General features: G+C 55.5%; 53 protein-coding genes and 1 tRNA gene (2 of these 54 cut by a window edge). 37 read left to right on the top strand and 17 right to left on the bottom strand.

The annotated features are described in order from the left end of the window. From AC6I8P_RS05765 to AC6I8P_RS05785, 5 genes are all read right to left on the bottom strand, one after another. Positions 1–899, bottom strand: the 5' portion of a protein-coding gene (locus AC6I8P_RS05765; RefSeq protein ID WP_498031047.1) for a rhodanese homology domain-containing protein. The gene continues 718 nt to the left of window position 1, outside the view; only the first 899 of its 1,617 coding nucleotides appear in the window; the start codon lies at positions 897–899; the stop codon falls past the left edge of the window. Further along, a complete protein-coding gene (locus AC6I8P_RS05770; protein WP_498031048.1) occupies positions 892–1,482 on the bottom strand; it encodes a cysteine dioxygenase family protein in 591 nt (196 codons plus the stop codon). The genes AC6I8P_RS05765 and AC6I8P_RS05770 overlap by 8 nt, the downstream gene beginning before the upstream one ends. Then, a complete protein-coding gene (locus AC6I8P_RS05775) occupies positions 1,479–2,462 on the bottom strand; it encodes an ABC transporter substrate-binding protein (RefSeq protein ID WP_132464867.1) in 984 nt (327 codons plus the stop codon). Before AC6I8P_RS05775 ends, AC6I8P_RS05770 begins: the two co-directional genes overlap by 4 nt. After that, on the bottom strand, positions 2,462–3,550 hold the full coding sequence (locus tag AC6I8P_RS05780; protein WP_021508245.1) for an LLM class flavin-dependent oxidoreductase: 1,089 nt from the start codon (positions 3,548–3,550) through the stop codon (positions 2,462–2,464). Before AC6I8P_RS05780 ends, AC6I8P_RS05775 begins: the two co-directional genes overlap by 1 nt. A gap of 192 nt (positions 3,551–3,742) precedes the next feature. Then, on the bottom strand, positions 3,743–4,933 hold the full coding sequence (locus AC6I8P_RS05785; RefSeq protein ID WP_031279840.1) for a NupC/NupG family nucleoside CNT transporter: 1,191 nt from the start codon (positions 4,931–4,933) through the stop codon (positions 3,743–3,745). 370 nt (positions 4,934–5,303) lie between these two features. Between AC6I8P_RS05785 and AC6I8P_RS05790 the strand changes: the two genes are divergently transcribed. Continuing rightward, a complete protein-coding gene (locus AC6I8P_RS05790; RefSeq protein ID WP_021508247.1) occupies positions 5,304–6,545 on the top strand; it encodes an Nramp family divalent metal transporter in 1,242 nt (413 codons plus the stop codon). Positions 6,546–6,595: 50 nt separating this feature from the next. On the opposite strand, the gene AC6I8P_RS05795 is transcribed toward AC6I8P_RS05790, so the two are convergent. Together AC6I8P_RS05795 and mgrA are read right to left on the bottom strand one after the other, a co-directional pair. Then, complete coding sequence (locus AC6I8P_RS05795) at positions 6,596–6,949, bottom strand: DUF2502 domain-containing protein (RefSeq protein ID WP_021508248.1); 354 nt, start codon at positions 6,947–6,949, stop codon at positions 6,596–6,598. A 157-nt stretch (positions 6,950–7,106) separates the two neighbouring features. After that, the gene (mgrA, locus tag AC6I8P_RS05800; RefSeq protein ID WP_498031049.1) at positions 7,107–8,096 is read right to left on the bottom strand and encodes an L-glyceraldehyde 3-phosphate reductase; all 990 of its coding nucleotides are present in this window, start codon (positions 8,094–8,096) and stop codon (positions 7,107–7,109) included. 213 nt (positions 8,097–8,309) lie between these two features. Between mgrA and AC6I8P_RS05805 the strand changes: the two genes are divergently transcribed. Both AC6I8P_RS05805 and glk read left to right on the top strand, forming a co-directional pair. After that, positions 8,310–9,971 (top strand): alpha-keto acid decarboxylase family protein, encoded by a 1,662-nt coding sequence (locus AC6I8P_RS05805; protein WP_058770803.1) that lies wholly within the window; start codon positions 8,310–8,312, stop codon positions 9,969–9,971. A gap of 154 nt (positions 9,972–10,125) precedes the next feature. Next, the gene (gene glk, locus AC6I8P_RS05810) at positions 10,126–11,091 is read left to right on the top strand and encodes a glucokinase (RefSeq protein ID WP_058781785.1); all 966 of its coding nucleotides are present in this window, start codon (positions 10,126–10,128) and stop codon (positions 11,089–11,091) included. A 35-nt stretch (positions 11,092–11,126) separates the two neighbouring features. On the opposite strand, the gene AC6I8P_RS05815 is transcribed toward glk, so the two are convergent. Together AC6I8P_RS05815 and AC6I8P_RS05820 are read right to left on the bottom strand one after the other, a co-directional pair. Continuing rightward, entirely contained in the window at positions 11,127–11,855 is a 729-nt protein-coding gene (locus AC6I8P_RS05815) for a LytR/AlgR family response regulator transcription factor (RefSeq protein WP_021508252.1), read from the bottom strand. Beyond that, positions 11,852–13,543: a sensor histidine kinase gene (locus AC6I8P_RS05820; RefSeq protein WP_058781787.1), complete on the bottom strand. Its 1,692-nt coding sequence runs from the start codon at positions 13,541–13,543 to the stop codon at positions 11,852–11,854. Before AC6I8P_RS05820 ends, AC6I8P_RS05815 begins: the two co-directional genes overlap by 4 nt. Positions 13,544–13,927: 384 nt before the next feature. Here AC6I8P_RS05820 and AC6I8P_RS05825 point away from each other — a divergent pair, with 384 nt between their 5' ends. Further along, on the top strand, positions 13,928–14,452 hold the full coding sequence (locus AC6I8P_RS05825; RefSeq protein ID WP_059012158.1) for a GNAT family N-acetyltransferase: 525 nt from the start codon (positions 13,928–13,930) through the stop codon (positions 14,450–14,452). Between the two features lie 119 nt (positions 14,453–14,571). Then, complete coding sequence (gene alaC / locus AC6I8P_RS05830; protein ID WP_059012156.1) at positions 14,572–15,807, top strand: alanine transaminase; 1,236 nt, start codon at positions 14,572–14,574, stop codon at positions 15,805–15,807. A gap of 42 nt (positions 15,808–15,849) precedes the next feature. On the opposite strand, the gene ypdK is transcribed toward alaC, so the two are convergent. The 3 genes from ypdK to AC6I8P_RS05845 all read right to left on the bottom strand — a co-directional run bounded on the left by ypdK (position 15,850) and on the right by AC6I8P_RS05845 (position 18,759). Then, complete coding sequence (gene ypdK, locus AC6I8P_RS05835) at positions 15,850–15,921, bottom strand: membrane protein YpdK (protein ID WP_006120362.1); 72 nt, start codon at positions 15,919–15,921, stop codon at positions 15,850–15,852. Positions 15,922–16,123: 202 nt separating this feature from the next. Continuing rightward, complete coding sequence (locus AC6I8P_RS05840) at positions 16,124–17,152, bottom strand: HlyD family secretion protein (protein ID WP_278427082.1); 1,029 nt, start codon at positions 17,150–17,152, stop codon at positions 16,124–16,126. Between the two features lie 5 nt (positions 17,153–17,157). Next, on the bottom strand, positions 17,158–18,759 hold the full coding sequence (locus tag AC6I8P_RS05845) for an MFS transporter (protein ID WP_498008091.1): 1,602 nt from the start codon (positions 18,757–18,759) through the stop codon (positions 17,158–17,160). A 149-nt stretch (positions 18,760–18,908) separates the two neighbouring features. Between AC6I8P_RS05845 and AC6I8P_RS05850 the strand changes: the two genes are divergently transcribed. The 4 genes from AC6I8P_RS05850 to AC6I8P_RS05865 all read left to right on the top strand — a co-directional run bounded on the left by AC6I8P_RS05850 (position 18,909) and on the right by AC6I8P_RS05865 (position 21,504). After that, positions 18,909–19,694: an IclR family transcriptional regulator gene (locus AC6I8P_RS05850; protein WP_058776553.1), complete on the top strand. Its 786-nt coding sequence runs from the start codon at positions 18,909–18,911 to the stop codon at positions 19,692–19,694. Between the two features lie 7 nt (positions 19,695–19,701). After that, a complete protein-coding gene (locus AC6I8P_RS05855; RefSeq protein ID WP_021509103.1) occupies positions 19,702–20,154 on the top strand; it encodes a universal stress protein in 453 nt (150 codons plus the stop codon). A 9-nt stretch (positions 20,155–20,163) separates the two neighbouring features. Continuing rightward, positions 20,164–20,967 (top strand): hypothetical protein, encoded by an 804-nt coding sequence (locus AC6I8P_RS05860; protein ID WP_150361605.1) that lies wholly within the window; start codon positions 20,164–20,166, stop codon positions 20,965–20,967. 255 nt (positions 20,968–21,222) lie between these two features. Further along, a complete protein-coding gene (locus AC6I8P_RS05865; protein ID WP_021509105.1) occupies positions 21,223–21,504 on the top strand; it encodes a membrane lipoprotein lipid attachment site-containing protein in 282 nt (93 codons plus the stop codon). A 73-nt stretch (positions 21,505–21,577) separates the two neighbouring features. Here the strand turns inward: AC6I8P_RS05865 and AC6I8P_RS05870 are convergent, their stop codons facing one another. Further along, positions 21,578–21,730 (bottom strand): hypothetical protein, encoded by a 153-nt coding sequence (locus tag AC6I8P_RS05870; protein WP_166711810.1) that lies wholly within the window; start codon positions 21,728–21,730, stop codon positions 21,578–21,580. Between the two features lie 281 nt (positions 21,731–22,011). Continuing rightward, the gene (locus tag AC6I8P_RS05875; protein ID WP_498031050.1) at positions 22,012–23,229 is read right to left on the bottom strand and encodes an L-lactate MFS transporter; all 1,218 of its coding nucleotides are present in this window, start codon (positions 23,227–23,229) and stop codon (positions 22,012–22,014) included. Between the two features lie 280 nt (positions 23,230–23,509). On the opposite strand from AC6I8P_RS05875, the gene AC6I8P_RS05880 reads away from it, so the two are divergent. Continuing rightward, positions 23,510–23,749, top strand: coding sequence for a hypothetical protein (locus tag AC6I8P_RS05880; protein WP_021313687.1), 240 nt, complete (start codon positions 23,510–23,512; stop codon positions 23,747–23,749). Between the two features lie 36 nt (positions 23,750–23,785). Here the strand turns inward: AC6I8P_RS05880 and AC6I8P_RS05885 are convergent, their stop codons facing one another. Beyond that, positions 23,786–24,685 carry a DMT family transporter gene (locus AC6I8P_RS05885; RefSeq protein WP_498031051.1) on the bottom strand — a complete coding sequence of 300 codons (900 nt, stop codon included), beginning with the start codon at positions 24,683–24,685 and terminating at the stop codon, positions 23,786–23,788. Between the two features lie 182 nt (positions 24,686–24,867). On the opposite strand from AC6I8P_RS05885, the gene AC6I8P_RS05890 reads away from it, so the two are divergent. The 27 genes from AC6I8P_RS05890 (at position 24,868) to AC6I8P_RS06020 (ending at position 57,430) form a co-directional block, all read left to right on the top strand. Then, positions 24,868–25,731 carry a helix-turn-helix domain-containing protein gene (locus tag AC6I8P_RS05890; RefSeq protein WP_021509109.1) on the top strand — a complete coding sequence of 288 codons (864 nt, stop codon included), beginning with the start codon at positions 24,868–24,870 and terminating at the stop codon, positions 25,729–25,731. 614 nt (positions 25,732–26,345) lie between these two features. Beyond that, entirely contained in the window at positions 26,346–26,843 is a 498-nt protein-coding gene (gene tssB / locus AC6I8P_RS05895) for a type VI secretion system contractile sheath small subunit (protein ID WP_088517091.1), read from the top strand. Positions 26,844–26,876: 33 nt separating this feature from the next. After that, positions 26,877–28,424, top strand: coding sequence for a type VI secretion system contractile sheath large subunit (gene tssC / locus AC6I8P_RS05900; protein ID WP_125311761.1), 1,548 nt, complete (start codon positions 26,877–26,879; stop codon positions 28,422–28,424). A gap of 18 nt (positions 28,425–28,442) precedes the next feature. Next, positions 28,443–29,780 carry a type VI secretion system baseplate subunit TssK gene (tssK, locus tag AC6I8P_RS05905; RefSeq protein ID WP_481657482.1) on the top strand — a complete coding sequence of 446 codons (1,338 nt, stop codon included), beginning with the start codon at positions 28,443–28,445 and terminating at the stop codon, positions 29,778–29,780. Then, positions 29,777–30,430, top strand: a complete 654-nt coding sequence (gene tssL / locus AC6I8P_RS05910; protein ID WP_481657483.1) for a type VI secretion system protein TssL, short form — start codon at positions 29,777–29,779, stop codon at positions 30,428–30,430. The genes tssK and tssL overlap by 4 nt, the downstream gene beginning before the upstream one ends. Before the next feature lie 3 nt (positions 30,431–30,433). Further along, on the top strand, positions 30,434–32,155 hold the full coding sequence (locus AC6I8P_RS05915) for an OmpA family protein (protein ID WP_481657484.1): 1,722 nt from the start codon (positions 30,434–30,436) through the stop codon (positions 32,153–32,155). Between the two features lie 5 nt (positions 32,156–32,160). Next, on the top strand, positions 32,161–32,652 hold the full coding sequence (gene hcp / locus AC6I8P_RS05920; protein ID WP_021509115.1) for a type VI secretion system effector Hcp: 492 nt from the start codon (positions 32,161–32,163) through the stop codon (positions 32,650–32,652). 234 nt (positions 32,653–32,886) lie between these two features. Further along, complete coding sequence (locus AC6I8P_RS05925; protein WP_072209960.1) at positions 32,887–33,168, top strand: type II toxin-antitoxin system RelE/ParE family toxin; 282 nt, start codon at positions 32,887–32,889, stop codon at positions 33,166–33,168. Positions 33,169–33,341: 173 nt separating this feature from the next. Further along, entirely contained in the window at positions 33,342–35,984 is a 2,643-nt protein-coding gene (tssH, locus tag AC6I8P_RS05930; protein ID WP_498031052.1) for a type VI secretion system ATPase TssH, read from the top strand. Continuing rightward, positions 35,977–36,531, top strand: coding sequence for a type IV secretion protein Rhs (locus AC6I8P_RS05935; RefSeq protein ID WP_283341941.1), 555 nt, complete (start codon positions 35,977–35,979; stop codon positions 36,529–36,531). The genes tssH and AC6I8P_RS05935 overlap by 8 nt, the downstream gene beginning before the upstream one ends. Continuing rightward, positions 36,525–36,992, top strand: coding sequence for a putative T6SS immunity periplasmic lipoprotein (locus AC6I8P_RS05940; RefSeq protein ID WP_283341942.1), 468 nt, complete (start codon positions 36,525–36,527; stop codon positions 36,990–36,992). Before AC6I8P_RS05935 ends, AC6I8P_RS05940 begins: the two co-directional genes overlap by 7 nt. Before the next feature lie 375 nt (positions 36,993–37,367). Further along, positions 37,368–40,241 (top strand): type VI secretion system Vgr family protein, encoded by a 2,874-nt coding sequence (locus AC6I8P_RS05945; RefSeq protein ID WP_498031053.1) that lies wholly within the window; start codon positions 37,368–37,370, stop codon positions 40,239–40,241. Continuing rightward, complete coding sequence (locus AC6I8P_RS05950) at positions 40,238–40,690, top strand: hypothetical protein (protein ID WP_283341944.1); 453 nt, start codon at positions 40,238–40,240, stop codon at positions 40,688–40,690. Before AC6I8P_RS05945 ends, AC6I8P_RS05950 begins: the two co-directional genes overlap by 4 nt. Continuing rightward, positions 40,680–42,707: a lipase family protein gene (locus AC6I8P_RS05955; protein ID WP_336702388.1), complete on the top strand. Its 2,028-nt coding sequence runs from the start codon at positions 40,680–40,682 to the stop codon at positions 42,705–42,707. Before AC6I8P_RS05950 ends, AC6I8P_RS05955 begins: the two co-directional genes overlap by 11 nt. Then, entirely contained in the window at positions 42,700–43,473 is a 774-nt protein-coding gene (locus AC6I8P_RS05960) for a hypothetical protein (protein WP_336702390.1), read from the top strand. Before AC6I8P_RS05955 ends, AC6I8P_RS05960 begins: the two co-directional genes overlap by 8 nt. 164 nt (positions 43,474–43,637) lie before the next feature. Continuing rightward, entirely contained in the window at positions 43,638–44,186 is a 549-nt protein-coding gene (locus AC6I8P_RS05965) for a hypothetical protein (protein ID WP_498031054.1), read from the top strand. Between the two features lie 279 nt (positions 44,187–44,465). Then, complete coding sequence (locus AC6I8P_RS05970; RefSeq protein ID WP_498031055.1) at positions 44,466–45,236, top strand: hypothetical protein; 771 nt, start codon at positions 44,466–44,468, stop codon at positions 45,234–45,236. A 27-nt stretch (positions 45,237–45,263) separates the two neighbouring features. Then, positions 45,264–45,530 carry a PAAR domain-containing protein gene (locus AC6I8P_RS05975; protein ID WP_283342455.1) on the top strand — a complete coding sequence of 89 codons (267 nt, stop codon included), beginning with the start codon at positions 45,264–45,266 and terminating at the stop codon, positions 45,528–45,530. Positions 45,531–45,533: 3 nt separating this feature from the next. Next, the gene (locus AC6I8P_RS05980) at positions 45,534–46,682 is read left to right on the top strand and encodes a KPHS_23130 family T6SS system protein (protein ID WP_336733075.1); all 1,149 of its coding nucleotides are present in this window, start codon (positions 45,534–45,536) and stop codon (positions 46,680–46,682) included. Next, complete coding sequence (locus tag AC6I8P_RS05985) at positions 46,682–50,095, top strand: ImcF-related family protein (protein WP_498031056.1); 3,414 nt, start codon at positions 46,682–46,684, stop codon at positions 50,093–50,095. Before AC6I8P_RS05980 ends, AC6I8P_RS05985 begins: the two co-directional genes overlap by 1 nt. Next, on the top strand, positions 50,095–51,690 hold the full coding sequence (tssA, locus tag AC6I8P_RS05990; RefSeq protein WP_058769868.1) for a type VI secretion system protein TssA: 1,596 nt from the start codon (positions 50,095–50,097) through the stop codon (positions 51,688–51,690). Before AC6I8P_RS05985 ends, tssA begins: the two co-directional genes overlap by 1 nt. 20 nt (positions 51,691–51,710) lie before the next feature. Next, entirely contained in the window at positions 51,711–53,474 is a 1,764-nt protein-coding gene (tssF, locus tag AC6I8P_RS05995) for a type VI secretion system baseplate subunit TssF (RefSeq protein ID WP_481657493.1), read from the top strand. Next, positions 53,429–54,532, top strand: a complete 1,104-nt coding sequence (gene tssG / locus AC6I8P_RS06000; protein WP_283342450.1) for a type VI secretion system baseplate subunit TssG — start codon at positions 53,429–53,431, stop codon at positions 54,530–54,532. The genes tssF and tssG overlap by 46 nt, the downstream gene beginning before the upstream one ends. Further along, positions 54,513–55,049, top strand: coding sequence for a type VI secretion system lipoprotein TssJ (tssJ, locus tag AC6I8P_RS06005; RefSeq protein ID WP_283342449.1), 537 nt, complete (start codon positions 54,513–54,515; stop codon positions 55,047–55,049). Before tssG ends, tssJ begins: the two co-directional genes overlap by 20 nt. Beyond that, positions 55,042–55,494, top strand: coding sequence for a type VI secretion system baseplate subunit TssE (gene tssE / locus AC6I8P_RS06010; protein ID WP_481657494.1), 453 nt, complete (start codon positions 55,042–55,044; stop codon positions 55,492–55,494). Before tssJ ends, tssE begins: the two co-directional genes overlap by 8 nt. A 52-nt stretch (positions 55,495–55,546) precedes the next feature. Next, positions 55,547–55,936 (top strand): YdcA family protein, encoded by a 390-nt coding sequence (locus tag AC6I8P_RS06015; protein WP_481657495.1) that lies wholly within the window; start codon positions 55,547–55,549, stop codon positions 55,934–55,936. A 138-nt stretch (positions 55,937–56,074) separates the two neighbouring features. After that, entirely contained in the window at positions 56,075–57,430 is a 1,356-nt protein-coding gene (locus AC6I8P_RS06020) for a VasL domain-containing protein (protein WP_481657496.1), read from the top strand. A 43-nt stretch (positions 57,431–57,473) separates the two neighbouring features. On the opposite strand, the gene AC6I8P_RS06025 is transcribed toward AC6I8P_RS06020, so the two are convergent. Next, positions 57,474–57,548 (bottom strand) — tRNA-Arg (locus AC6I8P_RS06025). An 88-nt stretch (positions 57,549–57,636) separates the two neighbouring features. Then, positions 57,637–57,671: the end of a formate/nitrite transporter family protein gene (locus AC6I8P_RS06030; RefSeq protein ID WP_058775841.1), read on the bottom strand. 898 nt of this gene lie beyond the right edge of the window; 35 of the gene's 933 nt are visible here — the last part of the coding sequence; its start codon lies beyond the right edge, outside the window; the stop codon is at positions 57,637–57,639.

The raw sequence follows: 57,671 nt of genomic DNA on the forward strand, positions 1-57,671 counted from the left end.
CCCGGCAGATGACCGGCGGCGTACTCGTCGGCATCACGCACGTCAAACAGGTAGGTGGTGCGTGCTTCCTGCTGCCAGCGCGTCAGCGTCGCCAGAGGAATGCGTGTCACACCAGCGCGATCGGCAATGGCGCGGGCCTGGCTCGCGGCCTGACGTTGCGCGGTTTCGCTGGCGTTGCCATAGCGGCGGCTCTGCCCATGCTCCAGCGCATGACCGGCCAGCGTCCAGCCAATGGTGCCGTTGCGCAGCGCGAATACCGGATTACGAATACCGGCATTGACCAGCGACTGCGTGCCAATAATGCTGCGCGTGCGTCCGGCGCAATTCACAATCACCATGGTGTGCGGTGAGGGGGCTATATCGCGCACGCGCAGCACCAGTTCGCCGCCCGGTACGCTGGTGGCACCCGGAATACTCATGGTGTGATATTCATCGAAGCGCCGCGCATCCAGCACCACCATGTCGGCATCATCGCTAATCAGTGCCTGTACCTCATCGGCGGAGAGCGAAGGCGTGCGGGCATGATGTTCTACCAGTTCGCCAAACGCTTTGCTGGGTGAATTAACATCGATAAACAGCTCGCCGCCAGCCGCCTGCCAGCCGGCTAGATCATCGGCCAGTAGCGTGACCTGCTGATAACCCAGTGCGGCGAGACGTTCAGCAGCGGTCTGCGCCAGGCCTTCGCCGTTGTCATACAGCGTAATGGCGGTGTGACGTTGGGGAATGCGGTCCAGCAGCTCCAGCTCCAGCTTTGACAGCGGAATGTTGACGGCAAACAGCGGATGCCCGGTGGCAAACAGCGCCTCATCGCGCACGTCAATGATCGCCACTTCCTGTTGCTGACGCAGCGCTGTCAGCAGTTCCGCCGCCTGGCGAAACGGGAAAACCGGTTTAGTCATGTGAAAGGTTCCAGATGTTAGGTAGATAACGGTTGCTGTAGCCGGAAATAAAGCGTTTTTCGTGGCCGTCGGCGGTGTAGACCGCGCGCTCAACCGCGCCGATATTCGCGCCATACACGTGGATACTGACAGAGACGCGATCGTCATAGGCGTTGCTGACGCGATGGATATCACCGACCGTCGGCGACACCGCCTCCACGCTGCCGGGTTCAAGCCGCACCGGCGCACCTTCTGCCTGTAAACCGTGCGGGCCCGGCTGCCACGATTGTGAAATCTCGGCGCCGCGCAGCATGCCAATCAGTCCCCAGACGCGGTGATCGTGAATCGGCGTCTGCTGACCCGGCCCCCAGACAAAACTCACCACGGAAAAGCGCTGCTGCGCATCGGCATACAGCAGATATTGCTGATAGTGCTGCGGATGGGGCTGGGTAAACGCCTCATCCAGCCAGTCATCGTGGCGAATCAGTTCGGCCAGCCAGCCGCTGCCCTGCCGCAAAATGGTCGCTTCGTCCGGCTGGCTGTCGAGCAGGGTGGCCAGCCGGGCGACGAAGGTGCGCAGGCGATGGTGCTGATAATCACTCATGATTTGTCTCCCGGCGCGTGCTGGGCGATGCGGTTAGCGGCGGCGGACAGACTGAAGTCAAACGCCTGGCTGACATCGACCTGTTTTGGCAATACCTGATAACGATGGAAAAAGTCGGCGGATTTCTGCAGCGTGGCAATCAGGTGCGTATCAAACACCAGCGGGCGGATGCGCGCATCGTCAATCCAGCTGCGGGTAATGGCGGTGGGCATATTCAGGGTTTTGCTCAGCACGCCGGCGAATTCCTGCGGATGGTGTTGCGCCCAGATTTGCGCCTTCGCCAGTCGCGCCAGCAGGTCGGCAATCGCTTCCCGCTTGCCGGCGTCCTGCAACGCTTCATTACGGGCCAGCGCGTAGGAGTAACCAGACATAATGCCTTTACCGCCGCCGTCCGGCACGCGCACCGTGCCGTCGATGGCGGTCGAGGTGGCGATATAAGGCTCCCACGGCGCCCAGGCCGCGACCGCACCGGACGTCAGCGCCGCGCGGCCATCCACCGGTCCGAGGAAGCGCAGCGTGACATCCTGCGGCGTCAGGCCAGCGCGCTCCAGCAGACCCAGCAGCAGATAGTGTCCCCAGCCGCCGCGGTTGACCGCGATCTGCTTACCTTTCAAATCCTGCAGCCGGTGAATGCCGGCGTCGGGGCGGGTCAGCAGGGCGATGCTGTCCGGGTTATTCTGCCAGGCACCCACGGCTTTCACCGGCGCGCCTGCCGCATAGACAAACAGAAACGGCAAATCACCGGTAAAGCCAACGTCGAGCGCCCCGGCATTGAGCGCTTCCTGCACCGGCGCGCCGGAGTCAAAGGCGGTGAGCTTAAGATCGTAAGGCAGATTGTTCAGTTCGCCCGAGGCTTTCAGGGCGGCAAAACGATCGCCTTTAACATCGCCAAGGCGCAGCGTGACTTTATCGGCCGCCAGCAGCGGCTGGAGTGACGCGAGGGCCAGCGCAACACCGGCAAACAGAGCGGCGAGACGCATCAGGCGCTCCTTTTTTCAGTTGCGCTGAGCGCAGCCACTTTCTCACGCGTCAGCGGCAGCAGCTCACGGCCGTATTCCACCGCGTCATTCAGAGGGTCAAATCCGCGGATCAGCACGCTATGAATGCCGAGGCGATAGTAATCCAGCAGCGCCTCAGAAACCTGATCCGGCGTGCCGACCAGCGCGGTGGAGTTGTAGCCGCCCTGCACCAGTTTTGCCACGCCGGTCCACAGCACTTTGTCGTGGCGTTCGCTCTCATGCGCCGCCGCCAGCAGACGCTGCGCACCGACACTCTGCGGCTTCGGCAAACCAAAGGTATAGCCGGTCTCCGCCAGCTGCTTCTCTGCGGTGGCGCGGATATGTTCGGCACGCTCCCAGGCTTCTTTTTCGGTGTTACCCAGAATTGGCCGGAAGGAGATGTTAAACGCAATCTGGCGCCCCTGCGCGGCCGCCGCCGCACGCACATTACGTACCGTCTCGGCCGCGCCTTTTAACGGTTCGCCCCACAGCGCGAAGACATCGGCATGTCGCGCCGCCACGTCAATCGCCTCCGGTGACGATCCGCCGAAATAGATCGGCAGCTTATGTTGCAGCGGTTTAATGGCAGAGAACGCCTGCTCAGCCTGGTAAAACCGGCCCTGATGATCGTAAGGCTGTGGCGACTCAAGGCTCTGTTTCAGCACGCTGAGAAATTCGTCGGTGCGCGCATAGCGTTCAGCCTTGCTGAGAAAATCACCGTCGCGGCGCTGTTCGCTGTCGCTGCCGCCGCTGATAATGTGCACGGCCAGGCGGCCGTCGGTGAGATGGTCGAGCGAAGCCAGCTTGCGGGCCGCCAGCGTGGGCGCGACAAACCCCGGACGGTGCGCCAGCAGGAATTTAATTTTCTGCGTATGCGCCGCTGCGTGAGCGGTGACCAGAAAGCCATCGGGTTGATCGGACCAGTAGCCGACAAGGATGCGGTCGAAGCCGGCCGCTTCATGGGCGCGGGCAAAGCGGGCAATATAATCTTTATCGAACAACGTGCCGGACGCGGGAATGATTTCTGAGGCAAGCCGGTGGCCAATCATGCCGAGGAACTGAATGCTCATGCGATTCTCCTGAGGTGAGGTCAGAAAGAAAAGCTACGGGCGCAGACGGCAACAACGGAAATTCGATATTGTGCAAAGGGTTTGCGGGAAACGGTGAAGCAGGGCGTGACGCGGCGGCAGACTGACTGGCGCGGGATATAACGCTTAGGTATATAAAAGAAGAGAAGGGCGAGCCGCAGCCCGCCCTGTAGATCAGAAGCCCAGCACCAGACCGGCGATGGCGGCGGAAAGCACGCTCACCAGCGTCGAGCCGTACAGCAGTTTCAGGCCAAAACGTGATACCACGTTACCCTGCTCTTCATGCAGACCTTTGATCGCGCCTGCGACAATACCGATTGAGGAAAAGTTGGCGAAGGAGACCAGGAACACCGACAGAATGCCTTCAGCATGCGGCGACAGCTGACCGGCGATTTTCTGCAGGTCCATCATTGCAACGAACTCGTTAGAAACCAGCTTGGTCGCCATGATGCTGCCCACCTGCAGCGCTTCGCTGGATGGCACGCCCATTACCCAGGCAAACGGATAGAACACATAGCCCAGCACACCCTGGAAGCTGATGCCAAAGATGGTATCAAACAGCGCGTTGAGGCCGGAGATCAGCGCGATAAAGCCAATCAGCATCGCCGCAACGATAATCGCCACTTTGAAACCGGCCAGGATGTATTCACCCAGCATCTCAAAGAAGCTCTGACCTTTATGCAGATCCTGCAGCTGCAGGTCTTCTTCGCTGTCCACGCGGTACGGGTTAATCAGCGACAGCACGATAAAGGTACTGAACATGTTGAGCACCAGCGCGGCCACTACGTATTTTGGCTGCAGCATCGTCATGTAGGCACCCACAATCGACATCGACACTGTCGACATCGCGGTGGCTGCCATGGTGTACATGCGGCGCTGTGACATTTTGCCAAGGATATCCTTATAGGCGATAAAGTTTTCTGACTGTCCCAGAATCAGAGAGCTGACGGCGTTAAAGGATTCCAGTTTGCCCATGCCGTTGATCTTCGACAGCACGGTACCGATAGCGCGAATCACCCACGGCAGGATGCGGAAATGCTGCAAAATACCGATCAGGGCCGAGATGAAGACGATAGGGCACAAAACATTGAGGAAGAAGAAGGCCAGGCCTTTCTCGTTCATGTTACCGAACACGAAATTGGTGCCTTCTGCTGCATATTTGAGCAGATGATCAAACAGCCCGGCGAAACCTTTAACAAAACCAAGGCCTGCTTCGGAGTTAAGGAAGAACCACGCCAGCAGCACTTCAATCACCAGCAGCTGAACGATATAGCGAATCCGGATACTCTTACGATCGTGACTGACGAGTAACGCCAGCACGGCTACCACCACCAATGCTAAAAGGAAGTGCAAAATATGGGACATATCGGCTCCAAATTTGAGGAGGGTTGTATTTTGCTGCGTATTCTATGTAACGCGTTACTTAAAAACGAGATCAAAACCACAATATAAGTATTCGGTATCGCTTTATTTCTCAGATTAGTCTCACCGCTCACAACCTGTTTACAAATCAATCACAAGAAATATCCACAAAGAGATTGTCTATAATTTGACCCGGGAGTAGAGTGAAACCTGTTGCATAATTTTTAGCAAGCGCTAACTTTACCTTGTGGTATAGCAATGGCTATACTTTATAGCACCATCTATCAATGCGATAACTATAACCAAATTTCACTTGCCTTGAATGCCCCGTAAGCTGGATGGGTCAGACAAGCGTTAGGACAGGGTCAAAACTATGTCAGAAAGTCGCACCGCCGAGCGCGCCGCTCGCGGAGCCAGAAAGATCAAGCTCGCGCTGCTGGGACCGGCCTTCATCGCGGCCATTGGTTATATCGATCCCGGCAACTTTGCCACCAACATCCAGGCGGGGGCCGCGTACGGCTACAAACTGCTGTGGGTGGTGGTGTGGGCCAACATCATGGCGATGCTGATCCAGCTGATGTCCGCCAAGCTGGGTATTGCCACCGGTAAAAACCTCGCCGAGCATATTCGCGATCGCTTCCCGCGCCCGGCGGTGTGGTTCTACTGGGTACAGGCGGAGATCATCGCCATGGCCACTGATCTGGCGGAATTCATCGGGGCTGCGCTCGGCTTTAAGCTGCTGCTCGGCATCTCGCTGCTGCAGGGCGCGGTGTTAACCGGTATCGCCACGTTCCTGATTCTGATGCTGCAGAACCGTGGACAGAAGCCGCTGGAGCTGGTGATTGGCGGGCTGCTGCTGTTTGTCGCCGCCGCTTATATCGTTGAGCTGTTCTTCTCGCAGCCGCGCGTCAGCGATCTGGTAGTGGGCATGGCGCTGCCGAGCCTGCCTACTTCGGACGCGGTATTCCTCGCGGCTGGCGTGCTGGGCGCGACCATTATGCCGCACGTCATTTATCTGCACTCGGCGCTGACGCAGTACGGTAATAAAGGCAGCAAGGCGGAGCGCTACTCCTCCACCAAGCTCGACGTGGCGATCGCCATGACCATTGCCGGTTTCGTTAACCTGGCGATGATGGCCACCGCAGCGGCCGCGTTTCACTTTAGCGGTCACACCAGCATTGTCGATCTCGACCAGGCCTATCTGACGCTGCAACCGCTGCTGGGTCACGCGGCGGCGATTGTGTTCGGGCTGAGTCTGGTAGCGGCCGGCCTCTCTTCTACCGTGGTGGGCACGCTGGCCGGCCAGGTGGTGATGCAGGGCTTTATCCGCTTCCACATTCCGCTGTGGTTCCGTCGTACCATTACCATGCTGCCGTCCTTTATTGTTATCTGGGCGGGCTGGGATCCGACGCGCATTCTGGTGATGAGCCAGGTGCTGCTGAGCTTCGGTATTGCGCTGGCGCTGATTCCGCTGCTGTCGTTCACCGGGAACCGTGACATCATGGGCGATGAACTGGTGAACTCACGCCTGATGCAAAATGCCGGGCGTCTGATTGTGGTGCTGGTGGTGGCGCTGAATATCTATCTGCTGGTGGGCGAAGCACTCGGCTGGTAAGCAAATGGCTGAATAAAAAAATCCCGGCTGCGTCTGCGCCGGGATTTTTTTTAATGGTGATGATGGTCGTGGCGGTCGTGCCGATCGTGCCGGCGATCGTGACGCCAGTGTTCGCGACGTTCGCGCTCGTGCCAGCGGCGCTCACGTTCACGCTCCCAGGCACGGTGGCGTTTCCACTCTTCGTGACGCCACCAGCGATGATCGTTGTACTGATAGCGATCGTGCCACCAGCGCGGTTCACGCCAGCGACCACCGTCCCAGTAGTAGCCGCGACGATCGCGATCGCCGAGATGCAGCGTGACGCCAGGGGCCAGATTGATGGTAGCACTACTGGCTTCAGCTGTGTGCAGCGCCAGAGGGGATAACGTTGCCAGCAAAGCGGCAAACAAAATTGCACGTTTCATACTTTCTCCTCATCGATAGCATCGAGGCTACCGTGGCGCTAGTGTGCCATATCGGACCAGACACGCCTTGAGATTTAGTCTGAAAAAGTGTCAGCGAAAGGTTGCGCAGCGTTTTCTGCTAAGGACAGCGCCCGGAAAAGTCCGGGCGGGTAAACGGTTACACCAGAATTTGCTCAATGGCGGCGATCTCGTCCGCCGTTAATTCAGGCTGGCTCAGCATGTCGACGGCATCATCAATCTGCGCGGTTTTACTGGCGCCAATCAGCACCGACGTGACGCGCGTGTCGCGCAGCACCCAGCGCAGCGCCATTTGCGCCAGCTTTTGACCGCGCTGCTGCGCCAGCGCCTGCAGCTGCTGCACCTTCGCCATCTTCTCTGGCGTTAGCTGGTTTTCGTTGAGGAATTTGCTGCCGCTGGCGATGCGCGAATCCTGCGGAATGCCCTGCAGATAGCGGTCGGTCAGCACGCCCCCTGCCAGCGGCGAGAAAGCAATACAGCCGACGCCATTGTCACCCAGCACATCCAGCAGACCCTGTTCCGGCGTGCGTTCGAACATCGAATAGCGCGGCTGGTGGATCAGGCAGGGGGTGCCGAGATCGCGCAGCATGGCGATAGCGGCGGCGGCTTTATCCGCCGGGTAGTTCGAAATCGCCGCGTATAGCGCTTTACCCTGACGCACCACCTGATCGAGCGCGCGCATGGTCTCTTCCAGCGGCGTTTCCGGATCCGGACGATGGTGATAAAAGATATCCACGTACTCCAGCCCCATGCGCTTCAGGCTTTGATCAAGGCTGGAAATCAGGTACTTGCGTGAGCCCCAGTCGCCGTACGGACCGTCCCACATGGTGTAACCCGCTTTGGTGGAGATCACCAGCTCGTCGCGCAGGCCGTTAAAATCTTCGCGCAGAATGCGGCCAAAGTTGCTCTCCGCAGAACCGGGCGGCGGCCCGTAGTTATTGGCCAGATCAAAATGGGTTATACCGCGATCGAACGCGTGACGCAGCAGCGCGCGGCTGTTGTCGACGCGCGTGCTGTCGCCAAAGTTGTGCCATAGACCCAGCGAAATCGCCGGCAGCTTCAGGCCGCTGCGGCCGCTGCGGCGATACTGCATCTGGTGATAACGTTCGGCGTGGGGAAAAGTACTCATGCAGCGTTCCTGTCTCAGGTGGGAGAAAGTGGCATCAGCATAGCAGTGTATGCGTTTACACTGCGCCGTAACGCGGCAAAGATCGCAACTTACAGAATTTTCTGTCGTCGTAACGAATGCTTGCCATGCATGACAGCGCGATGATGGTGAAAATCTCGCCAGTTCAGCCACATCGCTAATACTCCTGATCATTCCCCCTCACAGGAGCGGTCGATGAACACTCTTAACGTTGGCGACTATTTACTGCATCGTTTGCACCAGGCGGGTATCCGCCATCTGTTCGGCGTACCCGGCGACTACAACCTGCAATTTCTCGACAGCGTCATTGACCATCCCGGCATTACCTGGGTTGGCTGCGCTAATGAACTGAATGCCGCCTATGCGGCCGATGGTTACGGTCGCTGCAACGGCGCGGCCGCGCTGCTGACCACCTTTGGCGTCGGTGAACTCAGCGCGATTAACGGCATCGCCGGCAGCTACGCCGAATATGTGCCGGTGATTCACATCGTCGGCGCTCCCGCCAGCCACGCCCAGCAGCAGGGCGACTGCGTGCATCATTCGCTCGGCGACGGCGATTTTGGCCATTTTCTGCGCATGGCCCAGGAAGTCAGTGCCGCCAGCGCGGTGCTGAGCGCCGACAACGCCGTGGCTGAAATTGATCGGGTCATCGCTGGCGCGCTGCAGCAGCACCGTCCGGGCTATCTGCTGCTGGCGGTGGATGTCGCCGCCGCCACGGTAACGCTGCCGTCAGCCAGCGCCAGCCCGGTACCGGCTGAAAACCGCGACGTGGCGCAGGCGTTTGCCGCAGCGGCGGAGCGCCTGCTGGCACCGGCGCAGCGCGTGGCGCTGCTGGCCGATTTTCTCGCTGCCCGCTGGCAGCTGCAGGCACCGCTGGCTGAGTTGCGTGCGCTGCGCGCCATTCCGGCAGCCACGCTACTGATGGGCAAGGGCGTGCTGGATGAGCAGCAACCGGGCTTCGTCGGCACCTACGCCGCCAGCGGCAGCCGCGAAACCGTGCGTGCGGCAATTGAAGACACCGATGTCACCCTGTGCGTCGGCGTGCGTTTTACCGACACCCTGACCGCCGGGTTTACCCAGCAGCTGTCGGCGCAGCGGGTGATTGATCTGCAGCCGTTTCATGCCAGCGTCGCCGGAGAAACCTTCGCACCGCTGAGCATGGCGCAGGCGCTGGCCGCGCTGCTGCCGGTTTATCAGCGCCACTGCGCGCACTGGGCCACGGGCGAGGCCGACATGCCGGACGATGCACCGCCCGCTGCTGCCGCCGTAATCAGTCAGCAGGCTTTCTGGCAGGCGATGCAGCGTTTCCTGCAGCCCGGTGATATTATCCTTGCCGATCAGGGCACGGCGGCGTTTGGCGCTGCCGCGCTGCGTTTACCGCATGATGCGCAGCTGCTGGTACAACCTTTATGGGGTTCCATTGGCTATACTTTACCCGCCACCTTTGGTGCCCAGACGGCGCAGCCTGACCGCCGCGTCATTCTGATCATCGGCGATGGATCGGCGCAGCTGACCATTCAGGAACTGGGATCGATCCAGCGCGACGGCTTAAGCCCGATCATTTTTCTGCTGAATAATGAGGGATACACTGTCGAACGCGCGATCCATGGAGCGGAACAGCGCTACAACGACATCGCGCAGTGGAACTGGACCGCGCTGCCGCAGGCGATGAGCCTGAATTGTGCGGCTCAGAGCTGGCGCATCAGTGAAACGGCGCAGCTCGACGCCGTGATGGCGCTGCTCAGCCAGGCGCGTTGCCTGTCACTGATTGAAGTGGTGATGGAGAAACAGGATTTGCCGCCGCTGCTGCGCACCGTCACGGCGGCGCTGCACCAGCGCAATAGCCACAAAGTTTAGGACAGTTGCCTCTGTACAGTTGGGCTGGCGACAGTCAGGCTGTGCGTCGCACTGAATGACCAACGCTCATCGTGCAAGGTGAGCGTTGTTGTTTTATTGGCAGGCTTTTATAGTGTCCTGCACTTGTTTATGACCCAAGCGGAGCAGCAGAAGAATGACAAAATACGCCCTGGTCGGCGATGTGGGCGGCACTAACGCTCGTCTCGCCTTGTGTGAGGTGGAGACCGGCGCCATCTCCCAGGCCAAAACATTCTCAACATCAGACTACGACAACCTTGAAGCAGTTATCCGTCACTATCTGGATGAGCAAAAACAGGACATTACCGACGGCTGCATCGCCATCGCCTGTCCGATCACCGGCGACTGGGTGGAGATGACCAACCATGACTGGGCCTTCTCAACGCGTCAGATGAAGGAAAGTCTGGGCTTTACTACGCTGGAAATCATTAACGATTTCACCGCGGTTTCCATGGCGATTCCGATGCTGACGGCGCAGGACGTCCTGCAGTTCGGCGGCAAATCGCCGGTGCAGGATAAACCGATTGCCATCTACGGTGCTGGCACCGGGCTCGGCGTCAGCCATCTGGTGCACGTTGATAAGCGCTGGGTCAGCCTGCCGGGTGAGGGCGGTCACGTTGACTTCGCGCCAAACAGTGAAGAAGAGGATGCGATTCTCGAAGTGCTGCGCGCCGAACTGGGTCACGTTTCTGCCGAGCGCGTGCTGTCGGGTTCCGGACTGGTTAACCTGTATCGGGCGATTGTGAAATCCGATCAGCGCGAGCCGGAAAACCTCAAGCCAAAAGATGTCACCGAGCGGGCACTGCAGGATAGCTGTATTGACTGCCGCCGCGCGCTGACGCTGTTCTGCGTCATCATGGGACGGTTTGGCGGCAACCTGGCGCTGAACCTCGGCACCTTTGGCGGCGTCTATATTGCTGGTGGCATCGTGCCGCGCTTCCTCGAGTTCTTTAAAGCGTCCGGTTTCCGTGCGGCGTTTGAAGACAAAGGCCGCTTCCGCGATTACCTCGTTGATATCCCGGTCTACATGATTACTCACGACCAGCCGGGCCTGCTTGGCGCCGGTGCCCATCTGCGCCAGGCGCTGGGGCGCGTGCTGTAATCTGACGGGCGAACGGCTTCCCGTGCCGTTCGCCTTCAAAGATGCATCAGCTGGCGAAACGCCTTTACCTTGCTGCGACTCACCGGCACCTGCGCATCCATATCGCGCAGCTTCACCAGATAGGTGTTGTTAAACCACGGTTCGATCTCGCCAATCTTGCTCAGATTCACGCAGTACGAACGGTGGCAGCGAAAGAACATCGACTCAGGCAAACGGCTGCAAAACTCGCTGATCGCCATCGACATCACATAGGCTTCGCGCCGCGTGTAGACAAAGGTCAGCTTTTCATGCGCTTCAACGTAATAGATATCGTTGATATCGGTCACGATAATGCGCTCATCTTTAACTAAATTCACCGTTTGCGGCGCGCTGGCTGCCGGATTGTGCTGCTGCGCCTGCTGCTGTTGTGCACTGGCCTCCAGCTTGTTCAGCATGGTGATGATGCGCGACTCGTGATAAGGCTTGAGGATGTAGTCAAACGCCTGCAGTTCGAAGGCCTCGACCGCGTGCTCTTTCCACGCGGTGATAAACACAATCAGCGGCTTATGGATAAACTGGTTGATGTTCTGCGCCAGCAACATGCCGTCCAGTGACGGGATGTTGATATCGAGAAAAATCACGTCCACCCGATGAGTCTGCAGATACTTCAGCACTTCCAGCCCATCATCAAAGCAGGCTTCGATGCTGATCTGGCTATGCTGCTGGATCATCCAGCTTAGCTCCTGCTGCGCCAGGAATTCGTCTTCGACAATAATGGCTTTCACGCTGAGGTTTCCGCTAACGGGGTGAGCGGGCCGGACAGCCGCTGACCACTTTTGCTGAGGGTAAAGGCGATTTCCGTACCGGGCTGATGACGGGTGATGGTTAAGCCGTGGCCGGACAGCAGTTTCACCCGGTGATGCACATTCAGCAGGCCAATTTTGTTGCCCGGCATTTCGTTGCGCGCTACCCGGCTGACCACCTCTTCGCTGATGCCGGCACCGGTATCGCGCACCGCCACGCGCACGCGATCGCCCAGATCTTTCACGCTTAGCGTGACCACGCCTTTGCCGCGACAGGGCTGAATACCGTGCACGATGGCATTCTCCACCAGCGGCTGGATCAGCAGGCTGGGCAGCGAAAAGTGCAGATCCTCATCGATGTCGTAAATCATCGACAGCTTGTCGCCAAACCGCGCCTGTTCAATGGCGATGTAATCTTTCACCTGCCACAGCTCTTTTTTGATGTCGATGGGTTCATCGTCATTGAGTTCCAGGTTGTAACGCAGGTAGCGCGACAGATTAATCACCAGCTGGCGCGCTGTGTCCGGATTGAGGCGAATCGATGAGGAAATGGCATTCAGCGCGTTAAACAGGAAGTGCGGGTTGATTTTGCTTTGCAGCGCGCGCAGTTCCGCTTTATTGGCCATCTCGCGTAACTGCTCGGCACGCGAGACTTCCAGCTGCGTCGAGATGATTTGCGACAGACCGACCGCCATCTCTTTCAGTGAACCAGTAATACGATGGGCGCGGCGATAGTAGATTTTCAGCGTGCCGGTCACTTCCCCTTTTTCCCAAAGGGGAATCACCAGCATTGAGTGAATGTCTTTGGTGCGGTGTGCCTCATCGTTATTCTTAATGATAATTTTTCCGCTGGCGATCGCCTGCGCGGTGGTCGGACTGATGCCGTCGTCGCCGTTGTGGTAGTTCTGCTCGCCGTAGCCGACGTAAGCCAGAATCTGTTTGGTGTTAGTGATCGCCACCGCATCGGCATGGATGTCGCTGCGAATGATGGCGCACACTTTGCGCAGCGAGTCGCTATTAACCTGACGAAACAGCGGCAGGGTTTTGTTGGCAATCTCCAGCGCCAGCTTGGCCTGACGCGCGGCAATCGCCTCTTTTTCCCCTTCGACGCTCTGCACCAGCAGCACAATCAAACCAATGCTCGACGCGCCGAGAATCATCGGCAGCGCAATTTCCGACACGATGGTTAAACCGAGTGACATCGGTTTCGCCCACAGCACGATCAGCAGCATGGTCAGGCTTTCACACAGCATGCCGCCGAGGATGCCAGCGCGCCAGCGCTGCTCTTTGCTGACGAAGCGGTTGATGGCGCCGGCGGCGATACCGGCGACAATGCTGGTAATCAGACAGGGCACCGAGGTGATGCCGTCGATATCAATAAGGAAGCGGTGCACGCCGGCAATCACGCCGGTTGCAATGCCGACCCACGGCCCGAACAGAATGCCGCCTGCCATGACCGCAATCACCCGGACGTTGAGCAGTGAGCCGTCAACGTTGATGCCGGACCAGGTGCTGAACAGCGCAAACAGCGAGAAGATGGCGGTCACCACGGCTTTTTCGCCGATTGAGTGCTCATCTTTTTGCAGTAGCTGACGAAATACGCGGGTGCGGGTCAGGAAGAACAGGCAGATCAGCATCAGCGCGGCGCGGTCAAACACCGCCAGCAGCATGTCGAAATGGGAAGGCACGGTGTTCTCCGGAGCAGGCAAGGTTGCGGACATGATAAAAAATGTGATCGCGATCCGCCAGCGTCCCGGCAAGCTGCAGACGTTTCTCATAGCCTGGATCAATTTTTAAGGTGCGCGCTGCCGGTGCGCATGAATGTCAGCCCTGTAAAATGGGCCGCTGACGCACCGCAGGGGCGCCATTTATGGCGACCAGATCCGCCCGTAACATCCGACCCTGAAGGGAAGCAAGGCAGATTATCCGCTATGAAACCTGAAAAGAGGAAATCCTGAGTGCTAAAAAGAGGATTGCTCAAAGCGTGCAGCGTTCACTGGTTGTCACGGATGCGGTTTGCTATGTTGCCGTAAGCACAACAGCGGAGCGTGGCCATGCAATTACTCACCCCTCGTTTGTCCCTCAGCCGGTTACAGCCGGAAGACTGGCAGATTTTCAAAGCGGTACATGAAGACGCCGCGACCATGACCTGGGTGAGCGAGATCCCCGATGAAAACGACATCCGCCAGCGCTTTAACGAGCGGCTGGCACCGTGGCAACCCAGCAGTTTTCACATGCTATGCCTGGTGGCACGTCTGCGCGACAGCGGTGAAGCGATTGGCCTGTTTGGCTGTAGCGCCGAGTGGCATCCGTATCGTCAGGCCGAAGTGGGTTACATGCTGCGCCACGCCTGTACCGGTCAGGGCTATGGCAGCGAAGCGTTGCAGGCATTGTGCACATTCCTGCTGCAGGCCGACTTCCACAAACTCAAAGCGCTGGTGATTGAGGGCAACTGGCCGTCGCGGCGCATTCTGGAAAAGAACGGTTTCGCGCTGGAAGGCACGCTACGCGATAATTACCGGCTCAACGGTCAGTGGGTAAACGATTGGGTGTTTGGGCGCTTAAACGAAATGGGCTAAGAAAATTTGCCGTCCCCCCTCGACAATATTGTTATCAGCGCGTTATGTTCTTGTTTCGGTCACGGCAGTGACCAGCGTCGCTCGGACGGTCCGGGCGCTAACGTAATCCAGAGGACATCATGGCTGATAACAGCACACCCCGTCGTTTCTCGCGTATTGAACGTCTGCCCCCCTATGTATTTAACATCACGGCTGAATTGAAGATGGCTGCGCGCCGGCGCGGCGAAGACATCATCGATTTCTCCATGGGCAACCCCGATGGCGCGACACCGCCGCACATCGTGGAAAAGCTCTGTCAGGTGGCACAGCGTGAAGACACGCACGGCTACTCTACCTCCAAAGGGATTCCGCGCCTGCGCCGCGCCATTTCGCGCTGGTACGCCGAGCGTTACCAGGTGGATATCGATCCGGAATCTGAAGCCATCGTTACCATCGGCTCGAAAGAGGGCCTGGCGCACCTGATGCTGGCGACGCTCGATCACGGCGACACCGTGCTGGTGCCCAATCCCAGCTACCCGATTCACATCTACGGTGCGGTGATCGCCGGCGCGCAGGTGCGCTCGGTGCCGCTGGTCGCGGGCGTCGATTTCTTCAATGAGCTGGAACGCGCCATCCGCGAAAGCTACCCGAAACCGAAGATGATGATCCTCGGCTTTCCGTCCAACCCGACATCGCAGTGCGTGGAGCTGGACTTCTTCGAGCGCGTCATCGCGCTGGCGAAACAGTACAACGTGCTGGTCATCCACGATCTGGCCTACGCCGACATCACCTATGACGGCTGGAAAGCGCCGTCAATCATGCAGGTGCCGGGCGCGCGCGATGTGGCGGTGGAATTCTTTACCCTGTCAAAAAGCTACAACATGGCAGGCTGGCGCATCGGCTTTATGGTCGGCAACAAAGAGCTGGTGGCGGCACTGGCACGCATCAAAAGCTATCACGACTACGGCACCTTCACACCGCTGCAGGTGGCGGCGATTGCGGCACTGGAGGGCGATCAGCAGTGCGTGCGCGATATCGCCGAGCAGTATAAACGCCGGCGCGATGTACTGGTGAAAGGGCTGCATGAAGCGGGCTGGATGGTCGATCTGCCGAAAGCGTCCATGTACGTCTGGGCGAAAATCCCTGACCATTACGCGCATTTAGGCTCGCTCGAATTCGCCAAACGGCTGCTGCAGGAGGCGAAAGTGTGCGTCTCGCCGGGCATTGGCTTTGGTGATTACGGCGATACCCACGTGCGTTTTGCCCTGATTGAAAACAGCGATCGTATTCGTCAGGCGGTGCGTGGCATTAAAGCGATGTTCCGCGCCGACGGTATTTTGCCGGGAACGGTAAAAGCGGTGGAAGAAGCAGAGTAACTACAAATCGGGGCGACTGAGCGGTCGCCCCGGCTGGCGTCTTTACAGCATCAGCACGAAGGTGCCGACCCAAAGTAAGACGAAGAAAGAGATTCCCATCAAGGCGTATTTCACAAAACAACTCCTCTGAGCGGTTACAATGATGGCGATCCCAAACCAGCGTAACCCGAACAGAATAAGAGAAAGGTGGAGTTCATCATCGCTACACGCTTTCTACTCAGGTCGCTTCGGGCTGCCCCGAAACAGGATCGAGCGCTAATTTACGCGGAATCGATCCGAAAATAAATAGGTCACTTCTGAGAAGTTGCTCACATTTTCATCGGGTCTCAATCTGCGGAATCGCCGACATGCCGACACGTAATTGCGCCAGATCGCTTTGATGCGGATCCAGCACAATTTTCACCGGCAATCGCTGAACCACTTTAGTGTAGTTGCCGGTGGCGTTATCGGGGGCAATCGCGGAAAACGTGGCGCCGGTAGCGGGGGCGATACTGTCAACGTGACCGGTGAAGATCTTGCCGGGCAATGCATCAATCTTCACTACCACTTTCTGGCCCGGGCGCACATCCGCCAGCTGCGTCTCCAGATAATTGGCGGTGATGTAAGTCTGCTGTAGCGGCACCACGGCCAGCAGACGCGTACCCGCGCTGACCCAGGCTCCCACGCGCACCGAACGCTGACCCACCATGCCATCCACCGGCGCAATAATACGCGTATAAGAGAGATTCAGCCCGGCCTGGTCGACGCTGGCCTGCGCCGCCGCGACATCAGCCTCCGCCTGACGCAGCGCGGCCTCAAGCACCTTCACCTGCTGTTGGGCCGCCGCCAGCGCTGCTGCGCTCTGGCGCACCGTGGCGGCGGCGGAACGCTGGGTTGAGCTGGCTTTCTGCTGATCGTCAGCGGCTATGGTGCCGCTCTTGTACAGCTGGTTGTAGCGCGCCGCGCTCTGTCCGGCATACTGTGCCGATGCCTGACTGGCGGCCAGCGTGGCGCGGGCCTCGGCAATGGTGGACTGCTGCTGGTCGAGCTGCGCCTGCGCGCTCAGCCGTTTGGCGTCGCTGACTTGCAGATTGGCCCGCGCGGTTTCCAGCGCCACGCGATAGTCGCGGTCGTCGAGCGTCGCCAGCACGTCACCAGCCCGCACGCGCTGGTTATCCTGCACGTTGACGTGGGCGATATAGCCGGACACCTTCGGGGCCACCAGCGTGTAGTCGGCATTCACCCAGGCATCATCAGTGCGATGGTCGTTGCTGGTCATGGCTGACCACAGCCAGAACGCCATCGCCAGCAAAACCAGCAGCAGGGCGCTCAGCAGGATTGTTCGTTTCATAGCAAAAGCGTGCATAACAGTTATTCCGGAGTTTTGGTAACAGGTTGAACCAGGGTTTGTGGTGGCCAGACGCGTTTCGCCAGGCACAGCGTCAGCACTAACAGCCCGACAGCGAAAGCGATCAGCATCAGATACGCATCGCTCAGGCTCAGCACCATCGCCTGATGCTTCAGCAGGGTGGCGAAGCCGCTGAGATTGGCCGCGCTGCTGGCGCTGCCGTCTGCCAACAGCGGCAGGCTGCTGCTGGCCTGCTGGCTATCCGCTGCGGTCATCAGCCAGCTGCGACTGGCAGCCTGATCGACCAGCACGCTGGAGTGAAACTGCTCACGATGGCTGATAAACCACTCCACCAGCGTGCTGGCGGCAATGCTGGCAAAGCCGCGTACGGTATTGAACATGGCGGAGGCGAACGGCCCTTCCGGCGGCGCGACCACGCTGGTGGCGCTCATCAGCACCGGCAGAATCACCATCGGCTGACCAAACGCCTGCAAGACCTGCATCAGCCAGAAGTTTTGCCGCGCCCAGTCGGTGGTAATCTGCATGCCCAGCAGGCAGGCGGTCGCCAGCAGCAGCACACCGACGCTCAGCACCCAGCGGCAGTCAATCCAGCGGATATTCAGCAGGCTGGCGACCAGCGGTGCAATCAGCAACTGCGGCAGGCCGATGGTCAACGCCAGCGGCGCGAACTGCAGCGTGCGAAACCCCTCCACCTGACCAAAATAGGCCGACGGCAGCGCCGAACCGGACAGCGCCAGAATCAGTACACCCGCCAGCGCCAGCAAACCGTGCGACAAATTACGCCGGCGCAGCATCTGCAACTTAAACAGCGGCAGCGGGTGAAACCATTCATTAATAAAGAACACAATCAGCAACGCCAGCGCGCTGAATAATAGGGCGACAAACAGCGGCGAGCTGAGCCAGTCGAGACGCTCACCCTGCGTCAGCGCCAGAATCAGCAGCGCCATGCCCGAGCAGCCGCTCAGCATGCCGAACAGGTCAATCTGTTTAAATCGCTCAGTGCGCAGCGGATCCTGCGGCAGGCCCCAGCCGATCAGCAGCATGGCGATCAGCATGGCCGGCACCACCTGCCAGAACACAAACATCCAGCTGACGTCATCGGTCCAGAACGCCGCCAGCGACGCCGCCAGATTCGGGCCAAACGTGGCGGTGAGGGCGTAAGCACTCAGCCCATAAAGTTTGATCGGCGGTGGCAGAAAGCGCAGCGCCACCGTCATCAGCAGCGGCGGCAGGGCGCCGCCAAACAGTCCCTGCACCACGCGCAGCGCAATAAACAGCGGGGCCGTGGGCATAAAGGGCAGCAGGACACCGCACATCATGAAACCGGCCGACACCGCCAGCGCGAAGCGGCGCAGCGAAAAGGTGACGGCGAACCACGGCGCAATCATCATCGCGGCGACTTCCGCTGCCTGATAGGCCGAGATAATCCAGCTGCCGTCATCGTAGCTAATGCCGACTGCGGCACGGATATCGGCCAGCGCGATGTCGGTAACGCGATCGTTTAATCCGGAGGTCAGCGCGGCGATCAGCACCCCCACCAGCCCCAGCGCGAGGCGCAGGGTAAAAGGATGCGGTGCCGGTGCCGCGACGGGCTGGGCATTCATAGCAGGTGTCTCGTTATTAGTTGATGCAGTGTATTGCGATGTGATACAGCTCGCATCTTACATTTCGATATGGTGTATTGCAATGTGATACAGGGTGTAAAAGTGCGATCGTTCGCGCTAAAGTAGGGCAGGCCAAAAAGGAACGTATCATGGTAGAACCTCCCTCAAGCCGTGAGGATGAAAAAGCGGGTGGCATTCAGGTCATTGCGCGTGCGGCAAAAATTTTAAATGCGCTCGGTGAGCATCCGGGCGGCATGAGTCTGGGTGAAATTGCGCAGGTGGTCGATCTGCCGCGCTCGACGGTGCAGCGCATCGTGGCGGCGCTGGATAGCGCGCAGCTGGTGCGCAGCGGCGGGGCAGGCGGGCTGCGCCTCGGTCCGGCGTTGCTGAAGCTGATCTCCAGCGTGCACAGTGACGTGGTGGAAATTGTCCGGCCGTTCCTCGAACAACTCTCGGCGGAAATCAATGAAACGGTATCGCTGGCGCGGGCCAGCGGAACGCAGCTGGCGATTGTCCATTACGTGGTGGCGACGCGTGAGCTGCGCGTGGTGCCCCACATCGGCCTGAATCTGCCGCTCTACAGTACGTCCGGTGGCCGGGCGCTGCTGGCGCTGGAGAGCGACGAAGATGTGCGGGTGATGGTCGGCGAAGCCTATGCGGAACTGACGGAAATGACGGTAAAAACGCTGCCGCAGTTGCTGACGCTGATTGCGGAGGTGCGCGCCAGCGGACTCGCTATCGATCGCGGCGAAACGCTGGAGGGCATTTCCACCATGGCGGTCGCGATTGATACGCTGTTCGGGCGCTTCTCGATCTCACTGCTGGTGCCGACGGCACGTTTTCACCGCCAGGAAACGCATTACCGGACAGCGCTGATAAAGTGTAAAGAGGCGCTGATTCGCGAAATTGGCAAAATAACTGCTGCGGAAGGATAACCGACTGATGAAAACCTTGCTGATGGCCATCGATAACTCACCGGTGGCGGAAAAAGTGATCGCCCTGACCATTGAACAGGCGCTGGCGCAACAGGCGCAGGTCACCGTGCTGTGCTGTGTCGATCCGGCTTATTCGTCGTGCAATCAGCCGATTGAGATCGACGCCGGGGAAGACCCGGACGATTTTGTCGTGGCGCAGGATGAACAAAACACGGCTGAAATGGTGGTACGCCATGCGCTGGCACCGCTGCTGCGCGCTGGCATTGAGGCACGCGGGCTGATTCTGGCCGGTGAGGCGGCGGAAACCATTGTGGCGCAGTCTGAGGCGTTGCACGCCAGTATGATTATAATGGGCCGTCGTCACCTGTCGCCGCTCAACCGCCTGCTGAAAGGCTCGGTAAGCGCAGCAGTGATTGAACGCGCCAGCTGTCCGGTTTTAATTGACGTTCGCAAGGATTAATGTCGCTCCATGTTCTCGCTTTTCCCGCTCACGCTGGCCGCTTTTGTGCTGCTGGCGATCATCATCGTGATACTGCTGCGCACCACCGCGCTGCGCGTCTGGCAGGGTGTCCTGCTGTTTTTGCTGCCTGTGCTGCTGGCCAATCTGCTGTGGTTTAGCTGGCTGCATCCGCGTCAGGAGCGCGAGGCGCTGGCGGCGCAGGTGGCTACCCAACTGAGCGACGCGCCGGGTTATCGCGTGCTGAAAGTGCAGGAGCCGGCGCTGTGGCAACTGCTCAATCGCGAGCTGCAGCACAAGCTGGCAGAGGGCGTACCTGCGGAGCAGGCGCTGGGCGATATGCGCGGCTGGCTGATGGATTTGGTGAATCAGCGCATGGCGCGCGCCAGCGATGCGGCGATCATCAACTATATCCGCGTTTCGGTGCAGGAGATGCAGGCGCTGCAGCAGCAGGATACGCAGCGCTGCTTCCGTTTCCTCTATCCGCAGGTCAGCGGTGGCGTCAATCTGCAACAGGTGTTGTCGCCGGAGCTTAATCAGCGCGATGGTGAAGCGCTCGAGGCACTGCTGCAAAACAGTACCGGCGATGAGCTGGCGGTGGATCAGCCTCAGGCGCAGCGCGATCTGCAGCGCGTGGTGGAAAAGCTGTATGGCAAGTGGGGCGATAAGCTGCAGCAGCTGAATATGCCGGCGGATACGGCTGTGGATCGCAGCACGATGTGCGCGATGTCGATAGATCTTTACAGCGGAATTCTCGCATTGCCGGACAAACAAGCGGCCAATCTTTTGCGTAAGATGGTCAGCCTTACCGGATAACGGGCGAAAAAAAAGCCCGCTCAGCACGGGCATAAAGGTCACTTTCAGTATGTCTTTTTGTGGGTATCACCTGGTGTGGTGCAGACTTCGTTTTGTCTGAAGTCATCTTCTCACTGCTGATGTGATAAGGAAAACCGTTTGGTTTTATTGATTTGATTGGCGAAAGCTTTGCATTAATCGGACATTTCGCGTCTTTTTCCTATAGAGGCGTGTGACGTTGCCTTTTACACTGCAACGTCTGATGAGGACACCCTAATGAATAAAATGCTTATTAGCGCGTTAGCGCTTTTTATGCTGGCCGGTTGTAGTGTCAGCAAACCCGGGGGTTTTGAGCGCGTGGATGAAGATGCCCGTTCAAATACCGTACAGTATCGTTACGATCCACAGAAGCTGGATAAAGATGCGCTGGAACTTGATCTGGCGAATTACTGTAACCAGCGCGGCTTCGATAAAGTCGAGTCGCTTCCGGCGCAGGACAGCAATTTGCCTGGCCTGAAGAAAGTCTGGTATCAATGTAATTACGCGGTGAAAAGCTAAAAAATAAGGGCGGGATTGATTCCCGCCCTTTCTTTATTCATTTTTTATTATGTGCTGTGTGTGCTTTGCCCAATTACCAGTGACGATAGCCGCCATGGCCGTGATGCCAGCCGCCGCCGTGCCCGTGGCCCCAGCCGGGACCGCGTCCATGGTCGTGCTCGATAATACACCCGCTTAGCATGGTCATAATCGCCACCACCGAAGCGACTTTTATTAACTTCTTCATGGAGAGTCCTCCTCTTTTCCAATGAGGCCAGATTAACCGGGAAAAGTGGAGTGAAGATGCAGTGAATGTAGAGTTATTTCCGTAATTATTACCAGATATGTCAATTAAAAGCCAAAAGTGACAGGGCGGGAAATAAACCAATCGGAATAAGCTGAATAGCGCCTGATAATAACCCGATTACTCTGAAATGCAAGGTTAAATAACAGTCATTCTCAACGCGTGATCAATTCTGTGGTCATCAGTAAAAAGCCTGCCGTGCAATTACACGGCAGGGTGGTGAATTAATTATGCAGTACCGGCGCGGCCAGGTTTTGACGATTTGGCAGACGGATACTGAGCGACAGCACCAGCGAGATCACCAGCAGTGTCATAATCAGACTGAAGGTCACGGTGAAGCCGCCGAACACCGAAGCAACCAGCGAGCCAAGCACGCTACCGATGCCGAAGCCGAGATAGATCAGGCCGTAGTTTTTGGTCAGGTTGTTAAGGCCGAAGAAATCGCTGACCAGTGACGGAAAGACGGTGATGGTGCCGCCAAAGCTGAACGCCACGCAGGCCAGCGACAGGAAGAAGGTGGTTTCATTCATGTGGGTGAACAGCAGGATGCTCATACCGCTCAGCGAAACCAGCTGTGCCAGCGAAATGACCCGGATGCGCGCCATTTTGTCCGACAGTACGCCGAGAATCAGCCGTCCGCTCAGGTTGGCAATGGCGATCACCGTCACCGCATTAGCCGCCGTTTGCGTGCTGAGATGCACCAGACCTTCACCAATGTCTTTCGCTACGCCAATCACATACAGACCACTCATGCAGGCCGTCAGGAACATCAGCGCCAGCATCCAGTACTGCGGCAGACGCACCGACTGTGCCAGCGTAAACTCCTGTGCCGCCTGCTGCTGACGAGAGCCAGCCTGCTGCAGCGGCGCATCGCGCATCATCAGGGCACCGGTAATGATCATCGCCATCGCCAGCACGCCCCAAATCATAAAGGTATTTTCCAGCCCCTGACTGCTGAGCAGCGCGCCGCAGATAAATTTAAAGCCGAGGCTGCCGAGGCCGTAAGCGCCGATCGAACAGGCCGAAATCAGCCCTTTGCGCTCCGGGAACCACTTCACGCAGTTAGAGAGCGTCATCAGATAGCCCGCGCCATCGGCCAGCCCGACCAGAATACCGGCGCTCAGGTACAGCATCATCAGGTTGTCAGCATGGGCGGTCAGCCAGAAGCCAACCGCCATCAGAATGCCTGCACCGATAGTGACATTACGCACGCCAAAGCGCTCCTGCAGCTTGCCGGCCAGCGAGGAAGCAATCGCCAGGCCAAGACTGAGCAGACCAAAGGAAAAAGCCACCTGGCTGACTGGCGCATCCAGTTTCTGCGCCAGCTGGCCGTTAAACAGGCTCCAGGTATAAACCGAGCCGAGCGCGAACTGGGTAATGATGGTGCCTGCGAGGGTAAGGATACGGACACGCTGATGATTAGGGGTAACGGCTGTTGTCATTTTTCTCTCTCCCATCCGGGAATACGGAATCTGCAGCGATAATAAGCCCCACGCGGGCGCGGGTGGCGCGGACGGGCGTGAACGGAGCGGGAGACGGAATGAAATGCTGTGAAAACGGTATGAATGGCATTGCGCCTTTGCTTAAGCGCAGCGCGGATGTCGTCACATGAACAGGCATTGCGACAGGTGAGCATGTGTAACAGGGTGTTTTAAGCGCAGCATCTGCGCGGCAAAACGCAGGAACTTTGCCAGGCTTATAGTTCACTCAACAGGAGGAAATATGAAAGACCGGGCATATGAATCCGTATCCAGCGGGGATGAGGTTTGCTGCATCATCGGTCAGGCGGTTATCGAGTTAAGCGATGAACAGCAGCCTGTGACCAGGTCCACCCTGTCGCTGAAATTACTGGCGATGGCCGACCGCGACAGAGATGATGAACGCGTTCTGCTTTACTGGATTGCCAGAAAAGCCATAAACCAACCTCACCAGCTCAACATCGGCGTCGGGGGCTGGCGCTAGAGGAGTGACAGAGCGGGCGCCAAGCCCGCTCTTGCTTCAGGCCAGACGTAACCGGCGATGAGCCGGCCAGCGCACGAACATCACCATGTTCCCTGCCAGAATCATCACCAGTCCGACGATGGCATTGCTATGCCACTGATAGCCTTCATACAGCGTCGAAAGCGTCAGCGCCACCAGTGGAAACAGCAGGGTGCTGTAAGCCGCCTGGCTGGCACCGATGCGCCCCACCAGCGTGAAGTAGGCACCAAAGCCCAGCACCGAGCCAAACAAAGCCAGATAGCTCATCGCCCCCAGCCACTGCAGATTGAGTGCCGGTGCCAGCGCGTCGCCATTCACCAGCGCCAGCACGGCCATGATCAGCGCACCGTACAGCATGGCGTAGCTGTTGGTGGTCAGCACGTCGCGCTGACGACGCTGATGGCGGGTAGAAATCATATTGCCAAAGGAGAAACCGAGCGTGCCCAGCGCGCTCAGCCCCACGCCCCACAGCAGCTGCGGCGCATCATGGGCTGACTGAATATCCTGCCAGAACAGCGCAACAATCCCGCCGAGGCCCAGCGCGGCGGCGGGCAGCAGGCGGAAAGGTGGACGCTGGCGGAAAAAGATCCAGCTGTTGAGCGCGTTATACAGCACCGCCATCGAAAAAATCACCGACTCCAGTCCGGTGCTGATCATCGCTGCCGCATGGTAAAAGCAGACAAAATTAAAACCAAATACGCAGCCGCCCTGTAACAGACAAAACAGGTGGTCACGCGCATCCAGCGTACGCAGACGTTTCAGCAGCCGGAGAAGCACCAGCATGGTCAACGAGGCGAACAGGAAGCGCCAGAACACCGCCACCAGTACCGGCGTATCGGCGGCCTGCTGCTGCAGAAAAATCGCAATCCAGGTGGTGCCCCAAATCAGCACCACCGCGAGGTATAACATCAGGTTCATCAGAAACTCTCCGGCGGAATCAGGCTCGCAGTGTGCCTGAGCGACAGGAGCGCGGCTTGCATGACTTTGCGCAGCACTTGCAAATTCTTGCGCTTTTTCCCGCCTGGTCCGGCATTGGCCTGTTTTCTGTCCGGTCAGTTGCGTAAACTACAGGACATCAATCCAGAGAGCGATGTCAGACCATGCCGGAATATCAGACGTTTACTATGCTTCAGCGTCACAAAGCGCAGCTGCGCGATAGCGTGCAGCTGAGCGGCGGCATTCGGCTGGCGGCATGGTTCAACAGTGGCGATCGCGTGACCAACCTCAGCGATCACCATACGCTTAGCCTGTACGTTGCCGATGGTTACGACACCTGGCACAAAACACCGCACGGCTGGCGCAACGGCGGCGCGCCGGATCGCTTTTGCCTGATGCCGTCTGGCACCGAGTCGACCTGGGATCTGCGCGCGGATTTATCCTTCGTGCACCTTTATTGCACCGATGCGCATTTGCGTCACCTCGGTGAGCAGGTGTGGGATCGCAGCCCGGCGCAGCTTAACCTGCATGAGAAGATTTTTGCCGACGATGATCGCATCACCCAGCTGTATCGCCATTTTCTGCTGAGCTCCGACTGGCAGCAGCCGGCTAACCAGCTGATGCTGAGCAGCGCCTCAACACTGCTGATGACCCATCTGCTGCAGCGCTACAGTCAGGTACAGTGGCAGCTGCCGCAGGTGCGCGGCGGACTGGCACCGGTGGTATTGCGCCGCGTGCTGGCGCTGATCGATACGCAGCTGGATCAGCCGTTAACGCTGGCCCAACTGGCGGCAGAGGCGGCGCTCAGCGAATACCATTTTGCACGTATGTTCCGCAGCAGCACCGGCGAAGCGCCGCACCAGTATGTGATGCGCCGCCGTATGGAAGCCGCGCAGCAACTGCTGCAATTCAGCGCGCTGTCGCTCACCGAGATTGCCCTGCGCTGCGGTTTCCACTCCTCCAGCCATTTCAGCAACCGCTTCCGCCAACTGCACGGCATGGCACCCTCGGCATGGCGTCAGCGCTGACGGGGCAGTTGGAATGAAGTTCGTGAGGAATAGATTACTGAATTAGCAGCGGCGCGATTGATCGCGCACGTCATTATGTCGTGAACCACGCTATCCTGACTGATTCCCTCTGGTCGCACCCGAACGTTATTTATACGAAATTTCCCACATGGGTGGTTATTTATACGGTCACGTTGAACGGATGTAGCACGGGGCTTAAGTGCGCTCTGTTTTACCTGAAATCTTTACTTCATCTCATTACCCTCCTGTATGAAATTCCGCACTGCTGCTATCCGCAATTTTTATCTTTTTATGTCATTTCTTTCTTGATGGAGTGATAGTTTTGGGCGGGTTTTTTATTTTGACCTGAATCAACAAATTCACGCTTTGTTAATATTAATCCACAACTTTATTTTTTATTGGCATTAATGTGTGGCCTTTAATGTCTTTGCCAGTTTTTTTAGCTGGTTTCAGGTGACAATGATCTGCCTTTTTTAGTGCTAATGGCTTGTGTTCGTCACTTTTGCAGCTTAAAGATCTGTTCATTTGCTTTTTTGTCGATCATTGCTCTGTCGTTACCTCTAAAGTAGTATGGCGCGAAAAATGTGCGCTGAGATAAACAGAGGGATGATGAAATGGCAGATAGTTTCCAGAATGAAGTGCCAAAGGCACGTATTAACTTAAAACTTGACCTGCATACCGGGGGCGCAAGCAAGAAAACCGAGCTTCCGCTGAAATTACTGGTGGCGGGCGACTTCAGTCATGGTCAGGCAACCGCACCATTATCAGAGCGAGCCAAAGTTAATCTGAATAAAAATAATTTTGACGCAGTGCTTTCCGAATATTCGCCCAAAGTCACGGTGGCCGTTAAAAATACGCTGGCCGATGACGGCAGCGAAGACAGCATCAGTCTGACTTTCCAGAGCATGAAAGATTTCTCTCCGGAACAGGTCTCCCGGCAAATACCTCAGCTGAAGGCCATGCTTTCCATGCGTAATTTACTGCGTGATTTAAAAGCCAACCTGCTGGATAACCAGGCCTTCCGAAAAGAGCTGGAAAAAATTCTGCTGGACCCGGCGTTAAGCGCAGAACTGCGCGCTGAGCTCTCAACCCTGGCACCAAAACAGCCATAACCATCACGATGATTTAACGGATTAATAAGGAAGATGCTGATGTCTGTAAATAATGAGAATGCGACGGGTGGCGAGAGCGTGGTGCTGGAACGTCCGGCAGCCGATGGGGTTTATGCCACCCTATTTGAAAAAATCAATCTCAACCCGGTTTCTGAGCTGAGCGCGCTGGATATCTGGCAGGATGCGCAGGCGATGTCGGATGCAACGGCGGATGAGCGTTTAACCGCCGGCATGCAGGTATTTCTGGAGTGCCTGAAAAAATCAGGCGCAAAAGTTGAAAAACTCGACAAAAACCTGATTGACCATCATATCGCCGCGCTGGATCACCAGATCAGTCGTCAGCTGGATGCGGTCATGCACAGTGAAGAGTTCCAGGCAGTGGAGAGCCTGTGGCGCGGCGTGAAATCGCTGGTTGATAAAACCGATTTCCGCCAGAACGTGAAAGTCGAACTGCTGGATATGTCTAAAGAAGACCTGCGCCAGGACTTCGAGGACAGCCCGGAAATTATCCAGAGCGGTCTGTATAAACACACCTACATTGATGAGTATGACACACCAGGCGGCGAGCCGATTGCGGCGCTGATTTCCGCTTACGAGTTTGATGCGTCTGCGCAGGATGTTGCCCTGCTGCGCAATATTTCAAAAGTGTCTGCTGCGGCGCATATGCCGTTTATCGGCTCTGCCGGCCCGCAATTCTTCCTCAAGGATTCAATGGAAGACGTGGCGGCCATCAAAGATATCGGTAACTATTTTGACCGCGCTGAATACATCAAGTGGAAATCCTTCCGCGAGACGGACGATTCGCGCTACATCGGTCTGGTGATGCCGCGTGTGCTGGGTCGCCTGCCGTATGGCCCGGACACCGTACCGGTGCGCAGCTTCAACTACGTTGAAGAAGTCAAAGGTCCGGATCACGACAAATACCTGTGGACCAACGCCTCGTTTGCCTTCGCATCCAACATGGTGCGCAGCTTCATCAACAATGGCTGGTGTGTGCAAATCCGCGGCCCACAGGCCGGTGGTGCGGTGCAGGATCTGCCGATTCATTTGTACGATCTGGGCACCGGTAATCAGGTGAAGATCCCGAGTGAGGTAATGATCCCGGAAACCCGCGAATTTGAGTTCGCCAATCTCGGTTTCATTCCGCTGTCCTATTACAAAAACCGCGACTACAGCTGCTTCTTCTCAGCCAACTCCACCCAGAAACCCGCGCTGTATGACACTGCGGATGCCACCGCTAACAGCCGCATTAATGCCCGTCTGCCGTATATCTTCCTGCTGTCGCGTATCGCGCATTATCTGAAGCTGATTCAGCGTGAGAACATCGGCACCACCAAGGATCGGCGTCTGCTGGAACTGGAGCTGAACACCTGGGTGCGCAGTCTGGTGACCGAAATGACCGATCCGGGCGATGAGCTGCAGGCTTCTCACCCGCTGCGCGACGCGAAGGTGGTAGTGGAAGATATCGACGACAACCCGGGCTTTTTCCGCGTCAGGCTGTACGCCATCCCACACTTCCAGGTGGAGGGCATGGACGTCAACCTGTCACTGGTTTCCCAGATGCCGAAGGCGAAATCGTAAGGCGAGGGGAAATCAGGGATGAAAATTTACCGCCCACTTTGGGAGGATGGGGCCGCTCTGGCCCCGCAACAATTCCAGCAGCAGGCTCGCTGGAATGAACACGTTGCCGACATGGTCGCGCGCATGGGGGTTTCTCATCCCTGGGGCGTGGTGGCGGCAGAATTTGACGATGCAGCACTGGCGCTCTCGCGCCTGAACGCCACCCGTCTGGTGGTGCGCTTTCAGGACGGTACCCTTATTGATACCGAGCTGGCTGACACGCTCCCTCCGGTCTGTGATTTGTCTGTGGCCGCCGGCAGTGAAGCTGTTAACGTAGTTGTCGCACTGCCGCTGCTGAGCGCCAGTGGCGGTAACCTCGATAACGGTCAGGATAGTGAGCGGCCGCGTCGCTGGAAAGCGGAGCGTGTTGTCGTGCAGGAACTGGCCGGTCATGAAAGCGGGGAACTCGCGATCCTGCGTCATGCGCTGACCCTGCGCCTGTCGAACCAGGAAAACACGGCATATCTGACCTGTCCGGTAGCCCGTCTGGTACGCAATGCGCAGGGGCAGTGGAGTCGGGACCCGGCCTTTATCCCGCCAATGCTGTCTGTTGCTGCCAGTCCCTGGCTTGCCACCGAATTGAATGACCTGCTGGTGCGCCTGCAGGCACGCAGGAAGCGTCTGATGGCCATGCGCCGTGAAAGCAATGAGCGGATGGCCGACTTTGCGGTCGCGGATGTCTCCCTGTTCTGGCTGCTCAATGCCCTGAACAGTGCCGAGCCGGTGCTGACGGAACTGCTGCAGACGCCGGATCGTCATCCGGAACTGCTGTATCGCGAACTGTCCCGTCTCGCCGGTAGCCTGCTGACCTTCTCGCTGGAACACGACGCCGGGGATATTCCCGCTTATCAGCATGATGCACCGGAACGGGTATTCCCGACGTTGCTGGCACTGCTCGATAAGCTGCTGGAAGCGAGTCTGCCCTCGCGAGTGGTGAGTATCCATCTGGAGCACCAGGATCAGATCTGGAAAGGTGCCCTGCACGATGCGCGCCTGCGCGAAGGGGCGGATTTCTACCTCTCCGTACGCTCCTCCATGCCGAACCATGAACTTCAAACGAAATTCCCGCAGCTGTGTAAAGCGGGCAGCTTTGATGATGTGTCGGATGTAGTGAATGTGGCCCTGAGCGGGATGGTTATCAAGCCGCTGGCCCATGTGCCGGCCGCTATCCCGTTACGCCTTGAGAACCAGTATTTCTCGCTGGATCTGAGTAGTGAGGCGGCTCGCGCAATGCTTGAGATGGGCAGCTGCACCTTCTACACCCCGCGCTCACTGGGGGATGTCAATCTGGAACTCTTTGCGGTGCTGCGCTCATGAATAAATCCGAACTCAGCCAGATTGAACGTATCTTCTACCCGGGCTGGCTGATGGCCAGCCAGCTACGTGGCGGTCAGGAAGTCCGGGACGGGGAAGGGCTTTATCGCCGGGCCTGCCGTCTGGTGCTGCAGGCAAAATTGGCGCTCACCGAGGCCGGTTACAGCGATATCGGCCGTGACCATATGGTGTATGCTCTGTGTGCATTGCTTGATGAGAGCGTGATGAACCGGGGAACCACCGATGATGGTTACCTGACCTGGCGCCGTGACCCGCTTCAGGCACACTTCTTTGGCACCCTCAATGCCGGTGAGGAACTCTGGGAACGGATCCGCAACCTGCTGAAAGAAACCGCTCCTGACGCCGCCGTCCTGACCTGCATGTACCGGACCCTGCAACTGGGGTTCGTGGGGCAATATCGCGCCCAGGATGATGAGCGTCGGGAAGATATCGTTCGCACACTCGCAGAACGGGTGCCGGCCTTCACGCTGGCACAGGATGCTCCAATTGTAGCCCGGGCATCACGCCTGCGCAGCGGTCGTCGCTGGTACTGGCTGACCTGGGTTGTGGCCGCTGTCGCCCTGGCGGCGCTGTGGTTCTTACTTTCGTCTTCGCTTACTGAGCTGGTAAGCCAGACCGTCGGGCCGGGGTAAGCAATGCGGGATGCGTACCGAAGCCTGTTAACTGCCCTGGGTGCCGTCCTGGCGCTGTGGCTCATTCTGGGATTCTGGCCCCTGTCCACGGGCAGCCGCGCGGCGCTCAGCCTGCTGGTTGTTCTGGTGTCCGGGGGGATGTTCTGGCGTCAGCGTCGGGCTTCGCAGGCGCGGGCAACCGCTGTCCGGGAAATTGTGGATGAAAACCTGCCGCCGGAAGATTTTCAGGGGGCGGTGATCCTGGTTTGTAGCGACAACGCTCCGCTATTTGTGTCCGGTTCCCGTCACCGGGAAACCCGGCAGGGCTGGTATTTGTGGGTGAAGGATGCAGAACAGCTGCCACTTCTGGCACAGCACCTGAGCCTGGTGCGCCCGGCGCTGGTGTCGCAAATCTCCGTCATGCTGGCGGCGGTGCCTGAACAGCACATCTCCGGGGATGATTTTACCCAGTCCCTGCGGGGCTGGCAGCGGGCTGTCGTCCAGTGCCGTGCGGCATTTGGCACGATCCCCCCGCTGTGGACCGTGACCTGGATATCGCCCCCTGTGGCCTGCGCGGAGGCAGAGCCCGTCTGGTTTACGACAGTTAGTCAGCGAAGCGGCATTCAGGTGTATCAGCCCGGTCAGGGCAATGTGCCACTGACGGAGTGGACCCGGGAAAGTGGATCTGACGGGCGACTTTCCCGTCTGAGTCAGGGCCTATGGCTGGACAGCCTGCTTGCCTGGCAGAGTATCGCGGTGAATGACCTGCTGTCGGTACGCCAGGGTGAACTGCCGGTGATGAAGCCATGCGTGCAGGGTATGTGCATGGTGCCGGTGAGCGGTATCGCGGGCAATCTCTGGCAACAGCACATCACTTCCGTGACGGCGCTTCCACCGGATGCCGTTGTGACGACAGAGCCACTACCGCTGCCTGAACTGCTACTTCCGGCATTACCGCGCCGACGTGGTGTCAGCCGCAGAATGGTGTTCTGGCGCTATGCCGGATTACTGGGCGGGATTTTCCTCGCGCTGGCCATGCTGGCGTCCTGGATGAACAACCAGCGCCTTATTCGTAATGTTGGCGATCACCTTGCATTGTATCACCAGCTAACGGGGAAGCCTGTTGCCCCGAAACTTCGGGCGCAGCAGCGCCTCAGAGCCGATGGCGCATTGCTGGACGACTGGGCGCGTCGCGGGGAGCCACTGCGTTATCGCCTGGGTTTGTATCAGGGGCTGCGCCTGGTGCCGCCCATTGAGGCTGCCGTCAGTGACTGGGCTCCGCCGCCGCCACCACCGGTTATTAAGAAAATCATTCAGGGTCCGAAAACCCTTCGCCTCGACAGCATGTCGCTGTTCGATTCCGGCAAATCCACGCTGAAAGCCGGGTCCACCAAAATGCTGGTGAACTCACTGGTCGGCATTAAAGCGAAGCCGGGCTGGCTGATTGTGGTCGCCGGCCACACCGATAATACCGGTAACCCGCAACTGAACCAGACGCTCTCTCTGAAACGTGCCGAAGCGGTGCGTGACTGGATGCGTGACACCGGTGATGTACCGGAAAGCTGTTTTGCGGTGCAGGGCTATGGCGAAAGCCGCCCAGTCGCAACCAATGACACGACGGATGGGCGTGCGCTTAACCGTCGTGTCGAAATCAGTCTGGTACCGCAGGCTGATGCCTGCCAGATACCGGGCAACCCCCAGACGTCATCGCAGGATGATGACGTATCACAACACAACGGAGAGTAATTCCCATGGCAATTCCTGTTTATCTGTGGCTGAAAGACGATGGCGGCGCGGACATTAAAGGTTCCGTAGACGTTAAGGACCGTGAAGGCAGCATCGAAGTTGTCGCTCAGGATCACAATATCTACATTCCGACCGACAACAACACGGGCAAACTGACCGGCACCCGTATCCACACGCCGTTTATGTTCACCAAGGAAATCGACTCGTCCAGTCCGTATCTGTACAAGGCAGTGACCACTGGCCAGACCCTAAAATCAGCAGAGTTCAAGTGGTACAAAATCAATGACGCCGGTCAGGAAGTCGAATACTTCAACACCAGACTCGAGAATGTGAAGGTGGTGAAAGTGAATCCATTGATGCATGACGTTAAGAATCCCTCTTACGAAAAGCACAATCACCTCGAACAGCTTGAACTGCGTTACGAAAAAATCACCTGGACCTACAAAGATGGAAACATCATTCATTCCGATAGCTGGAACGAACGTGCCACCGCGTAATGACCTGCTGTGCCAGGTGCTGCAGGGTTGTTGTTTAGAGTAACGCCTGATGCGGATGGGGAAACCTGTCCGCAGCTTTTAGCAAAGCCCCTTTGTGCTGAGGGGACAGTTTAAATGTGAACATCCAAAAATCTGGCCTAATGCGCTTAGGGTTCCTTACTAAAAGGAAAAGCGATGGGCGGTAGCGTGCCTGAATGAATCAGGCTTATTTCTGAGACATAAAAGGAGAAAATTATGCCATTTACTTTTGATGATTCAGCTGCCAGGCAGCGCTGGGAAAGAGGAAAATCAATCAGTGTGCCGTCTGCCGGAATGCGGAAATATCACGACTGGCGTAGATATATTCTGACCGGCCGTTCTCCGTCAGATGCTGCAAGACTTGCAGGAGATATGAATTATGAAAAATTGAAGGGCAACAGTAACCTCTATTCTGTCCGGCTTACACAGCAGGACAGGGTTTTATTCTCGGTGGCAGGAATGTCCATAACGATCCTGGAAATTGGCGGCCATTATTAGACCCGGCCCAAATCAAAAAACACACCATTTAATCGTCGCGTTTCAGATGCTGTAACCCTGCCTGAAAGGACATGAATTGTGTGCGGTGAGGCTCTTCCGGTTGGGGATATCTGAAACCGATAGCCCCCATACGGTAAAACCCGATAGTGCGCGTCAGAATGGAGAAAGTCTTTATGGAGCATCACGCATCAACCTTATTACGCCGCCTTAACCCTTACTGTGCTCGCGCACTGGAAGCCGCCGCCTCCCTGTGTCAGACCCGCGCCCATGCGGAAATTTTGCCTGAGCACTGGCTGCTGAAGCTGCTCGAACAGGGGGAAGGTGACCTGACGGTGCTGGCACGCCGCTATGAGTGGGATATGGATATGCTATGGCAGGATTTGCTTGCCTGGCTGGATAAACTGCCGCGTTCAGTCCGTCAGCGTCCGCAATTGTCTGACACTCTTCAGACGCTGATGCAGGAAGCCTGGCTGATTGCTTCTCTTAACGGTGAGGAACAGATCCGCAGCGTTCATTTGCTGATGGCGCTGGTTGATAAACAGAAACTGGTGCGCTGTGACGGGCTGTGGCCGCTGCTGACGCTGGGCCACAGTCAGCTGGATCGTCTGCGTCCGCTGCTTGATGGGCAGTCGGAGGAACGCCCGGAACGGCAACAGGCAGCGGAACTTGCGCAGAGTTATGGTGGTGAGGTGGAATTTGTCGGTCGCCCGGTCGGCGCGGCTATAAAGGAAGGCGAACTCAATCCGGCGCTGCAGAACGCACTCGATAAATTTACGCTCGACGTCACCGCCAAAGCGAAAGAGGGCAGGATTGACCCGGTGTTTGGGCGTGATACTGAAATCCGCCAGATGGTGGATATTCTCTCGCGTCGCCGCAAGAACAACCCGATTCTGGTCGGCGAACCGGGCGTCGGTAAAACCGCGCTGGTGGAAGGCCTGGCTTTACGTATCGCCGAAGGCAACGTCCCGGAAAGCCTGAAGCCGGTTATTCTGCGCACCCTCGACCTCGGCCTGTTGCAGGCGGGCGCAGGCGTGAAGGGCGAATTTGAACAGCGCCTGAAAAACGTCATTGATGCCGTGCAGCAGTCCCCGGTACCGATTCTGCTGTTTATTGATGAAGCGCACACCATCATTGGCGCCGGCAACCAGGCCGGCGGTGCGGATGCCGCCAACCTGCTGAAACCGGCACTGGCGCGTGGCGAACTGCGCACCATCGCCGCCACCACCTGGTCTGAATACAAGCAATACTTCGAACGCGATGCTGCACTGGAACGTCGCTTCCAGATGGTGAAAGTCGACGAGCCGGACGACGACACCGCCTGCCTGATGCTGCGCGGACTGAAAGCCCGCTACGCCGAACACCACAACGTGCATATCACTGATGATGCAGTACGCGCAGCCGTTACGCTTTCCCGCCGCTATCTGACGGGCCGCCAGCTGCCGGACAAGGCGGTTGATTTGCTGGATACCGCCGCCGCACGTGTGCGGATGAGTCTCGACACGGTGCCAGAACAAATTGTGCGCCTGAAAGCGCAACTGACCGCGCTGGCACTGGAAGCGCAGGCGCTGCGGGAAGATATCGCCGCCGGCAGCAACCGCCATGGCGACCGCCTGGGTGCCATTGAACAGCAGCGGACTAAACTGGAGACGCGCATCGAAGAGCAGGAAGCACGTTTCAGCCACGAAAAGGCGCTGGCACAGCAACTGCTTACCAGCCGCCAGGAAATCACCCAGCAGGCTGATGTTGCCGACCTGCAACAGCGGCTTGAACAGGCGCAGCAGGGCGAGGTGCTGGTTCAGGTGGATGTGGACACCCGCACCGTCGCGAATGTGATTGCCGACTGGACCGGCGTGCCGCTGTCTTCGCTGATGAAAGACGAGCAAACCGAACTGCTGACGCTGGAAAACGAGATCGGCCAGCGTGTGGTCGGGCAGGACGTGGCGCTGACCGCCATCGCCCGGCGCCTGCGCGCGACGAAGACCGGACTCACGTCAGAGAACGGCCCGCAGGGCGTGTTCCTGCTGGTTGGCCCGAGTGGCGTCGGTAAAACCGAAACCGCGCTGGCGCTGGCGGATGTGCTGTACGGCGGTGAAAAATCGCTGATTACCATCAACCTGTCCGAGTACCAGGAACCGCACACTGTTTCCCAGTTGAAAGGCTCACCGCCGGGCTACGTGGGTTACGGTCAGGGCGGCATCCTCACCGAAGCGGTACGTAAGCGCCCGTACAGCGTGGTACTGCTCGATGAGGTGGAAAAGGCGCACCGTGACGTGATGAACCTGTTCTATCAGGTATTTGATCGCGGCTTTATGCGCGACGGCGAAGGCCGGGAAATTGACTTTCGCAATACCGTTATCCTGATGACCTCCAATCTCGGCAGCGATCACCTGATGCAGTTGCTCGATGAACAGCCGGATGCCAGCGAAGGCGACCTGCAGGAACTGCTGCGCCCGATATTGCGCGACCACTTCCAGCCGGCGCTGCTGGCCCGTTTCCAGACGGTGATTTACCGCCCGCTGGCAGAAGCGGCGATGCGTACCATCGTGGAAATGAAACTGTTACAGGTCAGCAAACGCCTGCAACGTCACTACGGCCTGACCACGCACATTGATGAGAGCCTGTATGGCGCGCTGACCGCTGCCTGCCTGCTGCCGGATACCGGCGCACGCAACGTCGATAGCCTGCTCAATCAGCAGATTCTGCCGGTGCTGAGTCAGCAGGTGCTGACCCACATGGCCGCGAAGCAGAAACCGAAAATGCTGACGCTGTGGTGGAGTGAGGACGAAGGGATTGTGCTGGAGTTCAAACATGGCTGAAGAAACTCAGGATCAGCTCAGAATTAAAGAAGGCGGTGTCAGACCACTTACGGCCGGTGAGATACAGCTTGCACAATCTGTTTTCTTATCCACTATCGATTACCCAACCGTCTGGATCCACAGAAAGAGTTATTTCCCTTTTAATCTACAAGATAAGAATACGGCAATGACTCCGAACGGGGAGATCTATTTTCGTGATCTATATTTCGATGATTTCTCACAGACAACTGACAGTTTTCAGCATCTGTTCATCCATGAAATGAGTCATGTCTGGCAGCGTCAAAAAGGAATGAATGTGATCTTCAGAGGGCTGGTGAGCTGGATGGTGAGTTACCGTTATACCCTTGATGGTCGTCTCTTAAGCGAATATCCGATGGAGCAGCAGGCGCAGATCATTGCAGATAATTTTGTTTTACAGACATTTGGCTATGAAATCTGGAATCACCTTGAAAATAAAAGATATCCCGATATTACGCTCGATGGGGATACTTCTGAGTCGGTGATGCGTGAGGGATATAAAAATGCTTTGAGGGGCTTTCCATGGTGAGACGTAACTATTTTATTAAGCTTAATTCTTTGTTGTTAGCGTTTTTTTGTCTTTCAATCCTGACGGGATGCCCAGGACCAGGTGACAGATTTCGTTTTGAAGAAACTGCACAAGTGAGTAAAAAGGGTGATAGTGTTTGCGTAAATATTGATAATGCACAAGATTATCAGCCAGTAGATATGGGTATCAATCTGCGAGGGACGCCTTCAAAGGAGAAAGATTTTAATTTCTCCCCCGGACTTAAGGTTATTGAAGGTGAGTTATGTATTCCTCCGTCTTATTTTCATTTTGAAAATGGTAACAAGTATATTGTTGAGTTTGTACTTCATCCAACACTTGATAACAAAGAAGCGAGAAGCTTTGTCGTTGGTGTCGGTATTAATAATAATCAAGTGTATAATTTCACTTTGACAGACCGGGAATTCGCAAGGCCGTATGGTTCAATTCAGGTGCCAGAATAGCAGGTGTAATAAGTGTCCGCATTTAGAGTTTTTCTTGTAAATATATGATTTACTCTTTTGCTTCCTGCTGGCGGGGTTGCTAACTGGTTGAAAATTATTCATCTTTTTCCTGTTCATTATTGTTGGTTTTCTATTTCTATCTGATGCTTTTATTTACACGTTTGTTAAGCGTTTTATTCCCATCAGCGGTGATGGAGAATATGCGATGGACAACTTTGAAATGACCGTATTGCTGATAAAAGCCCTCATGTGTGCTGTCGGGGCTGGAGTCACAATCACTCTTTTTCGTACTCGCTGAGTACCCCTGATAAAAACTGCTATTTGCCTTTAGACAATAAAGTCATGGACGGCAGATTATCCCATGGAGTCAATATCATGAGTCTGACAGATACGCTGAAGACCCCCCTGTCTGCGCTAACTGAAGGCGGGCTAAACCGCTACCGCCTGGATATTCCGTCCTGCACGGCAGATATCGATGTGGAGAACTTCAGCGGTAAGGAGTTCATGAGTGAGCTTTATTACTATCAGATTGTCTTTACCAGCAGCGATCAGAATATTAATTCAACTCAACTGTTGACCAGGCCTGCGACGCTGACCATGGGAACCGGGCCTCTGATAGAGCTGACCGGGCAGAAAGTGGTGCATGGCGTGGTGACGCATTTTAAGCGTATCAGTGGCTCACGTGATCAGGCGACGTACCAGATTATTATTGAGCCGTTCCTGGCTTTGCTGCGCAGGCAATTCCGTACCCACCGTTTTTTCGTCAACAAGTCGGTACCAGAAGTCGTCGCTGAAGTATTGCAGGAGCATGGCCTGAAAGGCTGGGAGTATGAGTTCACCCTCAAAGCCGACTATCCGAAGCGTGAACAGATTAACCAGTACAAGGAAAATGACCTCGCGTTCATTGAGCGTCTGCTGGCTGAAGTAGGGATTTTCTACTTCTTCACTCTGCAGCCCGACACCCGGACCGAAGTGGTGCACTTCGCAGACAAGCAGAGCGCATGGACGTTTGGTAAGTCTCTGCCACTCAGCAGCCCGTCAGGGACGAATGATGATGCTACTGACTCGGTGTGGGGAGTTAATGTCCGACAGAACGTGGTTGAGCGCTCCGTTACCGCCAGTGATTACAATCACCGTGAAGCACAGAATATCCTGACTTCTGTACCGGCAGACATGACGCGAGGTGATGGTGCCGGTGTTACCTACGGTGATGTTTATCAGTATCTGCCGCGTCACCTTGAGCGTGGCGACAAAATCTCTCCGACGGCGGAAACCGGTAACTTCTGGGCGCGCCTTGAGCACGAGCGTTTTCTGTCCAGTCAGACGACTATCAGTGGCTGCAGTAATGACGCCCTGCTTTCTCCGGCACAGGTGCTGACCATCAGTGAGCATGTTGTACCGTCAACACTGCCATCAGAAACGGACAACGGCATCATTATTACCCGCACGGGCTATATTGCCAGTCGTAAGAATGCTCTGGTCGTGATGTGGGAAGGGATGCCTTACTACGAGAACCGCTGCTGGCGTCCTGCCGCCAAAAAGCGCCCGGTGGTCAGCGGCACGCTGATGGCGCGCGTGACCAGTGCAAAAGATAACGACATTTACGCCTGGCAGGATGCATCCGGCATGTACCGGGTGAAATTCGATGCCGACCGTGATGACAAAAAGCAGGGCATGGAGAGTATGCCGGTACGTTTTGCCAAACCTTACGGCGGCGACAAATACGGCTTCCACTTCCCGTTGATACAGGGCACTGAAGTCGCCATTGCCTTCCATGAAGGTGACCCGGACAGGCCGTATATTGCGCACGCGCTGCATGACTCGCGCCACGTTGACCATGTCACTGAGGCCAACAGCACGCGAAATGTGGTCAGGACTGCAGGCCTGAACAAGCTGCGGATGGAAGATAAGCGCGGCGAGGAGCACATTAAGCTCAGTACCGAATACGGGGGTAAGACCCAACTAAATTTAGGACACAACGTCAATGCTTCCAGGATTCTTCGTGGCGAAGGGGCGGAGCTGCGCACTAACGACTGGGTCAGCGTTCGTGGTGGTAAGGGGATTCTACTCACTGCAGATGCTCAGCCTGACGTCGGCAGCAAAATGCTTGAAATGGATGCGGCGATTGAGCAGCTTACACAGGCGCTCACATTAGCCAGGAGCCTCCAGACCTCAGTTAAGGGCGCGAAGGCTACATCATCAGACATCGACAGCCAGAAAAAACTTAACATCTCACTGAAATATCTAAAAATGCCAGGATTGCTAGCCAGTGCTCCCGCTGGAATAGGCATTCTCAGTCCTGAAACTATCCGGCTTGCTTCAGGTGGGGCAAGTATTGGCCTCATGTCAGGTAAAAACACGGATATCAGCACCGGGAAATCGTTCACTGTAGCGGCAAGCGAGGCTGTAAGTTTGTTTGCACAGGCTGCAGGAATGAAAATGTATGCCGGGGCAGGGAAGGTTGATATTCAGGCACAAGCTGACGCCATGAATATCTCAGCATTACAGGACATCACTGTCGTCAGCGGTCAGGGAAGCGTCAAGGTGAATGCCAGCGAGGAACTAATTTTAAGTTGCGGTGGTGCTTATATAAAGCTTAGCGGCGGGAATATTGAACTGGGATGTCCGGGAAATATTTTGCTGAAAGCAGCTAATGTCAATCAGACAGGCCCTGCCAGTTTAGATACACCGCCGGTGAGTTTTCCCAAAGGATATTCGGGCTCCTTCACTATCAAAGATACGAAGACAGGCGAAACTAAGCCTTTTACTAAATATAAAGTTACCTCGCCTGAAGGCGATGTTTTTGAGGGGGTATCGGACTCATCAGGAAAAACAGCACCGTTTTATTCATCAACTCCAGGTAAAATGGATATTGAATTTCCACGAGAGCAAAAGGATGAAGGCACAGGGCATTGGGTTACTGTTGATCATGATTATCACGGGTTGAAAAATGCTGGCATCATGTCTATCAATCGACTTACATCAATGGGAGATTCTGGAAGAGCATTTTTTTCCGAGGGTAAAGATTTCATGCATACCAAGCGGGATAAAATTCAGGAATGGAGACCTTTACCTTCTGACGCTGATGAGAATACGATAAATAATTCAGCAATTCATCTCTATGGGGAGCAGAGACGGATAACGCAAACATTTCTTGAGGGGGAGGATGCGTGGCAAGTTAGTGGAACATCATGGCACTGGATGCCAGTTGTTGCAGATGAAATTTATGAGGAGAAGGATAACAAATGAAACTAAACTTCAGTAAAGTCTGTTTATTCTGGGGGGGGATGGATATTTTCTATGTCATCCGTTTCATTTGGTTAAACATAGAGCAAGGACGTGTCCCTCTGGTTGATGATATTATAAGCTTTGGTTATATTAACTCAGAGTATGGTGGTGGGTTCTGGGTTTTATTTATGTTTGTTATGTCGTTGGTGTTGAGTTTTTCTATTTTAATTTCTGCTATTTTACTTATCGTGGGGTGGAGTAAAGTTCGTTATTTTATTTTTGCGCAGATACCTTTTCGATTACTATTGGTTATTCCTTCAATTTCTTTTATGCCATGGGTGTTGAAACAGTTGCATGTCAGTAGCGTATTCATCTTTATTATTTTTCTTTTTTTGTCAGAGATCGTTAAATTTTTTTCCTTTATTTTAACTAAGAATACACAAAATGAAGGAGGAGCTTATGGCAAATAATTCACTGGTTACTTCCATAGGGCATAGTAACGTTGATGTCATGGCTGGAAAGCAGACACCCTATTGGGTCGAATTTCAACTGGTTGATGAGCAGGGAGATCCCGTGGCGAATATGCCATGGACTGTGGAAAGCGCTCATCCTGTTTCCGGGCCGGTGGAGGGATTCACTTATTCTGGTCAGAGCGATGCTGACGGGCTAATCAGAGTCGATATGCCGCATGGGCTGGAGCTGAGGCTGACGTTAGATGGCAATCAGCTGGCTACGGAAATGGAAAAACGTGCCTTGCGGGTTAGCAGGGATGCGGAAAATGATTCTGTTGTGCGCTCTGAAGCTGAAGAGAAAGGATATATCTGGCATTACGCTGTTATCGGCGAACTTTGCCGTACCCTTCCCTCTGTTAAACTACGAAAAGGAGAAGTGTGGCCGCCATTCCATTTCCCTCCGCAGAAAATTATGAAAGGGGTGATTGTAAGAACCAATGAGCTTGAAAAGCGACACGTTATTGAAATATGTCCTTTCAGAGCCTGGGAGCTTGTTCTGCATCATCAAAAGAACTATTCCATTGCGAACGGAATTAATCTTGGTGCGGCAGCAACGCTTGCCTATGCAGACGACAGTTCTCTGGATACGGTATCAATTACGCGCTTTTTTATTAACCAGTGCCAGGATCTATCCCGATTACCTCAACTTTATAAAGACGGCTCTGCATGGAATATGTTAGTACAGGATGTTCCCTTTAGTGAACGGTATTACCCCCCGGTATTTATGGATACCTCACGAGACACGTCACCTAAGGAAGACGAGAAGAACCCACATGGAACAGTACAGGCAGAGGATGACACTGCTGCAACAAAGGCAGACGGTGATACGCAGCTTTATTATGTTTATAACGCGGATAAGGTGATTGTTGCCTGGCGTGGAACGGCCAGCTTGTTTGATGTGGGGACGGATCTGGCGTTCAGGCCGGTAAATGCAGAATTATGCGATATAGACAAAACGCAATGCGCTTCGTTACTACCTGCTGGGAAAGTGCACACTGGGTTTTGGAGTGGTTATAATCGAGTAGGAAAGAAATTTAAAGGTGAAATTGAAAAATTAAAAGATTTACTTGCAAACCGTAAGTTATTTATTTGTGGTCATAGCTTGGGGGGAGCACTGGCATTAATTGATGCGGTAAGATTTAAAAATTACAATCCTATACTGTACACTTATGGAATGCCACGCACTTTTACCCGCGATGCTATAATGCAGTTATCGGATATTACCCATTTCCGCCATGTCAATGATAATGATCCTATTCCAGCCGTGCCCGCGGAAGCTAACCTGGATAATGAACTATATAAACTCTGGGGATGGCTGGGGGGGACTTTGGGCTTTTTCTGGTCATTGGGTGAGCTTCTGGCTAACCAGATGGTTACCTGGGGAGACTGCTTCTGGCACCACGGCAATACGGTGGCTTTTCTCACAGCTACCCAGAGTCGGGAATGGCATGAGTGCAAGCGAGACCTGCCAACGCCGGCAGGGTGTATTACTATCAGGAATTTATTACCTCTTAAGGCTAAAGTTTACCTGGTCCCTGCACTGGCAGAGCAGGAGATGCAGCAGGCTGGTCAGAAGCAGAAAGAATTTAAAGCGTCATTAACGCAGGCAGATCTAAAGAACTTTTTCCCCAAAGGCAGTAATCCGGACAGAGGCGTTAATTTAAATTTTTTTGAACACTTCATGACCTCCTATATGCCCTATATGTATAACAAAGTGCTAGAGCTGATTGATAATGCCGGGATAGTGGAAAAACGCACCTTTACTGAGCACCGGTATAATGTTGATACATTTAGGGAGCAGATGGCAGAAAATAAAGATGGCATACCGGAGAGAGAGTTAGCAAGAAATAATATCTTTCTGAATATAGAAGGACTGCTGGATGCATCGCTTTCCCCTACGTTGTCCATGCCGTCTGGCAACGATATGCTTTTGCGGTTTGCTCAATACGGAGAAGAGGCAATGGAAAATGTATAATCAATCAAAAATTATTCTGCTTTCCCTGGTGTTGTTTTCCTCTGCAGGATGCAGTGTTAGCCAGGCCGTTAACAAGACGTTATCTCCACCGGCGGATACAAAATGGGTTAATTTTGAAGTAAAAAACCCTTCTCAGTACACGAAACCGATTCCACTTGAGGTCAGATACATCTCGTATGAATGTAAGAAAAAAAGAATCAGTGGGTTTGATGGCTCAGTTATTACGGAACCCAGCTATAACGTTATCGGGATCCCCATGCAGCAAGAGAGCGGGGATATCTGGAAAGCAAAAGTTGCTATGACCGGTGGTGGTACGTGTAAATGGACATTGAGTGCGGTCAATTTAGGTATCGAGTATATAGATGCAACACATCTTGGCAAAGATCTTGTACCTGGAACAGCGGTGGGGGTGTCGCTTGCTTTTGATAATGATGCTTCTCGAAACGGGCAGTATAGGTCTGCGCAAGGGGATTTAAATCTATCACCAAAATATTATCCTTATATTAGAGAAAGGAATATAGCAGAGAAGACCAAGTCACTCTCTTTGTTTGGGGAAGAAGATTTTATTTTATTACGGATATCTAATCCTAATAAGGTTTTTTATCATCCGGTGATTGATGAGTTGAAAGTTGTAAAATACATTGAGCCAGAGAAGAAAATTGAAGGTGTCTACTCTGAAATAATATATCCGGATGGAAGTGTTGAATCTGATGGAACAGTATTTCCAAATTTTGATAAAGTTGATAAAATGAATGTTAAAAAGTAAAGGTGATAGCGTTTTTTTGCTAAACGTATCAGGCTAATTAATTTTTATAATTACAGGCCTGTTACGCGTTTTTATGATTGGTTTAATATAGAGCAGAGGTAATGAAAAATGTCTAATCAATCAAAAATTATTCTGCTTTCCCTGGTGTTGTTTACTGTGGCGGGTTGCAGTATGAGCTGGGCCGTAACAAGACGTTATCTCCACCGGCAGATACAAAATGGGTCAATATTGAAGTAAAAAACCCTTCTCAGTATACGAAACCGATTCCACTTGAGGTCAGATACATCTCGCATGAATGTAAGAAAAAAAGAATCAGTGGGTTTGATGGCTCAGTTATTACGGAACCCAGCTATAACGTTATCGGGATCCCCATGCATCAAGAGAGCGGGGATATCTGGAAAGCAAAAGTTGCTATGACCGGTGGTGGTACGTGTAAATGGACATTGAGTGCGGTCAATTTAGGTATCGAGTATATAGATGCAACACATCTTGGCAAGGATCTTGTACCCGGAACAGCGGTAGGGGTGTCGCTTGCTTTTGATAATGATGCTTCCAGAAATGGACAGTATAGAGCAAATTATGGCGATTTGAATTTATCTCCAAAATATTATCCATATATAATAGAGTGGAAATTAATACGCAACAGGAATGACTTAACTCTCTTAGGTATGGATGACTTTTTTTATATCAGGTTACTAATGCAAAAAATATAATATTCTCACCGTTGTTAAATGAAAGCAAAGTAATTAGATATATCGAGCCGGAAAAGAAAACGAAAGGTGTTCATGCTAAGCTAATATATCCAGATGGCAGCGTAATATCCGATGGCACTGTATTTCCTGACTTTAACAAAGTTGATAAAATGGAAGTTAAAAAAATAAAGAAGTGACAGGTTTTTTCCTTTTAAACGTATCAGGCAAGTTGATTATTGTAATTGCAGGTCTATAACACGTTTTAATAATTAGTTCAATGTAGATCAGAGGTAATGGGTAATGCATAACCAGTCAAAGACTATTCTGCTTTCCCTGGTGTTGTTTACTGTGGCGGGTTGCAGCATAAACAGGACTGTTAACAATAAGTTATCTCCGCCAGCGGATACAAAATGGGTCAATATTGAAGTAAAAAATCCGTCTCAGTATACAAAACCCTTCCCGCTCGAAGTCAGATACATCTCTTATGAATGTAAGAAAAAAAGAATCAGTGGATTTGATGGTTCAGTTATTACGGAACCCAGCTATAACGTTATTGGGGTCCCCATGCAGCAAAAGAGTGGGGATATCTGGAAAGCAAAAGTGGCTATGACCGGTGGTGGCTCGTGTAAATGGACGTTGAGTGCGGTCAATTTAGGTATCGAATATATAGATGCTATACATCTTGGCAAGGATCTTATTCCTGGTACGGCGGTAGGTGTGACCCTCGCCTTTGATAATGATGCTTCTCGTAATGGACAATTTACCTTTGTCACTGGAGATGTAGATTTATCTCCGAAATATTATCCCTATATAAGAGAGAAGAAAATGGGAGGGGTAGAGAATAGCTTGTCTCTAATTGGTAATGAAGACTTCCTGTCATTGCGTGTTGGTGAGGTTAGTTCTGTGAAGTTTTCCCCTGAAATAGATGAGAGGAAAATAACAAGGTTTGTCGGATTAGAGAAAAAAATAAAAGGTAAATATCCAAAAATAATTTATCCGGACGGGAGTGTTGCTCCTGAGAAAACTCTTTTTCCTGATTTTGACAAGATCGACAAAATGAATGTTAATTGATTCTTATTTATTTTTCGAGTATTCAACATGACAAAAGGCTTAGTTTTGCTTGGTGACAATACTTCTCACGGCGGAAAAGTGATCTCCGCCTCTTCCAATATTACCGTCAACGGGAAAAAAGCCGCTTTGGTTGGTGATATGGTGAGTTGTCCGGTAGATGGACATGGTACTAATCCTATCGTGGAAGGATCACAGCACCGGACATTTAACGGTCGCGCTGTTGTCGTCGATGGCTGCAAATGTCAGTGCGGTTGTACCGTAATTTCAAGTGCTCAGAACAGCACGGTAGGATAATCAATGGGCTGGGAAAGGACGAAAGCAACAACGATGGAGTTGCCTCCAGAGCCATCTTTTACGGGATGGCTATTGGCGGGTGGTGTTGCCGCGGTTGTGGGTATTTTGCTGTTTATTCTGCATGCGTCAGGCATGGTTAAGGCACTGGCTGTATTCAATATCTGGTGGCTGGCATCCAGCCCGATTCTTGGCTGGTTTTTCCTGTTTTGTTTGCGGGGGTGGCTGTGGGGCAGAACAGTCAATGAACATCAGTTTCTGCAGAAGGAAGCTGAATACGGACAGCAACAGTGGGAAGCCTGGGCTGGACGCTATCTGGTCGTGCTTGGCAGCAGCATACTGCTACCTTCCGGGGTGACCTCTGACGCCATTGCTAAATCAGAGGCTGCAGATGCGCCGCAATTTCTTTCACTGACCAGCCATTTTGATGCGAAATTGACGACGCCCACCGCCTTGCTCGAACTGGGTCTGGCCGGTGTACAAAAAGCGATCGCGATGTTGCCTGCGACAGTACCATTCAACGTCACCATTGTGAGCGACATGATTACGTCAGACTTCGAGACCCGGTTTCGCAAATCATGGGGAAAAATTTATCCTGGGCGTGAGCTAACAGGTTCGATCTCATGTTTTGAAGCCCTTTCTTTTGTCTGGATTGAGGAGCGTCTTAAAAATCCCGTTTTTGATATTGATTTGATCCTGATATTGCAGAATCAGGGGGCTGAACAGTATTCCGATGCACTCGCAGCGATGGTACTTACCAGCGATGATGTTGCTGAAAAATACCAGCTTTCACACTCCGCCCGCATATTGAGACCGATGCCGCTGGACATGACAAATTTCAGGGCTGATATGGGGTTGTTCCTCGAAACACAAACGATCGCCTGTCAGACGTCAAATGTGTTCTGTGATTACGGGCACTGGAATGACGGGTTTGCTGATCTAATGACCGCGTCTCAATCACATCTGACACCGTGGGTGCCCCAGGAAATTGATGTACTGGAAAAATATAACGGTATTCCTGGGGCTGGCAGTGCATGGCTTTTAGCCACATTACTGGCCGACATCATGTCCATCAGCAACAAACCTGTTTTAGGGCTGTTTACCTCAGGTACTGATCGTTTTGTCAGTACTGTTACCTCAGGGAGTGAAAAATAATGATGCCGGGTAGTACATGGAGCAGGGGAGGGCTTGCCGGCATAATAGCCTGCATCTCAGCGATTATAGTGGCCTTGATCCTTCATTTCGGCCCCTCGCATGGCCTTGATACCCGACCGATGCAAGTGCTTGCATTCGTTGCCGTATGGATAGTCCTGCTGATTGTTTTCTATACGCCGTTCATGTTCCGGTTTATGCGGGAAAAGTTTCATCGCTGGCGGGAACAGAAGAACAATGCGTTGCCTTCTGATGAATCAAGAGTTGCCCGGACTCCGCCACGCAATGTCACCGTTGATACTATCCGTGACGCCATGCGTAATCTCTATGGTCGGCGTTGGGGACGTAAAACACGCATTCTGCTGGTCACTGGGACCATATCTGAGGTGGAGCAGTTGACTCCGGGTCTTACGGGCCAGCTCTGGCAGGAAGACCGCGGCACACTGTTGCTGTGGGGCGGAGACCTCAACACGTCAGCAGACAGTGCCTGGCTGACCGCACTGCGTAAACTGCGCCGTCGCCCGGTGGATGGTCTGGTGTGGGTCACCTCAGCCTTTGACCAGCTCTCAGCGCCGGGGCTGGAGCAGCCGCTGCCGGTACCGTCTGAAAACACCATGGATTCCCTGTCTCATGCCATCGGCGCGCGTATGGAAACGCTTGGCTGGCAGCTTCCGCTGTATGTCTGGTCCCTGCATCCGCGTGCCGGTAAGCCGGAAGGGCGTATTACCCAGGCAACCGGCTGTCTGTTACCTGCCGGTTGCCGTACCGAAGGGCTCGCAGAACAACTCTCCGCCCTGACGCCGGATTTGACTTCACTGGGCCTTCAGCAGACCTGCGGTGAGGTGAAACATAACTTCCTGCTGACGCTTGCCGACCAGCTCATTCGTGAGCCGGAAAGCGTGACCGCACCGCTGTCGGTGACGCTCAACCCGTACCGACCGCTGCCGCTGGCCGGTGTGGTGTTCAGCCAACCTTCTGCCGGTGCCGAACGTGCCGTGACGCACCACTGGGGCATGGATAAACGCTGGGATGTTTTGCCTGAGTCTGTCCGCACGCTTCCTGCCGGACTGCGTCCGCGCAAACCGGGCATTCCATGGCGTAAAGCGTTTGCGTCAGCTGCTGCCATGGCGATGGTGGGCTGGGCTGTGTGGATGGGCATCGCGTATGTCACCAACCGCAGCCAGATAGCGGGAGCGAATGTACAGGCCGCGACGGCTGCCCGACAGAATCAGCCGCTGGAGCAGCGTCTGCATGCCCTGTCGGAACTGCAGAAAACGCTGGCCCGACTGCAGTACCGTTCAGAACACGGCGTGCCGTGGTACGAGAAGGCCGGGCTGAGCCAGAACAATGCGTTGCTGGCAGCACTCTGGCCTCGCTATCAGGACAGCGCCCAGCCTCTGCTGCGCGATGCGGCAGCGGACCATCTGCAGACTCAGCTCAGTACCTTCAATGCGCTGCCGCCGGGCAGTCCGCTGCGTGAACAAATGGCAAAAAACACCTATGACCAGCTCAAGCTCTACCTGATGCTGGCGCGCCCGGAACACATGGACGCCGCCTGGTTCAGTTCTGCGCTGCTGCACGACTGGCCAAAACGTGATGGCGTGAAAGACGGTATCTGGCAGGGCCTGGCCCCGTCACTGCTGTCATTCTACGGTGCGCAGCTGGTTGCGCATCCTGAATGGAAGCTTCGTGCTGATGGGAGCATGGTCAGCCAGGCGCGTTCCCTGCTGGTACGCCTGATGGGCGTACGTAACAGTGAATCGAACCTGTACCAGAAAATGCTCTCTCAGGTGGCGCATCTGTATGTCGATATGCGCCTGGAAGAGATGACCGGCGATACTGATGCGGGCCGTTTGTTCAGCACCACCGAAATCGTGCCTGGGATGTTTACCCGCCAGGCCTGGGAGCAGACCGTGCAGCCCGCTATCGAAAAGGTGGTGAAGGCACGCCGGGACGAGCTTGACTGGGTGCTGACCGATAGCCAGCGTCAGGTAAATAAAGAGGACGAGACCTCGCCGGAAGCGCTGAAAAAGCGTCTTACGGAGCGCTACTTTGCAGACTTCGGCGGGGCATGGCTGGCGTTTCTCAACAGCCTGCACTGGAACCCGGCCGCCACACTGTCGGACTCTATTGACCAGCTGACCCTGATGGCCGACGTGCGTCAGTCACCTCTGGTGGCGCTAATGAACACTCTGAACGTCCATGGGCGCACCGGACAGACTGGCGAGGCGATTTCAGACTCTTTGGTGAAATCAGCCAAAAATCTGCTGGGTAGTGATAACAGGGATGCCATTGACCAGAGTGCCGGTGTACATGGTCCACTGGATGCAACCTTTGGCCCGGTTCTGGCACTGATGGACAGGAATCGTACCAGTGCGCAGGAGCAAAGTTTGCAGTCATTCCTGACCCGCGTGACGCAAGTGCGTCTGCGCCTGCAGCAGGTGACCAATGCCGCTGACCCGCAGGCAATGGCCCGGACCCTGGCTCAAACAGTGTTTGAGGGCAAAGCCGTAGACCTGAGCGAAACCCGCGACTACGGCAGCCTGATTGCCGCTGGCCTCGGTCAGGAGTGGAGCGGCTTTGGTCAGACGGTGTTTGTGAACCCGATGGAGCAGGCCTGGCAGCAGGTACTGACTCCGGCGGCAGACAGCCTCAATGCCCGGTGGCAGCAGGCCGTCGTTAGCGAGTGGAACAGTGCGTTTGGCGGCCGTTATCCGTTCAGCAACAGCGGCAGTGATGTTTCTCTGCCGCTACTCGCAAAATACCTCAATGCCGATTCCGGGCGTATCGCGCAGTTCCTGCAGACCCGCCTTCAGGGCGTCCTGCACCGTGAAGGCAACCACTGGGTGCCGGACAGCATTAATTCGCAGGGACTGATCTTTAACCCGGCATTCCTCAACGCCATTAACACACTGAGCCATATCTCGGATGTGGCCTTCACCGAAGGCAATGCTGGCATGAACTTTGAGCTACGCCCGGGCACCGCCGCCGGCGTGATGCAGACCGACATGATTATCGACAGCCAGAAACTGACCTACATGAACCAGCTGCCGGCGTGGAAGCGCTTCACCTGGCCGGGCGACACGGAAGCCCCGGGGGCGACGTTAAGCTGGATAAGTACCCAGGCAGGCACCCGTCAGTATGCGGACATTCCGGGTGCCTGGGGCTGGATCCGTCTGCTCGATACCGCGGCGGTCAGCGCGTACCCGGGCGTCAGCAGCAGTTACAGCCTGAGCTGGAAGGCTCAGGACGGCCGCACACTTAATTACACCCTGCGTACCGAAGCGGGTGAGGGGCCGCTGGCGCTGCTGAAGCTACGTAAATTCCGTCTGCCGGAAACCATCTTCAGTACCACCGGTATTGCACCGTCAGACCTGGTCGACAGTGAGAGCAGTGATACAGCGGAGGTCTATTGATGAGCACGCTCAATGCCTTACTCAGTGCCTGCCAGACAGAACAGGAACCCTTACTTGTAGCTACCCGTGAACGCGTGGCGCAGTGGGACAACTGGCTACAGTCGCTGTCAGGACCGTCGCCCGTTGGCGAAGATCCGGGCTATGACGATGACTTCCAGCAGATGCGCGAAGAGGTCAACAAACTCTCCGGTGCGAATACTGAACTCATCTGCCAGCTGGCGGAGAAGCTGCTGACCACGATCGCCAAAGATATCCGTGTGGCGACGTATTACTGCTGGGCAAAACTGCATCGGGAAGGCGAACAAGGACTGGCTGAAGGACTTGAACTGCTGGCTGGCTTGCTGGAGCGCTTTGGTTCACAACTGCACCCACAGCGTGACCGCAGTCGTAAGGCGGCACTGGAATGGCTGGCAGGATCGCGCATGACTGACTCTCTTTCCCTGTACCCGGAAGTGGTCAGGAGCGATGCAATGCGAACCACCGGTGCGCTGCTGCTGATATCACAACTTATTGAGAATGAGCCGGATGAAATCCGTCCGGAATTTAACGCGTTGTACGGCGCGCTGGAAAGTCGTCTGCAGAAAGCCGGGGGCGTGGATGCAGTGGTACCGCAGAACGCCAGTACCAGCGATACCTCGCTGTCTGCCAGTTACAGCGATGCCCCGGCTATTGGGCGCATCACCTCCGGTCAGGATTTGCTAGCCCAGGCTCGCACGCTCACCGAATACCTGCGCGAGCAGCCGGACGGCTGGCTGTCAGCGCACCATCTGATGAAGAGCCTGCGTCACGACACTCTGCGGGCCATCCCGGCCCCGGATGCGCAGGGGCGCACACGCATTGAACCGCCAAGGGCCGACCAGCGGGCGTTACTGAAACGCCTTTATCTGCAGCAAAACTGGAGTGAAATGCTGGAGACGGCCGACAGCGCCTTTTCCCGCGGTGCCAATCACCTGTGGCTGGATCTGCAATGGTATATCCACCAGGCGCTGACGAAATCCGGTCAGGAGACGCTGGCTGACATTATTGCGGCTGATCTGAAGGGATTGCTGACCCGCCTGTCCGGGCTGGAAACACTGGCCTTCAGCGACGGCACGCCGTTTGCGGATGAGGTGACGCTGAACTGGATCCAGCAGAGCGTGATGGATACTGTCGGCGATTGGGGCAAGGACACGCCATCAGCCCCGTTAGCTGCCGGTAATGACGATATTCTGGCGCTGGAGCCGGAAGCGGTGGCGCTGGCAGACACTAAAGGCCCGGATGCCGCATTGGGCTGGTTACAGACCCGGCCGGGCACGACCACCGATCGTCAGAAGTGGCTGTTGCGCCTGCTGATGGGGCGCATTGCTGAGCAGTACGGTAAAAATGACCTGGCGGTGCACCTGTTTGCTGAACTGGGTGAGCGTGCCCGTGTTGTGACCCTCGGTGACTGGGAGCCTGAGCTGTTGTTCGAAGTTCAGGCCCGCCATCTGAAACTCCTGCGCCTGAAAGCTGTTCGCAGCGAAGCTGATAAGGCCCGCCTTACGCCGATAATGGACCAGTTACTTGCCAGGCTGATCGCTGTCGACCCAGCCCGTGCCGCCGTGCTTTGCGGTTAAATCCACAGGAAAAGAAATAAATGGAAGATTTGACCCTGCGTTATTACGACGCAGAAATGCGCTACCTCCGTGAAGCGGCCAAAGAATTTGCCCAGACCCACCCGGACCGGGCCGCAATGCTGGATCTGGATAAGGCCGGCCCCCCCGATCCCTACGTTGAACGTTTGTTTGAAGGTTTTGCCTTCTCGATGGGGCGGCTGCGGGAGAAGATTGACGACGATCTGCCGGAACTGACCGAAGGGCTGGTCAGTATGCTCTGGCCGCACTACCTGCGCACCATTCCGTCACTCGCGGTAGTGGCGTTCACGCCTGCGCTTCAGACAGTGAAGATGGCGGAAGTGATGCCCGCCGGTCTGGAAGTGTACTCCCGACCAGTGGGACCAAAGAACACGGTTTGCCGCTACCGCACCACCCGTGATGTGATGCTCAACCCGCTTAATATTTCTGGGGTGACGATGACCACTGAGCCGGACGGGCGCTCGCTGCTGCGGATGCGTTTTGCCTGCAGCACCCAGGCGGACTGGTCCCATGCGGACCTCAGCCACCTGAGTCTCTATCTCGGCGCGGATGCGCCAGTCAGCAGTCAACTGCACCTGATGCTGACCAAACGGCAGGCTGCACTCTACATGTGTCTGCCTGATCAAACTGACCGCATCCGGCTTGATGGGTATTTCTCACCGGGCGGGTTTGCCGAAGAGGATGGGCTGTGGCCGAAAGGTGATTCTGCGTTCAGCGGTTACCAGCTTTTGCTGGAGTATTTCACCTTCCGCGACAAGTTTATGTTTGTCCACCTTAACGGCCTTGAGGGCATCACGCCGCCAGCAGGGGCCGGGTATTTTGATATTGAAGTGGTGTTCAGTACGCCATGGCCATCTGACCTGCCGGTCACCGATGATGCGGTTCGCCTCCACTGCGTGCCGGTGATTAACCTGTTTACGCTGGAGGCTGACCCTCTCACCATCACCGGGCTTGAAAGCGAGTACCTGCTGCGTCCTAAACGTCTGCAGGATGGACATACCGAGATTTATTCGGTGGATTCGGTCACTGGCTCAAACCGGACCAATGACGCAGAGTATGTGCCGTTCAGCAGCTTCAGGCACAAGGGCGGGATGATGCGACGTCATGCACCACCCCGTTACTACCATACCCGCGTGAAGCGCAGCGTGACCGGACTGTATGACACCTGGCTTATCCTTGGGGGGCACCAGTGGGAAGATGACCGCCTGTTGGAGCGTGAAGCCGTGTCGCTGCAAATCACTGGCACCAACGGCCAGCTGCCGCGCCGTGCGCTACAGAGCACGCTGCTCGACCGCTGTGAGCAGGTGGTCAGTACACAACTTTCAGTACGCAACCTCTGCAAACCAACGCTGCCAGTCTATCCGCCTTCCGAAGACCGTTTCCACTGGCGGGTTCTGAGTCACCTGGGCTCCGGGTTTCTGAATATGATGAGTACCGCCGAAGTACTGCGCGGGACGCTGGCACTTTATAACTGGCAGGAAGATGAACTGAATAACCGGCGTCTGGAGGCAATTCAGCATGTGGAACACCACCGCCTGCAACGTTTTGAGCAGGGCTACCTGCTGCGGGGGGTGGATATCGAAGTGACCCTCGACAGCAACGGCTTCACCGGCGAGGGCGATATTCATCTGTTCGGTGAAATGCTTAACCGGTTCTTTGCACTGTATGCCGATATGAACCAGTTTAACCAGCTCACCCTCATTATTCAGCCAGAAGGAAAATGCCTCCGGTGGAAAGAGAATCACAGTCCGCGTCTGCCTGGCTGATAGCGCAGCTGGGGGACCGGCTGCCATATATCAACTTTTACCGCTTCTGCCAGTTGCTGGAGCAGAGCCAGCCGGACAAGCCGGTTACGGGCAGTACCTGGCAGGTACGTCATGAACCGGTACGTTTTCGGCCACACCTGGGGATGGGTTTTCCGGCATCTGAAATCAAAGGGATTGAGCAGTCTGAGCATTCGCATCTGCCGCCGACGGTGCGTATCACCTTTATGGGGCTCTACGGCGTGGAGTCCCCGCTGCCGACGCACTATATCGATGACATTACCCAGCGACGGGAAGGGTATGAGGCCACCGCGGATTTCCTCGATATCTTCAACCACCGGCTGATTGCCCAGTACTACCGTATCTGGCGTAAATACTCATACCCGGCGACTTTCGAAGAAGGCGGTAAGGACAACACCTCGCAGTACCTGCTGGGACTGGCCGGGCTCGGGATTAACGGCTGCACGGACAGTATCGCGACTCCGGCTTCGCGCTTTCTGGCACTGCTGCCGGTCATGTTGCTGCCGGGGCGCACCGCAGAAGGCATGGCCTCGCTGGTGCGCCTGCTGGCACCCAACACACAGGCGAAAATCTGGCACCACGATAAACGCCGTGTGCCGCTGAAGAAGTCGCTGACCATGAGTGTCAGTCATCCCGTGACCCTGGCCAGCCGTCCGGTGATGGGCAACTATGCCACCGACGTGAACAGCCAGGTGCTGATGCGTCTGACCACCACTGATCCGGCAGAAGTGCAGGGCTGGTTACCGGGCGGGGAGCTGCACACGGATTTAATGGCGCTGCTGCATGTCTATCTTGGCTCCCGCCTCGATGTGCGGTTACAGCTGTGTGTCGACCGAAGTCTGCTGCCTGACGCGACCATGAGCAGTAAACCCAACGCCGGGGCGGTGCAGCTGGGCCGCACTGCCGTGATGCGACCGCTGAATGCGGCTAAGACCGCATCACACCTAAAAACAGTCACCATTAATCTGGGCCGCTACGAGCGGATACAGGAAAATATTCACCGCAGGGAGACCGATGAAGATGGCGATTACCGCTGGTAAATTTCCTCTGGCTGCGCTGGCCGCCAGTATCGCACTGATACTGACGGGCTGTGGTCTGACGCAAAAAGTGACAGACGGCACTGTTGCTGTGACCAAATCGATTTTTTATAAGCAGATAAAGACCCTGCATCTGGATGTTCGGGCCCGCGAGGCCGTGAACAGCAATGCCGGCGGCGTCGCACTGTCGACGGTGGTGCGTATTTACCAGCTCAAAGACCGGAAAACATTCGACACGACGGACTACCCGTCACTGTTCAAGGCGGACAGTCAGGCCATTAAAGCAGATCTGGTAGCTGAGAAAGATATCCGCCTGCAGCCGGGCGGGGCGGTGATGGTGGATATGCCGATGGATGAAAATGCGCAGTATGTCGCGGTGGCTGGCATGTTTATGTCGCCGGACCAGGTGAACAACACCTGGCGGGTGGTGCTGAGCCGTGATGACCTCGATCCGGATAAAGCCCGGGTGATTGAGGCCGGTAACAACCACCTGACCCTGAAGGCGCTGAAAGATGAGTGAGTCATCCCGTCCTTCATTGTATGAAACACTTTATGGCAACTTCACCGGCGGCCTCGACCTGCATCAGGTCAGCGAACAAAATCAGGTGATTTTGTCCGTGCTCGATAACATGCAGCGCATCCTCAACTGCCGCGCCGGCACGTTGGCGCATCTGCCGGACTATGGTCTGCCCGATATGACCAAAATCCTGCAGGGCATGCCGGGTACTGCCCATGAGCTGATTGGCACCCTGTCTGCTGTTCTGCTCAGGTATGAGCCACGCCTGAAGAGCATCAGAGTGGTGCTGCTGGAGCAGGCGCAGCCCGGCGAATTGCGCTACGCGATTGATGCGGAACTGAAGGGACTCGGTCTGGTGCGGTACGGCACTGAGTTTATGCCGGAGGGGCGCGTTATGTTGCGGCATCTCAGGCAGCAGCAATATCTTGATGGTAAAGCACAAATCTAAACGGCATTATTACGAACGAGGCTGAATAATAAAATAACACATGGATTTGAATATGAAAAAATTGATACCGCTGTTGGTTTTTAGCTTATTAGTGACTCTGCAGGCTGAAGCAGCCAGAGGCAGAAAACCCTGTTCTGGTGCAAAGGGTGGTATTGCACACTGTACCTCAGATGGACGTTTTGTCTGTAATGACGGAAGCCTGAGCCAGTCGAAGAAAATTTGCTCCAGGTATGATTCGTCAGAAAGCACGCAGCAGGCAAAATCACCGCTCAGCAGCGGCAAAACGCAGACCAAAAAGATCGTTACATCAAAGAAACAGCCACAGCCGGTGGCTCAGGATCAGAACGATTTGCTACCACGAAAACCAACCTGCGCCCCGCTTTATATGGCCAGCAAACCCGGCTATACGAATTTACCTATTTGCACCGGTAATCAATATTAATTAAGGCGGGAAGGGGGGCGGTAAAAAAATATTTGCATCGCTCATCGCTCATCGCTCATCGCTCAGAACAGGCAGAAAACCAAACTGCATAATTAATTATCCTCCCACGCTGTACATACCTCACAGGGACAATAAGTCATGAATGACATGCTTGCCCGTCGGATTAAAACCGGCAGCGACCCGCGTAAGCTGCCGGATTATGCTGCTCTGCGTGAAGAGCTGAGCAAATTGACTCATCCGGCACGGCCAGATATAGACTGGCTTTATGTTGAACAACGCTGTCTTTCGCTGTTCGAACAAAACGGAGTGGAGTTGCAGACCGCGGCCTGGTACACGCTTGCCCGCCTGCAGCTGGCTGGTTTGGTCGGATTGAATGAAGGTCTGGCGCTAGTGGAAGCGTTGGTGAGCCATCAGTGGGGGGCGCTGTGGCCGCAACCGATTCATGCGCGCATGGATATTCTCATCAGCCTGAGCCAGCGCGTGCAGCAGCAGATGCGCACCCTTTCCCTGAATTATGACGATCTGAGTCAGCTTTATCGTGCTGAACAACTGCTTACCCGCCTGGGGACCGTGTTACAGCGGTTGGAGCTTAAACATCTTAGCCAGCTTGATACGTTGCGTGCTCTGATGCACAACAGTGCCGCCAGGCTGGAAAGCCGTGACGATACGACCAGCGACATCTTGCCCGGCACCACGATAGATGACGGGGCAATATCCGCACATCCGCATGAAACGAAAACCCCGCATAGCGCCAGATGGGTTTATGTCGCGCAGCAGCAACATCAGCCGAAGATAAAGGTGCAGACAGCGGCGCTGGCCCGTCGTAATAACTGGCAATTTTTCAGTGCCGGGATGTTTACCATGCTGCTTATCAGCGTGGTCGCGGTGGGCGGCTGGCAATATCTGCACCGGCCCGATCCACTGCAGGCTCAGCTCGTGGCATCGCTGGGTCCTGTGCCCGCCACACTCACGCCACAGCAGCGGGATGTGCTGCGGCAGCGGACCTCCTTACCATCAGCCTTGATCGCCGACACGCAGCAGCAGTTATCTCGCCTGGAGCAACTCGCGCCCGACTGGAATATTGCGTATGGCCAGCAGCTGGTGGAGCAGGCGCAGGCGCTGTGGCCGGAACAGGCGGGTTCGTTATCTGCGCGGTGGCAGCATCAGCTTGAGGCCAGCACGTTGCCAGCGCAAAACCTTGCGGCCTGGCATCAGGGGATGATGAAGCTGGCGCAGTTGAGCGAGCGGCTGAATGGACTGGATGAGCAAAAAGGCAAATACATCACAGTGAGTGAGCTGAAGTCCTCGGTATTTGGCATGATGACCCGTTTTCAGCAGGCTGAGCCCATTGAGGAACAATTGCGGCAAATTCACTCGCTACCAGCCAGTGCGCCCCAGCGGCAGCAGCTTATCCGTCAGCTCGAACAGCACCTGCGATCGCAGATTTACACCTTGTGGCAGATGAAAAACAGCATTGGGGTGGCAGAGGGATAGGAACAATAAACGAAGCGGTTAGGCAAAGCAGAAGTGCTGTTACTGGTGTCCCCTGCAGGAATCGAACCTGCAACTAGCCCTTAGGAGGGGCTCGTTATATCCATTTAACTAAGGAGACGTGCGGCGCGCAGTATAGCGCACCGTGCAGGGGATTTTAACCGTAGGCCGCCTGTTTGCTCAAAGTGTCAGCAATCAGGCGGTAGCGATCACGCTTTTTCCTGATCTTTCTGCTTTTCCTGCC

Source organism: gamma proteobacterium symbiont of Lampromicra miyakona (assembly GCF_059730895.1).

What these genes read in the sequence shown, in the direction of transcription:
- AC6I8P_RS05770 (WP_498031048.1), bottom strand. Translation starts at nt 1,482, where the DNA reads ATGAGTGATTATCAGCACCATCGCCTGCGCACCTTCGTCGCCCGGCTG.
- AC6I8P_RS05775 (WP_132464867.1), bottom strand. Translation starts at nt 2,462, where the DNA reads ATGCGTCTCGCCGCTCTGTTTGCCGGTGTTGCGCTGGCCCTCGCGTCA.
- AC6I8P_RS05780 (WP_021508245.1), bottom strand. Translation starts at nt 3,550, where the DNA reads ATGAGCATTCAGTTCCTCGGCATGATTGGCCACCGGCTTGCCTCAGAA.
- AC6I8P_RS05785 (WP_031279840.1), bottom strand. Translation starts at nt 4,933, where the DNA reads ATGTCCCATATTTTGCACTTCCTTTTAGCATTGGTGGTGGTAGCCGTG.
- AC6I8P_RS05790 (WP_021508247.1), top strand. Translation starts at nt 5,304, where the DNA reads ATGTCAGAAAGTCGCACCGCCGAGCGCGCCGCTCGCGGAGCCAGAAAG.
- AC6I8P_RS05795 (WP_021508248.1), bottom strand. Translation starts at nt 6,949, where the DNA reads ATGAAACGTGCAATTTTGTTTGCCGCTTTGCTGGCAACGTTATCCCCT.
- mgrA (WP_498031049.1), bottom strand. Translation starts at nt 8,096, where the DNA reads ATGAGTACTTTTCCCCACGCCGAACGTTATCACCAGATGCAGTATCGC.
- AC6I8P_RS05805 (WP_058770803.1), top strand. Translation starts at nt 8,310, where the DNA reads ATGAACACTCTTAACGTTGGCGACTATTTACTGCATCGTTTGCACCAG.
- glk (WP_058781785.1), top strand. Translation starts at nt 10,126, where the DNA reads ATGACAAAATACGCCCTGGTCGGCGATGTGGGCGGCACTAACGCTCGT.
- AC6I8P_RS05820 (WP_058781787.1), bottom strand. Translation starts at nt 13,543, where the DNA reads ATGCTGCTGGCGGTGTTTGACCGCGCCGCGCTGATGCTGATCTGCCTG.
- AC6I8P_RS05825 (WP_059012158.1), top strand. Translation starts at nt 13,928, where the DNA reads ATGCAATTACTCACCCCTCGTTTGTCCCTCAGCCGGTTACAGCCGGAA.
- alaC (WP_059012156.1), top strand. Translation starts at nt 14,572, where the DNA reads ATGGCTGATAACAGCACACCCCGTCGTTTCTCGCGTATTGAACGTCTG.
- AC6I8P_RS05840 (WP_278427082.1), bottom strand. Translation starts at nt 17,152, where the DNA reads ATGCACGCTTTTGCTATGAAACGAACAATCCTGCTGAGCGCCCTGCTG.
- AC6I8P_RS05845 (WP_498008091.1), bottom strand. Translation starts at nt 18,759, where the DNA reads ATGAATGCCCAGCCCGTCGCGGCACCGGCACCGCATCCTTTTACCCTG.
- AC6I8P_RS05850 (WP_058776553.1), top strand. Translation starts at nt 18,909, where the DNA reads ATGGTAGAACCTCCCTCAAGCCGTGAGGATGAAAAAGCGGGTGGCATT.
- AC6I8P_RS05855 (WP_021509103.1), top strand. Translation starts at nt 19,702, where the DNA reads ATGAAAACCTTGCTGATGGCCATCGATAACTCACCGGTGGCGGAAAAA.
- AC6I8P_RS05860 (WP_150361605.1), top strand. Translation starts at nt 20,164, where the DNA reads ATGTTCTCGCTTTTCCCGCTCACGCTGGCCGCTTTTGTGCTGCTGGCG.
- AC6I8P_RS05865 (WP_021509105.1), top strand. Translation starts at nt 21,223, where the DNA reads ATGAATAAAATGCTTATTAGCGCGTTAGCGCTTTTTATGCTGGCCGGT.
- AC6I8P_RS05870 (WP_166711810.1), bottom strand. Translation starts at nt 21,730, where the DNA reads ATGAAGAAGTTAATAAAAGTCGCTTCGGTGGTGGCGATTATGACCATG.
- AC6I8P_RS05875 (WP_498031050.1), bottom strand. Translation starts at nt 23,229, where the DNA reads ATGACAACAGCCGTTACCCCTAATCATCAGCGTGTCCGTATCCTTACC.
- AC6I8P_RS05880 (WP_021313687.1), top strand. Translation starts at nt 23,510, where the DNA reads ATGAAAGACCGGGCATATGAATCCGTATCCAGCGGGGATGAGGTTTGC.
- AC6I8P_RS05885 (WP_498031051.1), bottom strand. Translation starts at nt 24,685, where the DNA reads ATGAACCTGATGTTATACCTCGCGGTGGTGCTGATTTGGGGCACCACC.
- AC6I8P_RS05890 (WP_021509109.1), top strand. Translation starts at nt 24,868, where the DNA reads ATGCCGGAATATCAGACGTTTACTATGCTTCAGCGTCACAAAGCGCAG.
- tssB (WP_088517091.1), top strand. Translation starts at nt 26,346, where the DNA reads ATGGCAGATAGTTTCCAGAATGAAGTGCCAAAGGCACGTATTAACTTA.
- tssC (WP_125311761.1), top strand. Translation starts at nt 26,877, where the DNA reads ATGCTGATGTCTGTAAATAATGAGAATGCGACGGGTGGCGAGAGCGTG.
- tssK (WP_481657482.1), top strand. Translation starts at nt 28,443, where the DNA reads ATGAAAATTTACCGCCCACTTTGGGAGGATGGGGCCGCTCTGGCCCCG.
- tssL (WP_481657483.1), top strand. Translation starts at nt 29,777, where the DNA reads ATGAATAAATCCGAACTCAGCCAGATTGAACGTATCTTCTACCCGGGC.
- AC6I8P_RS05915 (WP_481657484.1), top strand. Translation starts at nt 30,434, where the DNA reads ATGCGGGATGCGTACCGAAGCCTGTTAACTGCCCTGGGTGCCGTCCTG.
- hcp (WP_021509115.1), top strand. Translation starts at nt 32,161, where the DNA reads ATGGCAATTCCTGTTTATCTGTGGCTGAAAGACGATGGCGGCGCGGAC.
- AC6I8P_RS05925 (WP_072209960.1), top strand. Translation starts at nt 32,887, where the DNA reads ATGCCATTTACTTTTGATGATTCAGCTGCCAGGCAGCGCTGGGAAAGA.
- tssH (WP_498031052.1), top strand. Translation starts at nt 33,342, where the DNA reads ATGGAGCATCACGCATCAACCTTATTACGCCGCCTTAACCCTTACTGT.
- AC6I8P_RS05935 (WP_283341941.1), top strand. Translation starts at nt 35,977, where the DNA reads ATGGCTGAAGAAACTCAGGATCAGCTCAGAATTAAAGAAGGCGGTGTC.
- AC6I8P_RS05940 (WP_283341942.1), top strand. Translation starts at nt 36,525, where the DNA reads ATGGTGAGACGTAACTATTTTATTAAGCTTAATTCTTTGTTGTTAGCG.
- AC6I8P_RS05945 (WP_498031053.1), top strand. Translation starts at nt 37,368, where the DNA reads ATGAGTCTGACAGATACGCTGAAGACCCCCCTGTCTGCGCTAACTGAA.
- AC6I8P_RS05950 (WP_283341944.1), top strand. Translation starts at nt 40,238, where the DNA reads ATGAAACTAAACTTCAGTAAAGTCTGTTTATTCTGGGGGGGGATGGAT.
- AC6I8P_RS05955 (WP_336702388.1), top strand. Translation starts at nt 40,680, where the DNA reads ATGGCAAATAATTCACTGGTTACTTCCATAGGGCATAGTAACGTTGAT.
- AC6I8P_RS05960 (WP_336702390.1), top strand. Translation starts at nt 42,700, where the DNA reads ATGTATAATCAATCAAAAATTATTCTGCTTTCCCTGGTGTTGTTTTCC.
- AC6I8P_RS05970 (WP_498031055.1), top strand. Translation starts at nt 44,466, where the DNA reads ATGCATAACCAGTCAAAGACTATTCTGCTTTCCCTGGTGTTGTTTACT.
- AC6I8P_RS05975 (WP_283342455.1), top strand. Translation starts at nt 45,264, where the DNA reads ATGACAAAAGGCTTAGTTTTGCTTGGTGACAATACTTCTCACGGCGGA.
- AC6I8P_RS05980 (WP_336733075.1), top strand. Translation starts at nt 45,534, where the DNA reads ATGGGCTGGGAAAGGACGAAAGCAACAACGATGGAGTTGCCTCCAGAG.
- AC6I8P_RS05985 (WP_498031056.1), top strand. Translation starts at nt 46,682, where the DNA reads ATGATGCCGGGTAGTACATGGAGCAGGGGAGGGCTTGCCGGCATAATA.
- tssA (WP_058769868.1), top strand. Translation starts at nt 50,095, where the DNA reads ATGAGCACGCTCAATGCCTTACTCAGTGCCTGCCAGACAGAACAGGAA.
- tssF (WP_481657493.1), top strand. Translation starts at nt 51,711, where the DNA reads ATGGAAGATTTGACCCTGCGTTATTACGACGCAGAAATGCGCTACCTC.
- tssG (WP_283342450.1), top strand. Translation starts at nt 53,429, where the DNA reads ATGCCTCCGGTGGAAAGAGAATCACAGTCCGCGTCTGCCTGGCTGATA.
- tssJ (WP_283342449.1), top strand. Translation starts at nt 54,513, where the DNA reads ATGGCGATTACCGCTGGTAAATTTCCTCTGGCTGCGCTGGCCGCCAGT.
- tssE (WP_481657494.1), top strand. Translation starts at nt 55,042, where the DNA reads ATGAGTGAGTCATCCCGTCCTTCATTGTATGAAACACTTTATGGCAAC.
- AC6I8P_RS06015 (WP_481657495.1), top strand. Translation starts at nt 55,547, where the DNA reads ATGAAAAAATTGATACCGCTGTTGGTTTTTAGCTTATTAGTGACTCTG.
- AC6I8P_RS06020 (WP_481657496.1), top strand. Translation starts at nt 56,075, where the DNA reads ATGAATGACATGCTTGCCCGTCGGATTAAAACCGGCAGCGACCCGCGT.